This window comes from Microbacterium pygmaeum, from assembly GCF_900100885.1.
Classification (GTDB): Bacteria; Actinomycetota; Actinomycetes; order Actinomycetales; family Microbacteriaceae; genus Microbacterium; species Microbacterium pygmaeum.
In genome coordinates this window covers 3,306,926-3,364,596 of sequence record NZ_LT629692.1, presented here as the reverse complement: position 1 = coordinate 3,364,596, position 57,671 = coordinate 3,306,926, and the positions used below count along the sequence as shown (strand labels likewise).

The window sequence follows — 57,671 nt, the reverse complement described above, 5'->3', positions numbered from 1 at the left end:
TCGAAGCGCACCCATGCGTCCTCGATGACGCGGCCGTCATCCACGAGCCGGACCGAGTGGATCACGCTGCCCCGGCCGCCGTTCGTGGTCACCGGGTCGCCCACGTCAGTTCGTCCGAGTGGGGCAGACCGAATCCGAGGCTCTTCCAGAGGGGCCCGAGGCCGCCGACGCGCTCGCGGAAGGATTCCCACGTGCGAAGCTCGCTCGCCGTCGTCGCAGGCGACCAGGCGGCCTCGGCGGCTGCGGCGATCCGGGGGAAGGCCATCTCGTCGATGTCGTCCAGCGTGCGGATGGTCTCGGTCCACATCGGCGCCTCGACGCCGAGGATGTCCGCTTCGCCGATCCCATCCAGAAGGGTTCCGGGCTCCCACGAGTACGCGCGCTCCACGCTGGTGACGCCGCGTGCCCACGTCAGTCCGAGCGGGTTTCCGGCGTCGTACTTCATGTCGAGGTAGATCGCATCGGCAGGCGAGAGGATCACGCGCGACCCGTGCGCGACGAACCCGCGGGCCTTCTCGTCCATGCCGTCGGTCGGGGTGAGGAATCCCCAGTACTGGCCGATCGTGGTGGGGGCGATTCCTTCGGCGTCGCCGGCCTCGTGCCAGGTCACCGGCGTCTTGCCGAGGCTTACGGCGATCGCTGTGACGCGCGCCATGAACAACGCGAAGTCCTCCGGGTCCGTTCCGAGCGCCTCGTCGCCGCCGACGTGCAGGTACGGACCAGGGGTCATCGCCGCCAGCTCCGTGAGCACGTCGGTGACGAAGTCGTACGTCCTCTCATCGTGGATCCGCAGCGACGAGAACCCCACCGCCATGCCGTCGTACGGGACCCCCGGCGTCGGCAGTGCTCCGCCGTGCTGCTCGGCGACCTCGCGGATGTGATCGCTGAGCACAGGTGCCTCGGCGAGCTGCGGATAGGCCAGTCCGACGGCGTGCGTGTGTCCGGGCAGATCGATCTCGGGCACGACGATCATGTGGCGGGATGCCGCGTGGTCGATGATCCGGGCGTAGTCGGCCTTCGTGTAGAAGCCACCGGGGTCGCCGCCCACGGAGCTTCCCGAGGCGACGTCGGTCAGCTCGGGCCGGGAATCGAGCTGGATGCGCCAGCCCTGGTCATCACTGAGGTGCAGGTGCAGGACGTTGAACTTCAGCGCGGCCGCGCGGTCGACGTACGCCTCGACGGTCTCGGCGGAATGGAAGTGCCGGGCGACGTCGAGCATCACGCCCCGGTACGCGAATCGGGGTGCGTCCTCGATCCGCACGGCGGGGATGACGAATGCTTCGCCCTGGCGGGTGATGAGCTGCGCCAGGGTCTGCACGCCGTAGAACAGCCCGGCGGCGTCGGTGCCGACGAGCGAGACGGATTCCTCGTCCACCTCCAGTCGATATGACTCGGCCGATCCGCCCGGCTCGAGGCCGCCTGCCTCGATGCGCACCGTGATCGGCGCGCGCCCATGAGCGAGAACGGACCGATCACCCGTGCGCGCCTGGATCAACGCGGCCAGCGCCGCGCCGGCATCCGGATCTCCTGCGATCTGCACGTCGGGGGTCAGGCGGAACGCCGGCGATGCGAGGACCTCGATGCGGGCGGGGGCGGGGACGATGGCGATGGTCGGCACGATGACATCATTCTGGTCTGCGGACTTCATGTAAAGATCCCTAACAAATAGCTCCTGGCCAGCGTATCAGCGACGGCGTCCCGGGCGAAGAGTCGATGCCATCCGTTATGCTCAGGACGTCGCGACTGGCGTTGAGGTGGTTCACCACCGGGGAGCGAACGACACGGCATTCGACCGCTCGCCTGGGCCGATGCGCACCTTCCGTTCGCCGTGCTTCCGTCAGGAGATCGCCATGACCGATCAGTACTTCAACGCCCCCCTCTCCGAGGTCGATCCCGAGATCGCCCAGGTCCTCGAGCGCGAGCTCGAGCGTCAGCGCGGCTATCTCGAGATGATCGCCTCGGAGAACTTCGTCCCGGTCTCGATCCTGCAGGCGCAGGGGTCGGTGCTGACCAACAAGTACGCCGAGGGCTACCCCGGGCGCCGCTACTACGGCGGCTGCGAAGAGGTCGACGTCGCCGAGGAGCTCGCCATCGAGCGTGCGAAGTCGCTGTTCGGCGCCGACTTCGCCAACGTCCAGCCGCACTCCGGCGCGACCGCGAATGCTGCCGTGCTGCACGCGATCGCCCGCCCCGGTGACACGCTCCTCGGCCTCGCGCTGGACCAGGGCGGACACCTCACGCACGGGATGAAGATCAACTTCTCCGGTCGGCTGTACAACATCGTCGCGTACGGCGTCGATCCGGAGACCTCGGTCATCGACATGGACGAGGTGCGCCGCCTCGCGATCGAGCACCAGCCCAAGGTGATCATCGCCGGCTGGTCGGCCTACCCGCGTCAGCTCGACTTCGCCGCGTTCCGTGCCATCGCCGACGAGGTCGGCGCGCTGCTCTGGGTCGACATGGCCCACTTCGCCGGTCTGGTGGCGGCGGGCCTGCACCCCAGCCCCGTGCCGCACGCGCATGTGGTCTCCTCGACCGTGCACAAGACGATCGGCGGCCCGCGCTCGGGCTTCATCCTCACCAACGACGCCGACATCGCCAAGAAGATCAACACCGCGGTGTTCCCCGGCCAGCAGGGCGGGCCCCTCATGCACGTCATCGCCGCGAAGGCGACGGCGTTCAAGCTCGCGGCGACGCCGGAGTTCAAAGAGCGCCAGGAGCGCGTGCTCAGCGGGGCGCACCTGATCGCCGACCGCCTTTCGCAGCCGGATGTGACGGATGCCGGCATCGCCGTGCGCTCCGGCGGCACCGACGTGCACCTCGTGCTGGTCGACCTCCGCGAAGCCGAGATCGACGGCAAGCAGGCCGAGGACCTGCTGCACGAGATCCACATCACGGTGAACCGCAACGCGGTGCCCAACGACCCGCGCCCGCCGATGGTGACCTCGGGTCTGCGCATCGGAACCTCGGCGCTGGCCACCCGCGGGTTCGGCGACGCCGAGTTCACCGAGGTCGCCGACATCATCGCGCTCGCGCTGCTGCCCGGCGCCGACATCGAGGCGCTCCGCGCCCGCGTGGCCGCACTGACCGCCGCCTTCCCGCTGTACCCCGGGCTGGCGCAGTAGCGCCGCGCACCCGGGTCGAGCCGTTCGCACGCCGAGACCCGGGTATTCGGGCGAGACCCCCGCGCACATGCCCGGGTCTCGATGCAGAAGCCAGATCTCGAGGAGAATGACATGACCGCACATGTACTGGACGGCCGCGTGGCCGCCGCCGCCATCAAGGACGAGCTCGCAGAGCGCGTCGCGGCGCTCAAGGAACGCGGGGTCGTCCCCGGCATCGCGACGGTTCTGGTGGGGGCAGATCCCGGCTCGCAGCTGTACGTCGGGATGAAGCACAAGCAGTCCGAGGCGATCGGGATGAACTCGATCCAGCGCGAACTGCCCGCCGATGCGACCCAGGCGCAGCTCGAGGCCGTGATCGACGAGCTCAACGCCGACCCCGCCTGCCACGGGTACATCGTGCAGCTGCCGCTGCCCAAGCACCTCGACACCGACGCGATCCTCGAGCGCATCGACCCCGACAAGGACGCCGACGGGCTGCATCCGACGAATCTGGGTCGGCTCGTCCTCAACGTGAATGCGCCGATCACCTCGCCGCTGCCGTGCACGCCGCGCGGCGTCATCGAGCTGCTGGTGCGCAACGACTACGACCTGAACGGCAAGCACGTCGTCGTCGTGGGCCGCGGCGTCACGATCGGCCGCTCGATCGGGCTGCTGCTCACGAGGCGCGAGTACAACGCGACCGTCACCCTCACTCACACCGGAACGCAGGATGCCGGACGGTATCTGCGCGAGGCGGATGTCATCGTCGCGGCCGCCGGGGTCAAGCACCTCATCACCGCCGCCGACGTCAAGCCCGGCGCCGCCGTGCTCGATGTCGGGGTCACGCGGGAGACCGATCCGGAGACCGGCAAGTCGAAGGTCTCCGGCGACGTGGCGCCCGATGTCGCCGAGGTCGCCGGCTGGCTCTCGCCGAACCCCGGCGGCGTGGGCCCGATGACCGTCGCACTGCTGCTGCTGAACGTGGTCGAGGCAGCGGAGCGCGCGAGCGCCTGAGTCGTCCGCTCAGGCATTGAAGCGGGTGAGGAACTCGCGCGTGCGCGCTTCGCGCGGCGCGCCGAGGATCTGGGCCGACGGGCCCTCCTCGACGATCACGCCGCCGTCGAGGAACACCACGCGGTGGGCGACATCACGAGCGAACGCCATCTCGTGCGTCGCCATCAGGATCGTCGTCCCGTCCTCGGCGAGCTGGCGCACCAGCTCGAGCACTTCGCCGACGAGCTCAGGATCCAGCGCCGAGGTGATCTCATCCAGCAGCAGGATCTCGGGGTCGGTGGCGATGGCACGCACGATCGCAGCGCGCTGCTGCTGGCCGCCGGAGAGCCGGTCGGGATGATCGTTCGCCTTGTCCGCGAGCCCGACACGCTGCAGCAGCGCCATGCCGCGCTCCTCGGCCTGACGTTTGGGCACCTTATGCACGACCCGCGAGGCGAGCGTGACGTTCTGGAGCACCGAGAGGTGCGGGAAGAGGTTGTAGCTCTGGAACACCGCCCCGAATCGCGCGCGGACACGGTTCGCGTCGACACGCGGATCGGAGATGTCCTCGTCGCCGAGGAGGATCCGCCCGTCGTCGATGGATTCGAGCAGCCCCAGGCAGCGCAGCAGGGTGGACTTGCCCGAGCCGCTCGCACCGATGACGGCGACCACCTCGTGCGGGGCGAGTTCGAGCGAGACCCCGCGCAGCACCTCGCGCTCGCCGAAGGCCTTGTGCAGCTCCTGGGCCCGCAGCAGCGCGGTCACAGGACGGATCCGGTCTGCTCGCGCTCGCGCAGCCGCGCGGCGTACCAGTCGGTCAGGCGGATGGTCGGGATCGCCAACAGGATGAACAGGATGCCGGCCACCACGTACGGCGTGAAGTTGTAGGTCTGCGACGACTCGATCTTGGCGGCGAGGACGGCATCGACCGCGCCGAGGATCGAGATCAGGCCGACGTCCTTCTGCATCGCGACGAAGTCGTTCATCAGCGGCGGGGTGATCTTGCGCAGCGCCTGGGGGAGCACGACGCGGGTGAGGGTCTGCGTGTAGCCGAGGCCGAGCGCGCGCGCCGCCAGGCGCTGGGACGGATGCACCGCTTCGATGCCCGCGCGGATCACCTCCGACACGTACGCCGAATACGTCAGGGTCACCGCCAGCGTTCCCAGGACGATCACCGGTATCCGGGTGTTGGTCAGCGTGGGGATCCCGAACCCGACGATGTACAGCACGATGATGAAGGGGAGCCCGCGGAAGACGTCGGTGTAGACGGCGGCGAGCACCCGCAGCGGGAAGAACACCGGGCCTGGAAGCGTGCGCAGGAACGCGATCAGCAGTGCGCTCACCGCGACGGTCGCCAGCGACAGTGCGAGCACCTGGAGGTTCAGCAGGAACCCGTCCCACACTCGCGGGAGCGCCTCCCACGCGATCTGCGGGTTGAAGAAGGCCTGCTGCACGCTCGCCCAGCCCGGCGTCGACAGGACGGTGACCCAGACGAGCACCGCGAACGCAAGCGTGGAGGCGATCGCCACGAGCACCGACCGGCGCGCCCGGTGCTGCCGGTAGCTGCGGCGGTCGAGCTCGAGTGCGCTCGGAGTGCGGGGCGTGTACGTGCTCACGGCACGACGGTACTGGAGTGCGTGCGGGGCCGGCTCACTTCAGGAGCGTCACACCCGAGCCGGCGCCCAGCCACTGCGCCGTGATCTCCTCGAGGGTGCCGTCTTCGCGCAGCTCGTCGATGGCGGCTGAGACGCGCTCGGTGAGCACCGAATCCTTCGCCAGCACGACGCCCCACTCGTCTGCGATGCCACCGGCGGGCAGCTCTCCCACGATGAACGAGTTGTCGATGTAGAGCGCGGTCGCCAGGAACGCCGTGGGAAGGTCGATGACGAAGCCGTCGAACTGGTTCGCGTTGAACGCGGCCACCGCGTCCTCGTTCGAGCCGTACAGCTTCGGCTCGACCGTGGGCTGGATGACGTCCTCGATCGTCTGGGCGCTGGTCGAACCCGCCATCGCGCCGAGGGTCACATCCTTCAGTCCGGCGATCGAGTCGACGCCGTCGAGCGGCCCGCCGTTGATGCCGACGACCGCCTGGCTCGCCGCGTAGTACGGCGAGGAGAAGTCGACGGCCTGCTTGCGCTCGTCGGTGATCGTGTACTGCTGGATGTTGAAGTCGAAGTTCTTCGGGCCCGGTGCGATCGCCGCCTCGAAGCTGGTGCGCACCCACTCGACGTCCTCAGGGGCGAAGCCCAGCTTGTCGGCGATGGCGTAGGCCACGGCCGCCTCGAAGCCTTCGCCCGAGGACGGGTCGTCATCCACGACGTACGGCTCGTAGGCGATGTCGCCGGTGGCCAGCGTCAGCTTGCCGGGCGTGATGTAGCCGGCATCGGACGTGGCGGACTCGGTGCTCTCGCCGGACGGCGCGGCCCCGGACGCGCAACCCGCGAGGGCGAGGGCGGCCAGGGTGATGCCGATGGCGGCGGTGCGGATGCGGGCGGGGCGGCGCGATGCGTTGCGTAGGGACAAGGGTGCCTCCAGGACTCGGGTGCCCGTGCCGCGCTCCTGCTGTGGACGCGGTTGGACTCAGTCCATTTTGTCCGCTCTTGGGGGCGACGGCGGCCGAACACGTCGCTTTGTTACACGCTCGTCACGGTCGCAGAGCGATCCGGGAGCTCAGCGCCGAGCCTCGGCTGCGGCCAGCGCGGCGCGCGCGCCGGCGGTCGGCGCGACGGCGACGAGGCCCCGATACAGCCGGACGAGGGTGTCGGCGTCCAGTTCGCCGGTGCGGGCGCGATCGCAGTGCACTGCCTGGATCGCCGCCTCCAGCTGGAATCTGCCGAGCGGTCGGCCCAGCGCGTGCGCGCGAGAAAGCAGCATCCGCCCTTCCGTGATGAGCGCGGCATCCCACTGCGCGGGGTCCTGCTCATCCAGGGGTGGCCAGGGCTCCACGGACCGCGCCGGGGCGCGCGACTGGGCGAAGGTGAGCAGCGCCGCCAGACCCCAGGCCTCGGGCTCGCTGTCCAGCAGGCTCGCCAGCAGCACGGCGAGCCACCGCGCTTCGTCAGCGACCGACGTGAGCGCCGTCTCGCCCTGGTCGAGCCAGTCGATCGCGTAGGCGCCGTAGATCGCCTCCAGGACGGCGTCCAGGCGCGAGGGCATGTCGGCACGCGTCGGCATCACGAACGGGATGCCGGCATCGCGGATCCGGCGCTTCGCGCGCACCAGCCGCTGCGCCATGGTGGCAGCCTCCACCCCGAAGGCCACTCCGATCCGGCCGGCGTCGAAGCCCAGCACTGTCTGGAGCATCAACGGCGTGCGGATGGACGGGTCGATGGCGGGGTGGGCGCAGGCGAACAGCAGCTCGAGTCGCTTGTCGGGGATCGTGTCGCGGTCGGCGAGGATCGCTGCGGCGTCGCGCTCGTCGGCTTCGAGCAGCTCCTCCAGCAGCGACGTGCTGGTGCGTGCGGCAGCGGAGCCGAACAGGTCGCGGAGGCGATTGCGGGCCACGGTGACCAACCACCCTTCGGGATTGTCCGGGATGCCGGCATCCGGCCACACCCGCAGTGCGCGTTCGAAGGCATCGGCCAGCGCGTCCTCGGCGAGGGGGATGTCGCGCGTCGCGCCGGCCACGACGGACAGGAGCCGACCGTACGAGTCGCGGGCCGCACGCTCGGCGGCGGCCCGCGATCGGTCGGTCGCGGTCATCGGTGATCGAAGCTCGTCCAGGCGCCGTCGACGAACCGCGTCCCCACCGGACGGATCTCCACGGCCCCCCAGTTCACGGACGGAGCCCTGCCGGCCCATTCGATCGCGCCGTCGAGGTCGTCGACCTCGATCACGAACGTCCCGCCGAGCTGCTCCTTGGTATCGGCGAACGGGCCGTCCTGGACCTGCAGCGTCTCGCCTCCGCGGACGGTCGTGGTCGCCGACGAGGGCTGCAGCACCTCGGCGGAGCGCAGCACGCCGGCGGCATCGAGCGCCTTGGCGTATTCGTCGAACTCGCGCATCCCCTCGGCGAGGGCTTCGGTGCCGAGGTCGTCGGCGGACATCTCGGGGTAGTGCAGCAGCAGTGCGTAGCGCATGATCTCGTCCTTCGGTGTGAACGGCCTTCGGTTCCGAGGGCCTCTGACACTGTGTTGACGATCGAGCGGCGTCGCGATCGACAGATCCGCGGATGGCGGTGTCAGCTCTTACCGAGTTCGTCCAGCATGCGGCGCTGCTCCTCGGTGAGTCCGTCCTGCAGTTCCCGGCGCGCTGCGCGGGTCTCGGGCGTCGGGACCGCGGGGATCGCGGTGGTCTGCAGTGCCGCAGCTGCGGCCCGTCCGCCGGTCGCCCGGTCGTAGAGGGCACCGGCCCGGGCCTCGACGCGGTCGTCGATCGCGTCGTAGATCGCCCAGCCGATCACCAGGATCACAGGGGGCAGCACGTACCCCCAGAACGCGCCGAAGAAGCCCCCGCCGATCGTGATCCCCGAGAAGACGACCGCGAGGATCCACACCAGGAAGGCCACCGCGAGGACGAGGACGAACTGCACGACCTTCTCGCCGACCTTCGTGCGCTGGCCGGCGGATCTTGCGGCCATGGACTGGAACCAGCGGTGGATGAGCGGCTTGATCCAGATCGTGAGCGCCGTGACGAGGATGCCCGCCCACAGCGCCGACCACCCGACGCGCGCGGGGGTCAGCCAGCCGATGACCAGCAGCACCACGATGTTGAACAGGAGCAGCGAGACGAACCGCACGACCCATTTCCTCATGGGTACAGCGTGCCACGTCCGCCCCGGCGGGACGAGACCGCTCAGTGCATGACGACGAGTTCGCTCAGGTCGTCGTTGGGGAGGGTGTCCACGATGGCCGTGACCTCCATGCCGGTCAGGGTCACTCGGCCGGAGATGGTCGTGAGGAATGCCGAGTCCGCGGCATCGCGCCCGGTCGCGATCCGCACGAGGGACGAACGCGGAGCAAGGGTCGTCGCATCGACGACCCGCCACGCGCCGTCGACCCATGCCTCGGCGACCGCGTGGAAGTCCATCGGATACAGACCGGGCGCGTAGACCGAGACCAGCCGCGCGGGGATGTTCAGCGCGCGCAGCAGGGCGACCGTGAGGTGTGCGTAGTCGCGGCAGACGCCCTGACGCGCGAGCAGCGTCCGGATGGCACCGTCGGTGGGCAGGCTCGAGCCGCTCACATACGCGAGATGCGTCCCCACCCAGGACGCGATCGAGGTCAGCAGCTCCGTCTCATCGGTGATCCCGCCGAACTCAGCGAAGGCGGTCGGGCCGAGGGCGTCGGATTCGGCGTACCGGCTCGGGCGGCGATAGACCACCAGGTCGGTGGCATTGGCCACCGTCGCCTCCGCCTCGCCGACGATCGAGGCGTCGTAGGCGGCGACGAGGTGACCGACGGGGCTCTGCACCCGGTGCAGGCGCGTGCCGTGCGCATCGTTGATCTGCTCGAACTCGAGCGCCTGGCCGTCGAGCGTGAAGGAGATGTGCTCGGCGACGGGGGTGTGGTGGCGGCTGACGGCCATCGAGAACACCATCTCGGCGGGCTCGGTGATGTCCAGTTCGATGCGGCTCGCGACGTCTCTCTTCATGCTCACAGCGTGGCACGTCGACGTTACGGTTGTGGGTCGCGGTCGGGGGCTTGACACCGACGGCGCGTCCCGCCGGGTCCTCCGATCAGTACGAGGCGCGGGCGGGGTCGTCTGCAGCGGGGATGAAGCGGGCTGCCAGCGCCTCCGATCCGCGCGCCAGAAGGGCCACGTCCGCCCCGACGAGCACGAACGATGCGCCGGCGGCGAGATACCGGTCGGCGACGGCCGGGTCGAAGGCATTCACGCCGACCGGTTTGCCTGCCGCGCGCACCGCGTCGAACGTGCGCAGCACCGCCGCCTCGACATCGGGATGCGTCTGCTGGCCGAGCACCCCCATCGAGGCGGAGAGGTCGGAGGGGCCCACGAACACCCCGTCGACGCCGTCCACGGCGGCGATCTCGGCCGCGGCATCCACTCCCGCTGCGGTCTCGATCTGCACGAACAGCGAGACATGGTCGGCCGCGTTCTCGAGGTATCCCTCGACGCGGTTCCACCGCCCCGAGCGGGCCAGGGCGTTGCCGATCCCGCGGCCGCCGAGCGGGGGGTAGCGGACGGCCGCGACGGCCGCCGCCGCCTCCGCCGCGCTGGAGATCATCGGCACGAGGAGATTCTGCGCACCGAGGTCGAGCACCTGCTTGATCGTGACGACGTCGCCGATCGGCACCCGCACGAGCGGCGTGATCGGGTACGCGGCGATGGCCTGCAGCTGCGCGAGCACCGATTCCAGGCCGTTGGGGGAGTGCTCCATGTCGATGAGGGTCCAGTCCATGCCGGATCCGGCGCAGATCTCGGCCACCAGGGGCGAGCCCGAGCACACCCAGATGCCGGCAAGGGGGCGGGACGCCGCGGCCAGCGCATCCCGGAAGGTGGGGTCTAGACGAAGCGGCATGTGATCCTTCCCATCGGTCCGTAATCGCAGAGGACATCGTCGCCGCGCGAGACCCACATCGGCCTCGTGAACGATCCGGCGAGGATGATCTCACCCGCTTCGAGCCGGGCGCCGTGATGGGCGAATTTGTTGGCCAGCCACGCGACGCCGCGGGCCGGGTGATCCAGCACACCCGCTGCGACACCAGTCTCGGTGATCTCGCCGTTGCGGTAGAGCAGCCCGGGCACCCAGCGAAGGTCGATCTCGTCGGGCCGTTTGTGCACGTCACCCAGGACCATCGCCCCGTAGGCGGCGTTGTCCGAGATCGTGTCGACGATCGTGCGCCCCTCCAGCTCGATGTGGGAGTTGAGGACCTCCAGGGCGGGGACGGCATAGTCGATGGCCGCGAGCGCGTCATCGAGGGTGCACTCGGGTCCTTCGAGCGGATGCTTCAGCACGAACGCCAGCTCCACTTCGACGCGCACGTTCGAGAAGTTCGACACGGGGATCTCGGCACCGCTGCGATACACCGTGTCATCGAACATCACGCCGTAGTCGGGCTCGCTGATGCCGGTGGCCTCCTGCATCGCCTTCGATGTCAGGCCGATCTTGCGGCCGACCAGTCGGCGTCCTGCGGCGATGTTCTGATCGCGCCACACCCCCTGGATGGCGTACGAGTCCTCGATCGTCGCGTCCGGGTGGCGTGCCGTGATCCGGGGGATCACGGCGTGTGTGCGATCGGCCTCGGCGAGTTCGCCCGCGATCGCGGCGATCGTTGCGTCATCCAGCATCCGTCGTCCTCCTTCGGCGGTCGAGCGCGCCGCGAGACTTCGCAGATGTCTCCGAAACGCCCGCCGGACGTGACATCCGCGAAGTCTCGCGGGGCGTGCGGCCGGTCACAGCTGGTTGCCGAGCTTGTACTCGCCGGCGTGCTCGTCCGGCCGGGTGTAGCTGAACCCGTCGGCGCCGATCGTGACGGCCATCTCGCTGGAGTCGGTGCGCGAGTGCACCGGCTGCGGATTGCCGTCCAGATCCAGGACGAGGGATGCCTCCGTGTACCAGCTGGGGACCACGGGGTTGCCCCACCAGTCGCGTCGCTGGTTGTCGTGGACGTCCCAGGTGATGACCGGGTTGTCGGGGTCGCCGGTGTAGTAGTCCTGCGTGTAGACCTCGACGCGATGGCCGTCGGGGTCACGCAGATAGAGGTAGAACGCGTTGCTGACGCCGTGGCGGCCGGGCCCGCGCTCGATCGCGTCGGACCGGCGCAGCGCGCCGAGCTTGTCGCAGATCGCGAGGATGTTGTGCTTCTCGTGCGTCGAGAAGCAGACGTGGTGCATGCGGGGTCCGTCGCCCCCGGTCATCGCGGTGTCGTGCACGGTGGGCTTGCGGCGCATCCACGCGGCGTAGACCGTGCCCTCCTCGTCCTGGATGTCCTCGGTGACGCGGAAGCCGAGCGACTGCATGAAGTTGACGGCTCGGGGAACGTCGGGGGTCACCTGGTTGAAGTGGTCCAGTCGGACCAGCTCGCCGGGGATGTAGAGGTCGTACCGCCACGAGAGGCGCTCGACGTGCTCGGTCTGGAAGAAGAACTCGTACGGGAAGCCGAGCGGATCCTCGACACGGACCGAATCGCCGATGCCCTTCGTGAAGCCGTCGGAGCGCCGTTCGACGCGGCATCCGAGTTCCTCGTAGAAGGCGACCGCGCGATCGAGGTCTTCGGGGCTGCGCACGCGATAGGAGAATGCGGCCACCGCGGCGATCGGCCCCCGGCGCAGCACCAGGTTGTGGTGGATGAACTCCTCGGTGGAGCGGAGGTAGATCGCCTCGTCGTCCTCCTCGGTGACGTGCAGCCCGAGCACATCGACGTAGAACTCGCGCGAGGCGGCGAGGTCGGTGACGACGAGTTCCATGTACGCGCAGCGCAGGATGTCCGGCGGAGCGGCCTGCGGCGTCGGCACCGGGTTGCCTGAGAAGATCGGCGCCTCCTGCGAGACGAAGAATCCCGACGAGGTGCGGGTCATGTGCGAGCGGTCGGTCATCTCAGGCTCCTTTGCCGAAGGTCGGGTTGTGGGCCTCGCCGAGCGTGATGTGCACGGCCTGCTGGTCGGTGTAGAAGTCGATGGAGCGGTAGCCGCCCTCGTGACCCAGTCCCGAGGCCTTGACCCCGCCGAACGGGGTGCGGAGGTCCCGCACGTTGTTCGAGTTGAGCCACACCATCCCGGCCTCGACCGACTGGGCGAAGTTGTGCGCCCGCTTCAGGTCGCTCGTCCACACGTAGGCGGCCAGCCCGTACCTGGTGTCGTTGGCGAGCGCGAGCGCCTCCTCGTCGGTGTCGAACGGCGTGATCGCGACGACCGGGCCGAAGATCTCCTCCTGGAAGATCCGCGCGTCCGGGGCGACGTCGGCGAAGACCGTCGGCGAGACGAAGTTCCCGGTCTCGAATCCGTCGGGGCGGCCCCCGCCGGCCACGAGCCGGCCCTCCGTCTTGCCGAGCTCGACGTAGCGCATCACCTTGTCGTAGTGCTCGGGATGCACGAGTGCGCCGACCTCGGTCGCCGGGTCGTGCGGATAGCCCACGATGACGCGGGATGCCTGGGCCGCATAGCGCTGCACGAACTCGTCGTAGATCTCGCGCTGCACGAGGATCCGCGAGCCCGCGGTGCAGCGCTCGCCGTTGAGCGAGAACACGCCGAAGATCGTCGCGTCGATCGCCGCCTCCAGGTCGGCGTCGGCGAACACGACCGCGGGGGACTTGCCGCCGAGCTCCATGGACAGGCCCTTGAGGAAGGGCGCTGCGTTGCCGAAGATCAGCTTCCCCGTCGAGCTCTCACCGGTGAACGAGATGAGGGGGACGTCCGGATGCTTCACCAGCGCGTCACCCGCGTCCTCGCCGAGCCCGTTCACGAGGTTGAAGGCGCCCTTCGGGAGCCCTGCCTCCTCGAAGATCCCGGCCCACAGCGACGCCGACAGCGGCGTGAACTCCGCGGGCTTGAGCACCACCGTGTTGCCGGTGGCAAGGGCCGGGCCCAGCTTCCACGACTCGAGCATGAAGGGCGTGTTCCACGGCGTGATGAGCCCGGCGACGCCGATCGGCTTGCGGTTGACGTAATTCAGCTGCCGCCCGGGGACCTTGAACGCGTCATCGGTCTGCGCGACGATCAGGTCGGCGAAGAAGCGGAAGTTCTCCGCCGCCCGCCGGGCCTGACCCAGCGCCTGTGTGATCGGCAGACCCGAGTCGAACGACTCGAGTTCGGCCAGGCGAGCATCGCGCGACTCGACGATGTCGGCGATCCGGTGCAGGATGCGGGAGCGTTCGCGCGGCAGCATCCGCGGCCAGGGTCCCTCGGTGAACGCACGCCGGGCGGCCGACACGGCCCGGTCGATGTCGGCCTTCTTGCCGGCGGCCGCCTGCAGATATGTCTCGTTGGTGACCGGATCGAGCACGTCGAACGTGTCGCCGTCGATCGAGTCGACGAACTCGCCGTCGATGTAGTGCTGGACGCGCGTGGGCAGGTCGTCCGGCACGCGGTGCGCGTCCGTGACCAGGGTGGTCTCGCTCAAGGGGTACCTCGCAGATTCTCAGAGGGCGGGGAGGCCGAAGGCCTCGTCAGGATGTTCGTGGATGAGGTAGGCGTCGAGGGTGGCCGACCGATGGCGTCGCGCCACCTTCTCGATCTCGCCCAGGGGGGCGCCGCCCTCGATGAGCCGGAGGATGTTCTCGTGCTCCGCGACGGACTCGGCGGCCCGGCCGGGGACGAAGCTGAACGTCGAATCGCGGAGGTGACCGAGCCGCCCCCACTCCGCGTTCACGAGCTCGAGCACGCGCGGGTTGGCGCACTTCGAGTACAGGATCGCGTGGAACTCATGGTTCAGCGCGGTGAAGGACTTGGGGTCGAAGTGGCCGAGCGTCTCGATCATCCGCTCGTTGAGCTCCCGGGCGCGGCGGATGTCGTCCGCGTCCAGGTGCCGTGCGGCCAGCGCGGTCGCGGTGCCTTCGAGGATGCCGAGCGCCTGCATGCTGAAGCGGTACTGCGAGTCGTCCACCATCGAGACGTGCGCGCCGACATTCCGCTCGAACGTGACCAGCCCCTCGGCCTCGAGCTGGCGGATCGCCTCGCGCACCGGCACGACGCTCATGTCGAGCTCTCCGGCGATCGAGCCGAGCACGAGCCGGTAGCCGGGCGTGAACTCCTGGCCCGCGATGCGCTCCTTGATCCACCGGTACGCCCGCTGCGATTTGCTCTGGGTGGATGTCATCGACTCCGCCATGCGTCGTACCTCGCCTTCCACTCGGCGTCGGGCGGGAAGAGGCCGTCGACCGGATGCCCCGCAGCGACCTGCTCCGCGATCCAGGCGTCCTGCTCCTCCTGCTCCAGCGCCGCATCGGCCACCTCCTCGGCGACGGCGGGCGGGATCACGAGGACCCCGTCCGAGTCGCCCACGAGGATGTCACCCGGCTGGATCGTCGTGCCGCCGCATCCGATCGTCACATCCACATCCCACGGGACGTGCTTGCGGCCGAGCACCGCGGGGTGTGCACCCGCGGAGTAGACCGGGATGCCGATCGCGGCGACCGCGTCGTAGTCGCGCACCCCGCCGTCGGTGATGATGCCGGCCGCGCCGCGGGTCTTCGCGCGGAGCGCGAGGATGTCGCCGAGCGTGCCGGAGCCCGTCTCGCCGCGGGCCTCGATCACGAGGATCTCGCCCTCGGCCACCTCGTCGAACGCCCGCTTCTGCGCGTTGTAGCCTCCGCCGTGCGAGGCGAACAGGTCTTCACGGGCGGGGACGAACCGCAGGGTCTTCGCCGTGCCGACGATCCTCGTGCCGGGGTGCATGGGGGTCACGCCGTCGATGGTGACGTTGTTCAGTCCGCGCTTGCGCAGCTGGGCGCTGAGTGCGGCCACCGGGACGCCTTCGAGCTTCGCGCGCAACTGCGCACTCAGAACAGGGGATCCGGCCGGAACAGGAGCATCGGCCGCGGATCGTCCTGCGCTCGCCGGATCTCCTGTCGCCGAGGCCTCGACCGTCGGCAGCCCTGCAGCCTTACGCGAACCCCACGCCTCGGCGCGCTGAGTGTCGTCGACGGCGGGAAGCGATCCGAGAGCCGCGTCGAAGGATGCTGCGCCCTGGGTCACCGTGGTGCGCAGGCGCCCCGAGGTCACCCCGAGGTCCGGTGCGTCGACCTCCACCTCGACCACCGACCCCGGCTCGACGACGGACGAACCCGCAGGCGTGCCGGTGAGGATGACGTCGCCGGGCTCGAGCGTGAAGTGCTGGGAGAGGTCGGCGACGATCTGCGCGAGCGGGAAGAGGAGTCCGGCTGTCGTGTCATCCTGTGCGAGCTCACCGTCGACCCAGGTGCGCACGCGCAGCGCGCCGGGATCCACCGCACGCGCATCGATCAACGCCGGGCCGATCGGCGTGAATCCGTCCCCGCCCTTCGAGCGGACGTTGGATCCCTTGTCGTTGGCGCGCAGGTCGTACAGGCCGAAGTCGTTGGACGCCGTCACCCACGCGACGTGGTCCCACGCGTCGGATCGCGCGACACGCTTCGCCGCTGTGCCGATCACGAGCGCGATCTCGCCCTCGAACGCGAGCAGCTCGGTGCCGGCGGGCCGTTCGATCTCGTCGCCGGAGGCGGCGAGGGAACTGGACGGCTTGAGGAAATACGACGGTGCATCGGGCCGGCGGCCTCGCTGATCGGCCCGGGACGCGTAGCTCAGGTGGATCGCGATGATCTTGCCTGGACGCGTGGGCAACGACCCGAACGCGTCGGTTCCGGCATCCGTCGAATTGCTCATGAGCCCCCTCGCTCTTGCGTGATATCCGAAATCGTATATTATCTGAGAACCCCCGGCAAGTCCCGCAGACCGGACCTGCCTGACAGCGAAGTCGACCGACACTGGAGTCACACATGTCCGCACCGCCGCAAGGATTTACACCCACCGGAACCATCGCCACCACCGCAGACCGCAGGCGCGTGGTCTTCGCGACCGTCGTCGGGACCACGGTCGAGTGGTACGACTTCTTCATCTACGCCACGGCCGTGGGACTCGTCTTCGGCCAGCTGTTCTTCGCCCCGCTGGGTGCCAACAGCGCGATCGTCGCGTTCGCCACCGTCGGTGTGAGCTTCCTCTTCCGTCCGCTCGGCGCCTTCCTCGCCGGACACTTCGGCGACAGGTTCGGGCGCAAGGTCGTGCTCATGTGGACGCTGATCCTGATGGGCATCTCCACGGCGCTGATCGGCGTCCTCCCCACCTACGAGGCCATCGGCATCGCCGCGCCCATCCTCCTCGTCCTGCTGCGGATCCTCCAGGGCCTTTCGGCCGGCGGCGAGTGGGGCGGCGCGGTGCTGATGGCCGTCGAACACGCGCCGAAGACGCGGCGCGGCGCGTTCGGCGCGTCGCCGCAGATCGGGGTGCCCCTCGGGCTGCTGCTGGCCTCGGGCGTGATGGCGCTGATGACGGTCATCGCTCCGGGAGACGCGTTCCTGCAGTGGGGCTGGCGTGTACCGTTCCTGCTCAGCGTCGTGCTGATCCTGATCGGCTGGTACGTGCGTCGCCGCGTCGAGGAGAGCCCCGTGTTCGAGGAGCTCGCCGCGCGCAAGGAGAAGGCGCAGATGCCGATCGTCCAGCTGTTCAAGAAGCACGCGCTGCTCGTGCTCATCGCCGCGCTCGTCTTCGCCGGCAACAACGCGGTGGGCTACATGACCACCGGCGGCTACATCCAGGGATACGCGACCAACCCCGAGGGACCCCTCGCCCTCGAGCGCGGGCCGGTGCTGTGGGCCGTCGCCGGCTCGGCCGTGACCTGGCTGCTGTCCACGCTGGCCGCCGGCTTCATCTCCGACCGGATCGGCCGACGGACCACGTACATCATCGGCTGGATTCTGCAGCTGGTCGGTGTGTTCACGCTCTTCCCGCTCGTGAACACGGGCCAGATCGGACTGATCTTCGCGGGACTCGCGATCCTGACGATCGGGCTCGGGTTCACGTACGGCCCGCAGGCCGCGCTGTACTCGGAGCTGTTCCCGGCATCCATCCGCTTCTCGGGCGTCTCGATCTCGTACGCCATCGGCGCCATCCTGGGCGGCGCGTTCGCGCCGACCATCGCCACGGCGCTCGTCCAGGCGACCGGCTCGACGATGGCGGTCACGTGGTACCTGGCGGGCATGACCGTCATCGGGCTGGTCGCGACGCTGCTGCTGCGCGACCGTTCCGGCATCCCGCTCGGACCGGACTCCGAGGCCGAGCAGTCGGTGAACCCGATCTACGGTCTCGCCAAGGCCTGACCCTCGAGCCCCCCCGCCCGGCCGTTCACGGACGGAACACGCCGCCTCGCTTCCGCGATGAGCGGCGTGTTCCGTCCGTGAACGCGACCGGGGCTCAGGAGTTCACGCGGATGATCTCCTGCTGGTACGGGGCGATGACGCCGCCGGAGATCCGCAGGTCGAGCAGAAGGAAGGGGCGATCGGATGCCGGGGTCCGCACCCATTCGGCGAGCCGGTCGAGGTCTCCCAGCGACGTGACCACGACCCCCTCGGCGCCGAACCCGCGTGCGACACCGGCGAAATCGACCTGAGGGATGAGCATGGGCTCCTGCGCGAGTCCGCGAAGGCCGTACAGGTTCACCTCGGCTCCGTAGGCGGCGTCGTTCCACACGACCGCCAGTCCGCGGCCTCCGGCGACCCGCACCGCGGACTCCAGGTCGGCCAAGGCCATCAGCCCGCCGCCGTCGCCCGTGGTCAGCACGATCGTGGCGTCGGGCTTGGCCAGTGCCGCCCCCGGCACGCTGGCGAAGCCCAGACCGATCGACTGGAACGCGGTGCCGACCATCACCATCCGATCCGGCGACGCGACCGGCCAGTACATGTTCGCCCACCCGATGAAGTGCCCGCCGTCCGAGACGACCACCCGATCCGCGGGGAGCAGCTCGCCGATCCGTGCCGCAGCCGACCGCGGGTCGAGGCGGCCGTCGGCGGCGAAGTCATCTCCCGGCTCGTACGAGCGAGCGGATGCCGCCTCCGCGGAGTCACGCCAGGCGCCGGGATGCACCTCGAGCTGCGACAGGGCGTCCGCGATCTGCCGGGCCACGACGCCCGCGTCGCCGCGGACGTAGCCGCCGACGTGCGGGTGCGTCGCCGCGGGCGCCAGGTCGACCTGGAACACCCGCGTGCCGGGGGCGAACAGCGCGCCGAAGCGCATCGTGAACTGGTTCAGCGACGCACCGAAGACGACGGCGACGTCGGCGGCGCCGATCAGGTCCATGGCGCCGTCGGCGCCGAAGCCGCCGGTCACACCGAGATCGAACTCGGAGCGGGGGAAGACTCCACGACCGAGGGCGGTCGAAGCGGTCAGCGCCCCCGTCGCGTCGGCGATCTCACCGAGCACCGGGCCGGCGCCGGCGAGCCACGCCCCGCGGCCGGCGAGCAGCAGCGGGCGCTGGGCCCCGGCCAGCGCCACTGCGATGTCGGCGATCGCCCGCTCGGCGAAGGGGCCGCGCGGTGCGAGGGCGACGGGGGCTCGCGGCTCGGGCGCGTCGGGCACCGGTCCGGCCTCGAGGGCCGCGACGTCGTAGGGGATCGCGAGGACGGTCGGCACCCGGTAGGTGAGGGCGTGCTCGATGGCGATGACGGTCGTGGCCGCGGCATCCGCTCGTCCCACCGTGTAGGTGCGGGCCCCCACCGCGGAGGCGAGCGCGATCTGGTCCACGTCCCACGGCCGCGGGCCAGACGTCGGCTCGTCGCCGACGACGAGAACCAGCGGAACGTGCGCCTGCACGGCCTCTGCCAGGGCGGTCAGGGTGTTGGTGAAGCCGGCGCCGTAGGTCGAGGTCGCGGCCGCCAGCCCGCCGCCGGCGCGGTGATACGCGTCGGCCGCCACAACCCCGCCGGCCTCGTGACGGACGGCGGTGAAGCCGACATCGGTCGAGCGTTCGAGCGCATCGAGGAAATAGGCGTTGCCGTTGCCCATCACGCCGAAGACGTGGTCGATGTGGCGGGCGAGGGTGGCGGCGACATGCGCGGAAACAGTGGGCATTTCGGCTCCGGAGACAGGGACGGACGGTGAATTCCGTGTGTGTCTCGCGGGCGGCGATCGGGATGCCGCGGCTACGTGCCCCTTTTTCGAGCACCGGCGCGAGCGGATGCGCCGGACGGTTCGAGTATAGGTCGCGTGCCAGGATGGGCGGGTGAAGACGATTCAGCTGCGCAGGTACACGCTCGTCGACGGCGAATACGACGCCTTCCTGGCCTGGTGGCGGGAATGGATGCCACGGGTGCGGCCCGCCGCCGGCTTCGCGATCGAGTTCGCCTACGGTCTGCGCGAGTCCAACGAGTTCGTCTGGGCGGTCAGCGCCGAGGGGGACCGCGACGCATTCCTCGCGCTCGAGGAGACCTACCTCGCCTCGGACGCGCGGGCGGAGGCGTTCTCGGGTGTTCCGCAGCGGGTGGCCGAGTACAACGTGCGTCTCGTGGATGACATCGGCTGACGCTCCACCGCCGGCGGTCGCTTCGATCAGCCGCCGAGCGCGTCGCGGATGACTCCCGCCGAGCGGGTCAGTCGTGCCGCGATCTGCGCGGGATCGTGCTCGCTGGCAAGATACACCACCGCCAGCGCCGCCGGACCGCGTCCGCGCGCGATCAGCGGCACCGCCACCGAGCGCAGGCTGGGGATGACCTCGTCGTGGCTCGTCGCGAAGCCTCTGGCCACGACGAGGGCCACCTCCGCCCCCAGCTGTTCGCCGACGCTCAGCGGCCACCGGCCGGGCGGCAGTGCCGAGAGGATCGCCTTGCCCGGTGCCCCGGCGGTCACCGGGTGCCTTGTGCCCGGCCGCTGTGCCACCGCGGCGACGGCGTGCCGCGGCTCGACGCTCACGAGCGTGACGCACTCGTCGTGATCGAGGACGACGAGGAAGCACGTCGTGCCGAGATCGTTCGCCACCGCGGTGAGCTCGGGGAGGGCCTCGGCCTGCAGATCCGATGCGACGCCTGCCGCCAGGGCGGCCATCCGGGCTCCGAGCTGGATCCGCCCTGACTCGTCGCGCACGAGGAGGCCGTGGTCCTCGAGCGTCCGAACCAGACGATAGGCGACGGAGCGGTGCACTCCGAGTCGACGCGCGACCTCGTCGATGGACAGCGGCTCACGGGCATCGGCGAGGGTCTCCAGGATCCGGATGCCGCGGCTCAGCGTCTGCGAGGCGGGTGCACCTGCGGCATCCGACATCGGCGGCTCCTTGTTCTGGCAATCCCGAAGAGATACGATCTGTTCCGTAGTAGAACCTCGCGTTCGAATATAGAACACCGTCGGCTCGGCTGCAAGACGCCCGCACGACCTCGACATCGCCGCCCGAGGAGGACCCCCGATGCAGTTCCACCACCACGGATACGTCTCCGGTGACCCGCGCGTCCTCGATGCAGAGGGCGCCGGCATCGACCGCCCCGACGTGCTGCCCGACGAGGTGGACGTGCTCATCGTTGGTTCCGGCCCGGCGGGCATGCTGCTGGCCGCCCAGATGTCGCAGTTCCCGGACGTCGTCACGCGGATCATCGAGCGGCGCGACGGCCGGCTCGTCCTCGGGCAGGCGGACGGCATCCAGCCTCGCAGCGTCGAGACCTTCCAGGCGTTCGGCTTCGCCGAGCGCATCGTGGCAGAGGCGTACAACATCGCCTACATGAATTTCTGGGGACCCGACCCCGAGAACCCGTCGCACATCGTGCGGATCACCCGCACGGAGGACTACGCCCTGAAGATCAGCGAGTTCCCGCATCTGATCGTCAATCAGGCGCGGGTGCTCGACTACTTCGCCGAGGCTGCGGCGAAGGGCCCGGGCCGGATCGCCCCCGACTACGGCGTCGAATTCCAGGGCCTGACGGTGCACCAGGACGGGTTGTATCCGGTCGAGGTGCGGGTGCGCCACACCGCCGGGGAGCACGCCGGTCAGGAGCGCACGGTGCATGCCAGATACGTCGTGGGATGCGACGGCGCCCGCAGCGGCGTGCGCGAAGCGATCGGCCGGCAGCATCTCGGGGGCCATTCCGCCCATGCGTGGGGGGTGATGGACGTGCTGGTGAACACGGACTTCCCGGATTGGCGGACCAAGTGCGCGATCAATTCCGAGGCCGGCAACATCCTGCACATCCCGCGTGAGGGCGGGTACCTGAGCCGGATGTACATCGACCTGGGCGAGGTCGCCGACGACGACGACCACCGGGTGCGTCAGACGCCGATCGAGGAGATCATCCGGCGCGCGAACGCGATCCTGCATCCGTATTCGCTCGATGTCAAAGAGGTCGCCTGGCACAGCGTCTACGAAGTCGGTCACCGCGTCACCGACAAGTTCGACGACGTCCCGGCGGGCGAGGACCGAGCGCCGCGGGTCTTCCTCACCGGAGATGCATGCCACACCCACAGCGCCAAGGCCGGCCAGGGGATGAACGTCTCGATGCAGGACGGGTTCAATCTCGGTTGGAAGCTCGGCCACGTGCTGACCGGGCTCGCGCCGGCCTCGCTGCTGGCGACCTACTCGGCCGAGCGGCAGCCGGTCGCCCAGCAACTCATCGACTTCGACCGGGAGTGGTCCTCGCTGATGGCGCGCAAGCCCGAGGAGATCTCAGACCCGCAGGACCTCGCGACCTACTACCTGGCGACCGCCGAGTTCCCGTCCGGGTTCATGACGCAGTACGGGGCGTCCTCCATCATCGGCGACGCCGCCCACCAGCCGCTGGCCGGAGGCTTCCCGATCGGGAAGCGGTTCAAGTCGGTGGAGGTCGTGCGCATCTCGGACGGCAACGCCGTGCACCTCGGTCACCACGCGACAGCGGACGGACGCTGGCGGGTCTACGCCTTCGCAGACGCGCCGACCGCCGGTGAGGAATCGGGCATGCAGGCGTGGGCGGACTGGCTCGGATCCGCCGGGTCTCCGCTCGTGCAGCACACGCCCGACGGTGCCGACGTCGACGCGGTCTTCGACGTGAAGGCGATCTACCAGCAGCGATTCGACGAGGTCGACATCTCCGCGGTCCCGCGCGTCTTCCTGCCGGAGACCGGTCCGCTGGGGCTGACCGACTGGGAGAAGGTGTACGCGGCCGCACCGAGCGCGTGGACCAGCGTCGACATCTTCGACGAGCGGGCGCTCTCCCGCGACGGCGTCGTGGTCGTGGTGCGTCCGGACCAGTATGTGGCCGCAGTGCTTCCGCTGACGGCGACGCGGGAGCTCGCCGACTTCTTCGATCGCTGTCTGCTGACGCAGACCGCGCCCGCGGAATCGCCCGCCTGAACAGTGCGCACCGAAGGCCTGTACGTGATGTACATCGCGACGGACCCGGGGTGCGAGCAGAATGACATCGACCGCCGATGAACGACGAGGGAGTCCCGTGCCAGAGAACACCGTGACCGCCGACCGTGAGACCGAGCTGCTGGGACTCGTGCCCGATGGACTGTTCATCGACGGTCAGTGGCGTGCCGCGACCGACGGGAAGACGCTGCGGGTGTTCGATCCGGCGACCGGCCGGGTGATCAAGGAGATCGCCGACGCGTCCCCGGAGGATGGCAAGGCGGCGCTGGATGCCGCGGTTGCGGCGTTCCCGTCCTGGTCGGCCACGCCCGCCCGCCAGCGGGCCGAGATCCTGCGTCGCGCGTTCGATCTGCTGCAGGAGCGCAAGGAGGACTTCGCGCTGCTGATGACCCTGGAGATGGGCAAGCCGTTGGCCGAGGCGCGTGGCGAGGTCGCGTACGGGGGAGAGTTCCTGCGCTGGTTCAGCGAGGAGACCGCGCGCATCCAGGGTCGCTACGGCGCGAACCCGGAGGGCACGGGGCGGATGATCGTGTCGCAGCATCCGGTCGGTCCGTGCTTCCTGATCACACCGTGGAATTTCCCGCTCGCGATGGCGACCCGCAAGATCGCGCCGGCGTTGGCCGCGGGCTGCACGGTGGTCATCAAGCCCGCAGAGCTGACCCCGTTGACCACGCTGCTGTTCGCGCGGCTGCTGGAGGACGCCGGGCTGCCGGCCGGCGTGGTGAACGTGTTCACGACCTCGACCTCCGGCGCGGTGTCCGAGCCGATCATCCGCGATCCTCGGCTGCGGAAGCTGTCATTCACCGGGTCGACGCCGGTGGGTCAGCGGCTCCTGCAGCAGGCGTCCGAGGGCGTGCTGCGCACGTCGATGGAGCTCGGCGGCAACGCGCCGTTCGTCGTGTTCGACGATGCGGATCTGGACAAGGCCGTCGACGGGGCGATCGCGGCGAAGTTCCGCAACATCGGGCAGGCGTGCACGGCCGCGAACCGGTTCATCGTGCATCGCTCGGTGGCGGACGAGTTCGCCCGCCGGGTGACCGAGCGGGTGCAGGGCTTCACGAGCGGCCGCGGCACCGAAGAGGGGGTGACGATCGGCCCGTTGATCAACGAGGCTGCGGTGCAGAAGGCATCGACTCTCGTCGAGGATGCGGTCACCCGCGGCGCCAGGGTCACCACTGGAGGATCCCGGATCGAGCGCCAGGGCACCTTCTACGAGGCGACCGTGCTCACCGACGTGCAGCCGGGCAGCGAGATCCTCCGCGAGGAGATCTTCGGGCCGGTGCTGGCCATCGTCCCCTTCGACGACGAGGACGACGCGGTGCGCATCGCGAACGACACCGAGTACGGGCTCGTCTCGTACGTGTTCACCGAGTCGCTCTCCCGCGGTCAGCGGATGATCGACAAGCTCGAGACCGGCATGATGGGGCTCAACGTCGGAGTCGTCTCCAACGCGGCGGCCCCGTTCGGTGGCTGGAAGATGTCGGGCCTGGGGCGCGAAGGCGGCGCCGAGGGCATCCACGAGTACCTGCAGACGAAGTACACGCTCACCGCCAACCCGTACGCCTGACCGAACGCGGACGACGGCTGTCCGCGAATCCCGGAAGAATGGCGCCGTGGACAACCGGAAGGTGATCGAGCGGCGCCTGCGTTCGCACCGGCTCTCGGCGCCCGCCGCGACGATCGCCGACGCCGCGTCGCACATGCTCGCGACCCAGGCGCAGGAGTTCTGGGGCGGGCGCTGGGCGCTGGCAGCGCGCACGAAGGGCGACCCGACCGTGCGCGACGTCGATGCCGCGCTCGATCGCGGCGAGATCGTCCGCTCATGGACGATGCGGGGCACCATCCACGCGATCCCGGCCCGCGATCTCATGTGGGTGCTCGGCGTCACGGGCGAGCGGCAGCACCGGGCGGCCGCCGCCGCCCACCGTCGGGAGGGCCTGGACGCCGATCAGTTCCGGACCGCCGAGCGCGCAGCGCTCGACGCGCTCGCCGGCGGGAACCGGCTCACCCGGAAGGAGCTGTTCGAGGTCTGGGAACGCGTCGGCGTGTCGACGGCGGGACAGCGGGGCTATCACGTGCTCGTCGCCCTGTCGGTGCGAGCGCTCCTGTGCCAGGGACCGGTCGTGCCGCGCGAGAGCGGGCCCACTCGTGAGCAGTTCCTCGTCCGCACCGATGAGTGGGTGACGGATGCCGCGTCCCCGGCCGATCCGACGGCGGAGATGTTCGTCCGCTACATCGCCTCGCACGGGCCGGCCGGGGCGCGCGACTTCGCCTGGTGGGCGGGACTCCCGCTGGGAGTGGCGAGGACCGCCGCGGATGCGGCATCCGCTCGTCTGTCCCTCGTCGCGGACGTCGGCGACCCGCAGTTCGTCGCCGCCGAGCCGGCACCTCGACCAAGTCCGAGCGCCTCCGACGTCCTCGCGCTGCCGCCGTTCGAGGAGTACTACCTGTCGTACGCCGATCGGACGATCCCATGCGCGCCCGAGTTCCTCAGCAGGATCGGACCCAGCATGAACGGGATCGTCCGACCGATCATCCTCGCGCGCGGTGCCATCATCGGCGTGTGGACGCACTCGGTGGCCGTCGGCCGACACGGCGACGCGCCGATCCCCGAACTGCTCGCGCAAGGCGCCGCGTCCGACGCCGAGGTCCGAGCCGCGCTCGAGCGGTACCGCGCCTTCATCACGGCCTGAACGCGCACGTGGCACACTGGCCCCGTGGCTCTTGAGCAGACTGCGCCGACGCGTCGGCCGCGGGTGCCGCTGTTCGTGATCGTGCTGGTCGCGGCGCTGGTCGGTACCTACCTCGCGGTGATCGCCCTCTACGCCGTCAACGAGCGGACAGTCACGATCGACGGATGCACCGAGGATCCGCCCGCCGACGCGATTCTGCTCTCGCTCGATCCGGAGACGATGGATGCTGCGGCCGACCGTCTCGGCGCGAACCTCGATGTCGTCTCGTTCGGACCGGTGGCGGCGAAGGACAGCAGCCTGCTCACCGCGCCCCTCACGGTGCTCGTGACGGACAACGACGGGCCTCGGTCCATCGTGATCCCACCCGAAGAGCTCCCGTCGCCGCATGCCCTTCGGCTGATCACCACCGGCTCCGTCGAGCGCTGGCCATTCGACGTGCACTCCGTCGACGTTGCCTTCGCATCGCTGCAGACCGTCGACGGCGAGGTCCGCTCCATCAAGACCGTGCTCTGCGGGTCCGCCCACGTGCCGGGCTGGACCTTCGCGTCCGAGGAGATCCCCGGAACGGACGAGCTCACCATCGACGGTGAGCCGGTCGCACAGATCCGCGTGATCGCCACGCGGTCCCCGGCCACCGTCGCCTTCGGCATCGTGATCCTCGCGCTGATGGTGGTGCTGCCGGTCCTCGGGCTCACCGTCGCGATCCTCGCGTACCGCGGGTTGCGGAAGGTCGAGGCGACCCTCATGAGCTGGATGGCCGCCATGCTGTTCGCGACGATTCCGCTGCGGACGTTCCTGCCCGGATCGCCGCCCATCGGCTCGTGGGTCGACTACCTGCTCGTCCTGTGGGTGCTGGCGGGACTGGTGATCGCCCTGGCCGTCTACGTCGCCGCGTGGGTGCGCTGGACGCCGGCGGCCGTCGCTCCCGATCGGCCGTAATCCGCCCGCGCCTCAGGCGTGCCGGTCGAGGAAGGCGTAGACCTCGTTGTCGTCCACGCCAGGGAACGCCCCGCGCGGCAGCGGGGAGAACATCTGCATGTGCACGCGCGCGCTCGGCCACGCCTTGCCCTGCCATCGGGCGGCGACCTCGGCGGGCGGGCGCCGGCAGCACGACTCGTCGGGGCAGGTCGAGACCGCACGGGTGACGCTCTCGCGCCCGCGGAACCATTTGGCGTCGTCGAAGGGGACGCCCACGGTGATGGAGAATTCCCCGTCCGACGTCGATCCCGTCTGCGTCGAGCACCAGTAGGTGCCCGCAGGTGTGTCGGTGTACTGGTAGTGCTCGGTCGTGCGGTTCTGCTCGGAGAACGCGGCGCGCGCCGACCATTTCCGGCAGACGATCTGCCCTTCCACCGAGCCGGTGACATCGCGCGGGACGGGCAGATCGTCGTTCTCGAACACGCGGGAGATGGCGCCGGATCCGTCCACGCGCAGGAAGTGCAGCGGGATGCCGAAGTGCGTCGTGAGCAGGTTGGTCAGCCGCATGCCGGCGGCCTCGTGCGTGACGCCGAACGCGTCGCGGAAGTCCTCCACCGCGAGGTTCCGATCCTTCTTCGCCTGCGCGAGGAAGGCGACCGAGGCCGCTTCGGGCATGAGGCAGCACGCCGCGTAGTAGTTGATCTCCAGGCGCTGCTGAAGGAAGTCGGCGTAGTCGGTGGGGCGCTCGTGTCCGAGGAGCCGGTGCGCCATCGCCTGCAGCGCCATCGAGCGCAGCCCGTGGCCGCCGGGGATCGATGCCGGCGGCAGGTAGATGCGGCCGTGCTCGATGTCGGTGACCGACCGCGCCGAGTGCGGCAGATCGCTCACGTAGAGCAGTTCGAAGCCGAGCTGCTCCGCCATGAGGCTCACGCTGCGGTGCGTGAGGGCTCCCGACACATGTCCGGCGGCTTTGAGCTGCTTCTCGGCGAGCTGTTCGATGTCTGGGCGGTAGTTGTTGCGCTCGCGCATCATCAGCCGCAGTTCGGTGTTGGCGCGCCGGGCCTCCTCGGGAGTGGCGATGGCCTCGCGTTCACGGCGCTGCAGCTCGCGGTGCAGGCCGAGGATCGCTTCGATCGCCTCGTCCGAGATGCCCTTGGTCACCCGGACGGCCGGGATGCCGAGTTGATGGAAGACCGAGCTCGACTGCGCGCGTTCGAGTTCGATCTCCAGCGCGGCGCGACGATTGGGAGGCTCATTGCTGAGCAGGTCGGTGACCTCGACCCCGGTGGCGCCGGCGATCGCCTGCAGGAGGGAGAGTTTCGGCTCGCGCTTGCCGTTCTCGATGAGACTCAGCTGACTCCCCGCGACTCCGACGAGCTCGCCCAGTTCGTCCAGCGTGTACCCGCGTGAGACGCGCTGGTGGCGGATGCGGTGGCCCAGTGTGGACAGTTCGATCGAGGTCGACGGCATTTCTGAAGCATATCGAAAGAAGTACGAATCTTGTGAGGCAGGAAGTCGGTAAACCAGGCTCTGATCGCCGGATAGTGGAGGAACAGCGAGAATCTGACCTCGAGGAGAGCCCCCATGGCACTGGCCGACATCTTCACGCGATCCGCGCCCACCGGCATCCGTCCGCCGGTGAACACGACCGATGCCTACGGCCGGCGTCCCGCAGTCGATGGCGCGGGCATGGCCGATCTCCTCGACTGGGTCGACGAGATCGCCGCGCTGACGCAGCCGGATCGCATCCACTGGGTCGACGGCTCGCGCGCCGAGAACGACGCGCTGCTGCGCGAGATGGTCGACGAGGGCAAGCTGATCAAGCTCAACCCCGAGTGGCGTCCCGGCTCGTACCTCGCCCGCTCGCACCCGAGCGATGTCGCCCGCACGGAAGGACGCACGTTCATCGCCTCCGAGCGCGAGCAGGATGCGGGTCCGACCAACAACTGGGCGCAGCCGGCCGAGATGCGTGCGACGTTGCAGCCGCTGTTCGAGGGGAGCATGAAGGGGCGCACGATGTACGTCGTCCCGTTCTCGATGGGTCCGGTCGGCGGACCCCTGTCCCACATCGGGGTCCAGGTGACCGACAGCGCCTACGCGGTCACCTCGATCGGCATCATGACCCGCGTCGGCGCCGATGTGCTGCGCGAGATCGCCGGCGGAGCCGCCTGGGTCAAGACCGTCCACTCGGTGGGCGCCCCGCTTCAGCCGGGGGAGCAGGATGCCGCGTGGCCGTGCAACGACGAGAAGTACATCGTCCACTACCCCGAGACGCTCGAGGTCTGGTCGTACGGATCGGGATACGGCGGCAACGCGATCCTCGCGAAGAAGTGCTTCGCGCTGCGCATCGCGTCGGTCATCGGTCGCGACGAGGGGTGGCTTGCCGAGCACATGCTCCTGATCCGTGTGATCGACCCCGCCGGTCGCGCCTACCACGTGGCCGCCGCCTTCCCCTCGGCGTGCGGGAAGACGAACCTCGCCATGCTGCGCCCGACGATCCCCGGCTGGCGCGTGGAGACGCTGGGTGATGACATCGCGTGGCTGCGCCCCGGCGAGGACGGACGCCTGTGGGCGATCAACCCCGAGGCCGGCTTCTTCGGCGTCGCACCCGGAACCGGCGAGTCGACCAACGTCGCGGCCGTGGAGACCCTGTGGGGCAACACCATCTTCACCAACGTGGCGCTGCGCCCGGACGGGGACGTGTGGTGGGAGGGCCTGACCGATGAGGCGCCCGCCGAGCTCACCGACTGGGAGGGCAACCCGTGGACGCCCGCGATGGGCCGCCCCGCCGCCCACCCGAACTCACGGTTCACCGTGGGCGCTGCGCAGTGCCCGCAGATCGCCGACGATTGGGAGGCGCCGCAGGGCGTGCCCCTGGACGTCATCCTGTTCGGCGGTCGCCGCGCCACCAACGTCCCGCTGGTCCTCGAGGCGACCGACTGGACCCACGGGGTGTTCCTCGGCTCGACGATCTCCTCCGAGCGCACTGCGGCTGCCGAAGGGACGGTGGGCGAATTGCGCCGCGACCCGTTCGCGATGCTGCCGTTCTGCGGCTACAACATGGCGGACTACTTCGGCCACTGGCTCAAGGTCGGCTCGAAGCTGCGTTTCGACCGCGCGCCGCGCATCTTCCAGGTCAACTGGTTCCGCAAGGGCTCGGACGGCCGGTTCCTGTGGCCCGGATTCGGTGACAACGCCCGCGTGATCGACTGGATCATCCGTCGCATCGACGGTGAGGTCGCCTCCGTCGAGACGCCGATCGGACGCCTGCCGCGCAGCGAGGATCTGGACCTGTCCGGCATCGACGTGCCGCAGGCCGATCTCGACGAGCTGTTCGCCGTCGACCGTGAGTCGTGGCTGCGAGAGACCGAACTGACCCAGGAGTTCTACGACACCTTCGACGGGCGCATCCCGGCCCCGCTGCAGGCCGAGTTGTCGGCGCTGCGCTACCGCCTCGAGCGCGCCTGATTCCGTCGGCGCCGGGTCACACCAGCAGCTGGTGCCTCGCGAGGTCTCGATACAGCGGGGTCGACTCGACGAGCTCGGAGTGCGTCCCTTCGCCGAGCACCGTGCCGTGATCGAGCACCACGATGCGGTCGCTGTCGACGACCGTCGACAGTCGGTGCGCGATCACGATGAGCGTCCGCCCGGTGGCCACCGCATCGATGGCATCGCGCATCCGCTGCTCGTTCACCCCGTCCAGCGACGAGGTCGACTCGTCCAGCAGCAGGATCGGCGGCGCGGCCAGCAGCGCACGCGCGATCGCCAGCCGCTGGCGCTCTCCGCCGGAGAGCATCACTCCGTCCTCGCCCACCGGTGCCTGCAGGCCCAGCGGGTTGCGCTCCAGAACCTCGGTGAGGTTGACGGCGTGCAGCACCCGTTCGCAGTCGGAATCGGATGCCTCGGGCGATGCGAGCCGCAGATTGTCGGCGATCGTGCCGGCCAGGGTGGGGGCGTCCTGCTCGACGTAGCCGAACTGGGCCCGCAGCTGCGCGCGATCCAGGGAGCGGATGTCGCGACCGGCCAGCTCGATGGTCCCGCCGGTCGCGTCGTAGAAGCGCTCGATGAGGGAGAGGATCGTGCTCTTGCCCGCACCGCTCGGGCCGACCAGTGCCACGCGTGATCCCCTGGCGACCTCGAACGAGACGCCGCGGAGCACATCGCGATCCGGCGCGGCGGCGGGGTCGGTCGCGACGTCGTCGGCGGCGCGCTCGAGGTGCGCCTGCTCGAGGACGGTGCGCGCCTCGCGTGCGGCTGCCGCGCGCGCGGCGACCACGTTCTCCGGGTAGCGGAAGCGTACGTCGCGGAACGCGATCGCCGGTGCGTCCGCAGGACCCTGCGCCCCCGGTCCCTGCGCGGCACCCTCCGGTCCCTGCGCCTGCCGAAGCGTCGCGCCTCCACCGACTGCGCCGGCCTCGATGTCGTGCTGCGATTCGGTGGGCAGGTCCAGAACCTCCTGGATCCGCCCCAGTGCTCCCAGCGCCTGGTTCACCGAGGTGATCGCGCCGAACGTCGAGCCGAGCGGGGCGATCATCAGGAACAGGAACATGATGAAGGTCACCAGCGACGCGATCGTGATCGCGCCGGAGGCGACCCGGAAACCGCCGACGCCCAGCACCACCAGCAGCGACACCTGCAGCGCGATGCCCGCGATCGGCACGACGAGGGCCGAGACCTTCGCGATCCGCACGCCCACCGCGTACGCCTCGGTCGCGAGCCCGCTGACCGAGGCCACTTCGCGCTCGGTCGCGCCGGATGCGCGCACCGTGCGGATGGACCCGACGGCCCGTTCGACACCCGAGGCGAGCTCGCCGACCTTCTCCTGCTGCTGCGTGGACGCGGTCCGGATCCGGCCGCTGAGCAGCACCACCACCACGACCGAGACGCCGATCACGACGATGATCAGCAGCAGGAGGATCGGATCGATCACCGCCATGGCCACCAGCGCGCCGACGAAGATCAGCGCGTTGCCGACGGCATCCGCCAGCCCCTGCGTCAGCACGGCGTACAGCAGCGTGGTGTCGGTCCCGACACGCGAGACGAGATCGCCGGTGCGGCGCGCGTCGAACTCGCTGATCGGGAGGTGCAGGATCCGCGCGATCAGCTTCCGCCGGCTGGAGTACACGACAGCCGTGCCGGTGCGCTGCAGGAGGTAGTGCTGATAGCCCGAGATGATCGACGACGCCACGACGAGCCCGACGAGGACCCACACCAGCGATCCCAGGGTTTCGCCGAGCTGCACCCGCTCGATGACCGAACCGACCAGGAGGGGCTGCGCGAGGGTGGCCAGGGCGCCGAGCACGCTCAGGGCGGCGACGACCACGAGCGTGCGCTTGTGCTCGAAGATGAAGGGCAGCAGTTGCCGGAACGATGCGCGCGGGCCATCCGGAATCCTGCGACCTCGTCGGCGGGTGGGGGTTTCAGACACGGGATGCACCTCGGGTTGCTCGATGGTCACTTCCGACCGTACTTCTTGTGAGCGGCCTGCCTGGACACGCCCAGCGCCGCCGCGATCGCCTGCCACGAGTAGCCGAGGTTGCGCGCGCGACGCACCTGCACCTCTTCGGCCCGGGCGAGTTCGCGCCGCACGGCCGCGAGCCGATGCAGTTCGGCGATCGGCGCCCCCTCGGGGGCCGCGCCGATCAGGGTGCGGATGTCATCGCCACTCACGGGAACACCTTTCGAGAGCGGATGCCGCGGGCCGCGGCATCCGAGTGTCAACCGTAATTGACACTCGTCGACGTGTCAATTCTCGTTGACAATCTCGTCCGAAACGGCGTCGGAGCCCGGGACTATGCTCTTCGAGTGCCAGAAGCCGTCATCCGCGCCGAGCGCCTCGAGAAGTCGTATCCGGTGAAGGGCAAACCCGACGTCGTCGCCGTCGACGGACTGTCCTTCGAGGTCGCGCCGGGCGAGTCGTTCGGGCTGCTCGGCCCGAACGGGGCCGGCAAGTCCACGACCATGAAGATGATCGGCGCCGTCTCGACGCGCTCGTCCGGCGAGCTGGAGATCCTCGGCCTCGATCCGGATCAGTACGGGCCGGAGATCCGCTCGCGCCTGGGCGTCGTGCCGCAGCAGGACAACCTGGACGGCGAGTTGAACGCTCGCGAGAACCTCTTCATCTACGGCCGGTACTTCGGCCTGTCCGCGAAGGTCTGCCACCAGAAGGCCGACGAGCTGCTCGCGTTCGCCGCGCTCGAGGACAAGGCCAAGAGCAAGGTCGAACAGCTCTCCGGCGGGATGAAGCGGCGCCTGACGATCGCACGCGGTCTGATCAACGACCCGCGGATCCTGCTGCTGGACGAACCGACGACCGGATTGGATCCGCAGGCCCGGCACGTGCTGTGGGACCGGCTGTTCCGGTTGAAGGAGCGCGGAACGACCCTCGTACTCACAACCCACTACATGGATGAGGCCGAGCAGCTGTGCGACCGGCTGATCGTCGTGGACAAGGGCCGGATCATGGCCGAGGGCACACCCGCCTCGCTGATCCGCGAACACTCCAGTCGCGAAGTGCTCGAGGTGCGGTTCGGCTCCGACCGCAATCAGCAGATCGGGCCGCAGCTGCAGGGGATCGGCGACCGCGTCGAGGTGCTGCCCGATCGGGTGCTGATCTACACCGAGAACGGCGAGACCGCTCTGGAGCGCGTCACCGAGCGCGGCCTCGAGCCGATCACCTCGCTCGTGCGCCGCTCGAGCCTGGAGGATGTGTTCCTGCGCCTCACCGGAAGGTCGCTGGTCGAATGAACGATCCGTCGCCGACATCCGTCGCCGCCCCGTCGCTGGAGGAGCTGCGGGCCGAGGCGATGGCCTGGGGGCGCAGACCCCGTGGCAGGGGCGCGTGGTACGTCACCGAGCACATGGTCCGGGCGATGCGCGCCTACGGCTGGACGATCGTCGTGGGCGCGCTCGGCCAGCCGATCATCTACCTCCTCGGGCTCGGTCTCGGACTCGCGGCCCTGATCCAGGCGCCGATCACCGATGCTGCCGGTCAGGAGGTGCCCTACCTCGTGTTCGTGGCGCCCGCGCTGCTGATGACTGCGGGGATCTCGGTCGCGAGCGAGGAGTTCAGCTATCCGGTGGTGGCCGGTTTCAAGTGGCGCCGCTACTTCTACGGCTTCAACGCGTCGCCGCTGTCCTCCCGCCAGATCGCAGCCGGAGTGGTGCTGGGCGCCGGTGCACGCATCGTCCTCGCGGCGGCCGGGTACTACCTCTTCATCTGGATCTTCGGCGCTGTCCCCGACCCGTCGACCGGGTGGATCTCGATCCTCGTGGGCGTCCTCGCCGGGCTCGCCTTCGGGATCCCCTACATGGCATATGCCGCCTCCATCGAAGAGGACAAGGGACAGTTCGCCCTCGTGCAGCGCTTCGTGTTCATGCCGATGTTCCTGTTCTCCGGCACCTTCTATCCCCTGATGAGCCTGCCGCTGTGGCTCCAGTGGATCGGATGGATCTCGCCGCTCTGGCACGCGACGGAGCTCGGACGCATGCTGACCTACGGCCAGTCCGAACCGTTCTGGCTCACGGTGGTCCACGTCGTGTATCTGCTCGTGCTGAGCGTGGGTGCGGCCATCATCGCGGGACGCATCTTCGAGCGGAGGCTGGCGAAGTGACGCTCCGACAGGCTCAGGGACCCGGGGACCAGGGCCAGCGGACTCGAGCCCTTCCCGCGCCCATCGCCCGGCGCGGCGGAGTCCGCGCGCTGTATGCCGGCAACCCCGGTGCGGTCGTGCAGCGTGGACTCCTGGCGGCGCGCAGCAGCAGCTGGGTGGTCGTGCTCTCGGGCTTCTTCGAGCCGGTGCTGTATCTCCTGTCGATGGGCATCGGCCTCGGCGCGCTGGTCGGCGACGTGGAGACCACCAGCGGCATGGCGGTGCCGTACGCGGCCTACATCGCGCCGGCGCTGCTGGCCGTTTCGGCGATGAACGGCGCCATCTACGACTCGACCTGGAACGTCTTCTTCAAGCTCAATTACGGCCGGCTCTACGAGGGGATGCTCGCCACGTCGCTGGGACCGCTGGATGTCGCCCTGGGCGAGATCCTCTACGCGCTGCTGCGCGGACTCCTGTACGCCACCGGGTTCATGATCATCATGCAGATCGCGGGTCTGAACCTGGCGTGGACGGCGATCCTCGCGATCCCCGCCGTGCTGCTCATCGCGTTCGGCTTCGCGAGCCTCGGGATGGCGGTCACGAGCTACATGAAGGCGTTCCAGCAGATGGACTGGATCAACTTCATCCTGCTGCCGATGTTCCTGTTCTCGGCGACGCTGTTCCCGATCACCGCGTACCCGCCGGTCGTCCAGACGATCGTGCAGATCTTCCCGCTCTGGCACGGCGTCGAACTCGTCCGCGGTCTGACCACCGGTGCCCTGTACTGGGGCATGCTCTGGCATGTCCTGTACTACGTGGTGATGATCGCCGTCGGCGTGATCTTCACCACGAAACGACTGCGCGCCCTGTTCCTGGACTGAGCCGCGACGCCTCGCGACTCAGAGCGATCCGGTGATCCCAGGGCCGAGGTCGACCGGCTCCACGCCGAGATCCTCGTCGTAGTCGACATCTTTCGTCTCAGGCGCCAGCAGCAGCGCGATGAAGGTCAGCACCCCCATCACCGAAAGGTAGATGCCGACCAGCCACGGACTGCCGCCGGATGCCGCCCACAGCGCCACCGCCACGATCGGCGCGAGCGCGGCGCCGAGGATCGAGGACACGTTGTACGAGATCGCCGAACCGGTGTAGCGGACGTTCGTGGGGAAGAGTTCGGGCAGCACCGCGCCCATCGGTCCGAACGTCGAGCCCATGAGCACGAAGCCGAAGATCAGGAAAGCCTGCGTCAGCGCGCCGGTGAACTTCGGGTCGACCTGCGGCATCAGGAAGAGGTTGAACGTCAGACCGAAGACGATGATCCCACCGGTCACCCACAGCAGCAGCTTGCGGCGCCCGACGGCGTCGGCAATCGGACCGGACAACAGGGTGAAGATGCCGAAGAACACCACACCGATGATCTGCATGATGACGAAGTCGGTGTAGCCGAAGCCGAGGCCCGGATAGAACTGCGCCGCGAAGGCGGTCGCATCGAACGGCTTCCCCGCAGCGTCGGCTGCCGCTGCGGCGGCGGCCGACGCTGCGGACAGGTCGGCCGCCTTCGTCCCGTACGAGAGGGTGAAGTTCGTCATCAGGTAGAACAGCACGTAGGTGGCCAGCATGATGAACGTGCCGAGGATCAGGTGCCACCAGTGGCGGCGGAACACGGTGCCGAGGGGGAACTTGCGGATCGCGCCCTTCTCCTCGGCCTTGACGAACGTCTCGGACTCCACCAGGCGCAGGCGCACCCACAGTCCGATGATCACCATGACGGCCGAGAACAGGAACGGCACCCGCCAGCCCCACGCGAGGAAGTCGGCCGAGCGCTGGCCGGCGCCCTCGGGGTGCGGGAGCAGGAAGTTGATCGCCAGGAACACGCTGTTGGCGATGATGAACCCCAATGGAGCACCCAGCTGCGGGAAGGTGCCGTACCAGGCGCGCTTGCCGGCGGGGGCGTTCTCGGTGGCGACGAGCGCGGCACCGGACCACTCGCCGCCCAGGGCGAAGCCCTGCGCGAGGCGCAGGATGAGCAGCAGCAGCGCCGCCCACCAGCCGATGTCGGCGAAGGTCGGCAGGCAGCCGATGAGGAAGGTCGCGATGCCCATGGTCAGCAGCGACGCCACGAGGGTCGCCTTGCGGCCGAACCGGTCGCCGAAGTGGCCGAAGATGACGGCGCCGAGCGGGCGGGCGATCATGGCTGCCCCGAAGACGCCGAACGAGGCCAGCAGGGCGGTCGTGTCGTTGCCGGTCGGGAAGAACAGGATCGGGAAGACCAGCACCGCTGCCGTCGCGTAGACGTAGAAGTCGTAGAACTCGATCGTCGTGCCGACCAGGCTCGCGGCGATGACGCGCGATCGCGGGTTGGCGGGTGCGGACGCTGCCGTGACTGTGGGGGAATCTGACACGGGTGATGAGTCTATCCCGGGCGGCGTCGTCGCGTCAGGTCAGGGCCGGAGCAGCGCGCCGATTTCGGGAGTCGTCGAATCAGGACCGCAGCGCGCGAAGGATCAGGGCCGTGCGGATCGCCGCATCCGCCGCCTCCGCGCCCTTGTCCTCGTGCGACCCGGGCAGGCCCGCACGGTCCAGCCCCTGCTGCTCGTCGTCGAGGGTGAGCAGGCCGAAGCCGACCGGCTTGCCGGCATCCAGGGCAACACGGGTCAGCCCGTCGGTCGCCGCGGCCGAGACGTACTCGAAGTGCGGGGTGCCGCCGCGGATGATGACGCCCAGCGCCACGACCGCGTCCGCCCCCGCCGCGAACGCCGCCTGGGCCGCGACCGCCAGCTCGAACGAGCCGGGAACGCGCACGAGCTGCCAACTCGCGCCCGAGTCCTCGAGCGTCCGTTCGGCGCCGGCGATCAGGCCGTCGGTGATCACCTCGTGCCAGGTGCCGGCCACGACGACGATCTTCAGGCCTGTGGCATCCGTACCGCCCGTGATCGGCGCACCCTTGCCGCTCACGCGCTCGCTCCACCCGAGGTCGCGGCCGCGTCGTGCATCTGCGCGATCGCGTCGGTGAGGTCTTCTTCGGCGATGAGGTGGCCCATGCGGTCCCGCTTCGTGGAGAGGTACTGGTGATTGTTGGGTCCGACTCCGACGAGGAGGGGCACCTGCTCGACGATCTCGAGCCCGAGGCTGCGCAGCTGCGCGACCTTGTCGGTGTTGTTGGTCAGCAGGCGCACCTTCTCGATGCCCAGATCGGCCAGGATGCCCGCTGCCGCGGCATAGTCGCGGGCATCGGCGGGGAGTCCGAGGGCGAGGTTGGCATCGACCGTGTCCAGGCCCCGCTCCTGCAGACTGTACGCGCGCAGCTTGTTGATCAGCCCGATGCCGCGGCCCTCGTGGCCGCGCATGTAGATCACGATGCCGCCGTCCTGTTCGATCGAGTCCAGCGCTGCCTCCAGCTGCGGCCCGCACTCGCACTTGAGCGACCCGAACGCCTCGCCGGTGAGGCACTCGGAGTGCACGCGGACCAGCGGTGCGTCCTCGGAAAGATCTCCGGAGATGACGGCGAGGTGATCCGTGCCGGTGACCCGGTCCTTGTAGGCGAGGAAGCGGAACTGGCCGTGCGATGTCGGGACGTTCGCCTCGGCGCGCAGGCTCACCCGGCGGCGGTGGCTCACGGGCCTGGTCGCATCGATCGGCTCGTGCTCGTCGAGGTAGGCGATGAGCTGTTCGATCGTGATGACGAGAACGCCGTCGCGCTCGCCGAGCTCGATCAGCCCGGGCAGTCGCATCATCGAGCCGTCCTCTGCGACGATCTCCGCGATCGCGCCGACCGGCTTCAGGCCGGCCAGTCGCATCAGCTCGACCGCGGCCTCGGTGTGCCCGCTGCGCTCGCGGACGCCGCCGTCCACAGCCCGCAGGGGGAGCACGTGTCCCGGGCGGATCACGCTCGCGGGAGTCGACTCCGGATCGGCGAGGACGTTGAGGGTGCGCGCTCGGTCGGTGGCGCTGATCCCCGTCGACACGCCGGTCGCAGCATCGACGCTCACGGTGTAGGCCGTGCCGCGGGCATCCTCGTTCACCTCGACCATGGGCGGCAGATCGAGGCGATCGGCCCAGTCGGCCGGCATCGGGGCGCAGATGAAGCCGCTGGACCAGCGCACCGTCCATGCGATCCATTCGGGTGTCGCGAGCTCCGCCGAGAGGATGACATCGCCCTCGTTCTCGCGGTTCTCGTCGTCGGCGACGATGACAGGTCGCCCCGCGCGCAGCGCGTCGAGGGCATCGGAGATGGGGGAAAGGCTCATCGCGAGCCTCCTTCCGTATGTGCGGCCTCCGCCGCAGGATCGTGCGACCCGGAACGGCCGGGCGTGAAGGCGAGGAGGCGCTGCACGTGGCGCGCCAGGATGTCGGTCTCGAGGTTCACCCGATCTCCGGGAGCGCGCCGGCCGAGCGTGGTGGCCTCGAGCGTCTCGGGGATGAGGGAGACCTCGAACCACGCCTCGGAGGCCGCTGAGCCCGTCGAAGGGTCGGGGGCCGGACTCGCATCGCTCACGGTCAGCGAGACTCCGTCGACGGCGATCGATCCCTTATCGACGACCAGCGGCGCCAACTCGGCCGGCAGTGAGATGCGCAGCACCCGCCACTGCTCACCCGGACGCACCTCGAGGATCTCGCCGGTCCCGTCGATGTGACCCTGCACGATGTGCCCGCCGAGGCGCCCGTGGGCGGCGGTCGCCCGTTCCAGGTTGACGACGCGTCCCGCGCTCGCACCGGCGAGGGTGGACATGTCGAGCGTCTGCTTCATCACGTCTGCGGTGAACCAGTCCTCGCCCTGGTCGACGACGGTGAGGCAGACGCCGCTGACGGCGATGGAGTCGCCGTGTGCGGCATCCGAGACCGCCTTCGGCGCGCGGACCGTGAGGCGCACGCCGTCACCCGAGGGCTCCACCGCGGTGACGGAGCCGATCTCTTCGACGATTCCGGTGAACATCAGACTTCCTTCTCTTCCTGCCGAGGGGTGGCGACGATCAGCAGATCGTCGCCGAGCTTCTCCACCGATGTCACGGCGAGTCGGCGGGCATCGGTGATCGTGCCGACGCCGATGTCGCCGATCACGAGGCGGTCGCCTCCGAGCAGCACGGGCGCCACATAGGCGAGCACTTCGTCGGCCAGCTGCTCGCGGAGGAACGCGCTCGCGATGGTCGGCCCGCCTTCGATGAAGACGCGCTGGACACCGAGATCCCGAAGCTCACGCAGGACGGCCGGCAGATGCGCGCCGTCGCGGTGCAGGAGTCTTCGCGGGTGCCGGTGCACGGCGGCGCCACCCGGAATATCGCGCCGCCCGAGGACGACCGGGATCGGCTGGTCGTCCAAGAGCGAACCATCGGCTCGGCGCGCGGTCAGCGCGGGGTCATCGGCCAGGACGGTGCCCGTGCCCACGACGATCGCATCGGCCTGCGCCCTGCGACGGTGCACGTCGCCGCGCGCCTCCGCTCCGGTGATCCACTGGCTCGTGCCGTCGGATGCCGCGGCCCGGCCGTCCAGGCTCTGCGCCCATTTGACGGTGACGTGCGGGCGCCCGAGGCGCTGTACGGCCAGCCACGAGTCCAGGAGTGCGGTCGCCTCGTCCGCGGAGAGGCCCGATTCGACATCCACGCCCGCGGCCCGCAGCCGCTCCGCGCCTCCGGCTGAGCGTTCCCCTGGGTCCGCGATCGCGTAGACGACCCTCGCCACTCCGGCCTCGATGAGCGCGAGCGAACATGGCCCGGTGCGTCCGGTGTGGTTGCAGGGCTCCAGTGTGACCACTGCGGTCCCGCCGCGAGCCTGGCCCGGCTGCAGCTTCGAGAGCGCATCGACCTCGGCGTGCGCGGTTCCGGCACCGCGGTGCCAGCCGTCGGCGAGCATCTCGCCGGTCGGGGAGAGCAGGACGGCGCCGACCTGCGGGTTCACCCCGCGGGGGCCGTTGCGGGCGAGCGAGATCGCGTGGCGCATCGCCTCGCGTTCCGCGTCGGTCACCGACATCCGATTCCTTCGTTCAGGCTCCGGGTAACGGCGGTCGACGGCGCGCGCGGCGCCGATCGTGCTGCCTCCCATCCGGACTTGCCGCAGTCGCCTGCTGCATCACCGTCGGTACCGGAATTCCACCGGTTCAACCTCGGCGGCATCTTGATCGGATGCTGATGCCTCGGCTCGCGGACTGTCACCGCCGGTTCGGATTCTCACCGACCCCGGAGCACGTTGCTGCTCTCGAGTGTAGTCAACGCGGCATCCGGCGATTCATTCCATGTCTCCGCATGAACAAACCGCAACGAATCCCGCCGAACCACCCGCCTGCGGCGCCCGCCATCCCGGCGCCACGTAGCCTGGAGTGGGGGGATGATGTCTCAGTCTGGAACGCATACGGCACCGCGGGGATTCGACGCACTGGCGGAGCGTCCTTACGCCGACGTCCTGATCATCGGCGGGGGTATCAACGGCCTGGCGACCTTCCGCGATCTGGCGATGCAGGGCGTCGATGTGGTCGTGATCGACCGCAGCGACTTCGTCAGCGGGGCGTCGGCCGCCTCGTCGCACATGATCCACGGCGGCATCCGGTATCTGGAGAACGGGGAGTTCCGCCTCGTCCACGAGGCGGTCACCGAGCGCAACGCGCTGCTGCGCATCGCGCCGCACTTCGTGCGCCCGCTGCAGACGACCATTCCGATCTTCTCGACGTTCTCCGGTGTGCTGACCGCGCCGCTCCGGTTCCTGCGCCACGGTGGCGGGGCGCATCGCGAGCGCGGCGCGGCGCTGATCAAGATCGGCCTCGTGATCTACGACTCCTTCTCGCGCGGCGGCTCGGTCGCCGGCAGCGGCAAGGTGCCGCGACACGCCTTCCACGGCCGCAGGCGCTCGCTGCAGGAACTGCCCCAGCTCACGCCGGCCGTGAAGTACACTGCGACGTACTGGGATGCCTCGCTGCACGATCCCGAGCGTCTGGCGATCGACGTGATGCGCGACGGCGTGGCCGCCGGCGGCGACCGTGCGCGCTCGGCCAACTACACGGCGGCGGTGGGAACCTCCGGCGATCGCGTGGTGCTGCGCGATCAGGCCACCGGCGCGGAGCTGCCGTTCGCGGCCGCGGTCGTCATCAACGCGTCCGGGCCGTGGACCGATGTCACCAACGACGCGCTCGGCGACCCCACCACCTACATGGGCGGCACCAAGGGATCCCATATCGTCCTCGATCACCCCGAGCTGCTGGCGGCGACCGGCGGACGAGAGCTGTTCTTCGAGCACAAGGACGGCCGGATCGTCCTCATCTATCCGCTCAAGGGGCGCGTGCTCGTCGGGACCACCGACCTCGAGCACGACATGGCCGATCGCATCGTGTGCACCGAGGCCGAAGTCGACTACTTCATCGAGCTGGTGGGTCACGTGCTGCCGGGCATCCCGGTCGAGCGCGAACGCATCGTCTATCGCTTCGCCGGGGTCCGGCCGCTCCCGGGGCACGGCGATCTCGCACCGGGCTTCGTGTCGCGCGACTACCGCATCGAGGCTGCACCGCTGACGGCCGGATCGCCGACCACCGTGCTGAGCCTGGTCGGCGGCAAGTGGACGACGTTCCGTGCGTCGGCCGAGCATCTCGCCGACCGAGCGCTCGAGGTGCTGGGGCAGCCGCGCCGTCGTTCCACGAAGGGCGTGCCCATCGGCGGCGGACGCGGGTACCCCCGAACCGAGCGCGCCCGACGTCAGTGGATCGACAAGAACAGTGCAGGGCTTCCGCTCGAGCGGGCCGCAACGCTGCTGGATCGCTATGGCACTGTCGCGGGCGAGGTCCTTGCAGCGATCGCCGCCGACCCGTCCGACCGGCCGCTGGCCGGCATCCCGTCCTATTCGACGGCCGAGCTGGCGCATCTGGCCCGCACCGAGAGCGTTCAGCACGCGGATGACATGGTGCTGCGCCGCACGAGCCTCGCCTTCGTCGGAGCGGTGACGGCGGAGTCGGCCCAGGAGGTGGCGGAGGCGATCGCGCCGGTGCTGGGGTGGGATGCCGCGCAGTGCGGCGCTGAGGCGTCACGGGCGCTCGAGGCGGTGCACGCGGCGGATCCGACGTGGGTCGCGAGCACTGCCGATCGGGATTCAGTCGCGCGATAGCCTGATCCGAAGCCGCGCGTGCGGCGGGAGCCTCGAGGGAGAGCCGTGCCTGATACCGCTGTGCCCGATCAGTCCGCCGTGCCCGGTCGGCTTGCTTCGCCCGGGCGGCCGGCGGCCACCCACGTGCTGGCGCTCGATCAGGGGACGACGTCGACGCGGGCAATCGTGTTCGACTCCGATGGGGCGATCGTGGCGACCGCGCAGCGCGAGCACGATCAGATCTTCCCGCGGGCCGGCTGGGTCGAGCACGACCCGATCGAGATCTGGACGAACTCGCAATGGGTGATCGCGACCGCGCTGGATTCGGCCGGGCTCTCGGCGGGAGACATCGCCGGCCTCGGCATCACCAATCAGCGTGAGACGGCCATCGTGTGGGACCGCCGCACCGGGCGACCCGTCGCGAACGCGCTCGTCTGGCAGGACACCCGCACCCAGCAGTTCATCGACCGACTGGCCGAGGACGGCGGCACCGATCGGTTCGCCTTGAAGACCGGGCTCCCGCTGGCGACCTATTTCTCCGCGTCGAAGATCGCGTGGATCCTCGAGCACATTCCCGGCGCGCGCGCAGATGCCGAAGCCGGGCACCTGCTCTTCGGCACGCCTGACACGTGGGTGGTCTGGAATCTGACTGGAGACACACGCAGCGGCATCCATGTCACCGATGTCACCAACGCGAGCCGCACACTGCTGATGGACCTGGAGACCCTCGACTGGGACGACGAGCTGCTCGCCGCCTTCGGGATCCCGCGGTCGATGCTTCCCGAGATCGTCCCGTCTTCCGGCGTCCTCGGTGAGGTGCGCGAACCGGTCGCCGCGCGAGGGGTGCCGATCGCGGGCATCCTCGGCGACCAGCAGGCGGCGACCTTCGGCCAGGCCGCGTTCGATGCCGGCCAGTCGAAGAACACCTACGGCACGGGGAACTTCCTGCTGGTCAGCACCGGTACCGACATCGTGCGCTCGGAGCACGGTCTCGTCACGACGGTCGCCTTCCAGTGCGCCGACGAGCCGGCCCGCTACGCGCTCGAGGGCTCCATCGCGGTGACCGGGTCGCTCGTGCAGTGGCTGCGCGACAACCTGGGCATCATCTCCTCGGCCCCTGAGGTGTCGCGTCTGGCCTCGACGGTCGACGACAGCGGCGGCGCGTACTTCGTGCCGGCCTTCTCCGGGCTCTTCGCCCCCTACTGGCGACCCGACGCCCGGGGTGCCCTGGTCGGTCTGACGCGATACGTCAACAAGGCGCACATCGCCCGCGCCGCACTGGAGGCGGCGGCGTTCCAGTCGCGTGACGTGATCGACGCGATCGTCGCCGACACCGGGACGGCCCTGAGCGAACTGCGCGTCGACGGCGGCGGCTCGCGCGATGAGCTGATGATGCAGTTCCAGGCCGACATCCTCGGGATTCCCGTGGTGCGGCCCGAAGTCATCGAGACGACGGCGCTCGGCGCCGCCTACGCCGCCGGCCTGGCGACCGGCGTCTGGCGCGATCGCGATGAGCTGCGCGAGCACTGGCGCGAGGGCCGGCGCTTCGAGCCGGGCATGGGCGAGGAGGAGCGCGAGCGCCGGGTGCGGATGTGGCGGAAGGCCGTCACGAAGTCGTTCGACTGGGTCGACGAGGACGCGCGGATCCTCGCGGGCACGAACGACGCCTGAGGGCTACTTCAACAGCCGGCTGAGGCGACGGTCCGCGAGGATCTTGCCGCCGGTCTGACAGGTCGGGCAGTACTCCAGTGAGTTGTCGGCGAAGAAGACGCTGCGCACGGTGTCTCCGCAGACCGGACACGTCTCGCCGCGGCGACCGTGCACCTGCATGCCGCGCCGCTTGGCGTCCTTCAGATCGGCGGGAGGCTTCCCGGATGCCTCCGCCACGGCGCTGGTCAGCGTCGAGGTCATCGCGGCGTACAGGCGGTCGATGTCATCGTCGGTGAGCGTGGCCGCCAAGGCGTAGGGCGACATCTTCGCGTCGTGCAGGATCTCGTCCGAATAGGCGTTCCCGACCCCCGCGAGGATCGACTGATCACGCAGCACCCCTTTGATCTGGGTGCGGCGGCCGGCGATCAGCCCGGCGAGCGTCTCGCGGGTGAAGGCGGGATCCAGCGGGTCGGGACCGAGGCGGGCGATTCCCGGCACGTCCTGCGGGTCGCGAACGACGGAGTAGGCGAGCGACTTCTTGGTGCCTGCCTCGGTCAGGTCGAAGCCGGACCCGTCGGAGAGCGCGATCCGCAGCGCGATCGGCGTCTTGCCGGGACGGATGAGGGTCGGCGACAGCTGATCGGTCCAGCGCAGCCATCCCGCCTTTGCGAGATGGAAGACGAGGTGGGGTGTGCCCGTCGGGCTCGTCGTCGCCAGGTCGATGAACTTGCCGTGCCGTTCGGCGCCCGTGATCTCGGCGCCCTCGAGCGCGGTGATCGGCGGGTCATAGGTCTTCAGCGCGGCGATGTTCGCGACGGTGGCGCGGGTGATCGTGAGTCCCGTCACGCGTCCGCGGAGGAAATCGACGAGCCCCTGGACTTCGGGCATCTCCGGCATGCGCCCATCCTCGCACGGCCCATCGGCGGCGGGGCGGGAAGTTCAGTCGTCCAGGACCGGCCAGGGGTGCGGCATCCGGTCATCGGTCCGCAAGAGTCCCGCGACCCATGCGTCGTCGCGGCCGAACGAGTTCGACAGCGCCTGCCGGAGGGTCCCCTCGTAGCGGAAGCCGAGAGCGCGTGCGACACGCGCCGACGCGGTGTTGCCGACCACGGCCCGCCATTCGATGCGGGTGAGGTCCGGGCCGTCGAGGTCGTAGGTCCCGACGCCGGAGCCGAAGCCCCAGTCCAGGACCGCCCGCGCCGCCTCGGTCAGCAGCCCGCGGCCGCGGAACGCCGGGGCCATCCAGTAGCCGATCTCGCCAGTCCCGCCCGCGCCGAGGCGGTGCAGGCCGATGATGCCCGCCAGCGCGCCGGACTCGCGGATCGCCCAGGTCGCCTCGATCCCGGTCGCCCATCGCTTCGCCGACAGCGGGATGAAGCCCTCCGCGTGGCGCCGGTCGTACGGTGAGGGCACGGTGGTGAACCGCTGGATCTCGGAATCCTGACATGCCGCGTAGATCGCATCGACGTCCGAGGCGGTCGGCACCGACAGCACCAGCCGCTCGGTGCGCAGGATCACAGGCTGCATCAGCACACCCTATCCGCGGCCTCCCCGCGCCGGCTCGTCCAGGCCCCCAGTCTCTGCGCCCCCCGGATCGTCCTGGCCCTCGGCCTCCCGGTCCGTCGGTCGTTCCGCTCCCGGGTTCCACGTCCCGCGGCCTCTCCGCTCCCGGGTTCCGCGGTCCTCGGTCTTCCCGCCCTCGGGTTCCGCGGTCCTCGGTCTTCCCGCCCTCGGGTTCCGCGGTCCTCGGTCTTCCCGCTCCCGGGTTCCGCGTTCCGCGGCCTCTCCGTCCCCGGGTTTCCGCGTTCTGCGGCCTCCCGCTCCCGGGTTCCAAGTCCTGCGGCCTCCCGCTCCCGGGTTCCACGTCCCGCGGCCTCCCCGCCCTCGGTTTCCGCGTCCTGCGGCCTCCCCGTCCCGGGTTCCGCGTCCTGCGGCCTCCCCGTCTCGCCCTCGCCGAGCCCACCCCCGTGCCGCAACTCCGCCTGGAGGGTGCCTGGCATCTCGGCGAGGGCCTGCAATTCCGCGGCTGCGTACGCGACGGCCCGAGTTGAGGCGGAGTTGTGGCACACCAGACGGCGATGACCCTGTGTCGCCCCTCTCCCGCCCGGCAGCTTCCTCGCGGTGGTGCCGCGCTCCGGCACACCCGCGCCCGGCGCACTTGCGCACCGAGCCATAACTCCGCCTGGGCTGTGGCCCCCGCGTCGCTGTGCCGCGCGAATCCGCGGCTGGTAACTCGACGCCTCCAGTTGAGGCGGAGTTGTGGCACACCAGACGGCGATGACCCTGTGTCGCCCCTCTCCCGCCCGGCAGCCAGTGCGCGATGGTGCCGCGCTCGGCACACCCGCGCCCCGGCGCACTTGCGCACCGAGCCATAACTCCGCCTGGGCTTTGGCCCCCGCGTCGCTGTGCCGCGCGAATCCGCGGCTTCGTAGCTCGACGCCTCCAGTTGAGGCGGAGTTGTGGCACACCAGACGGCGATGACCCTGTGTCGCCTCTCTCCCGCCCGGCAGCCAGTGCGCGATGGTGCCGCGCTCGGCACACCCGCGCTCCGTGCCACAACTCCGCCTGGGCTTTGGCCGCCGTCTCGCCGTGCCGCAGAATTCCGCGGTTTCGTGGCTCAACGCTTCCCATCGAGGCGGAGTTGTGGCACACCAGTGCCACACCACCACCCCGCCCCCTCCTCCCGATGCGACAGCACGGGACGATGTTCCACAGCCGAGCCTGCAGCCCGCCGGAGGCGCGGCGTTCGGCGGCATCCTTCACCGATGGAACTGACCTGGAACGCATACAGCCGCGCTGAACTGTGCGCCCATGGATTCACTCGCCGGAGTCTCGCCCGTGCGCTCGAGAGCGGCGAACTTCTGCGCGTCCGGCGCGACCGCTACGTGCGGACGGATATCCCTGCGGCGCTGCAGTCCGCGGTTCGCATCGGCGGTCGCGCGACGTGTCTGACGCTGCTGCAGATGCTCGGGGTCTTCGTCTTCCAGAACAGCAGACTGCACGTCCATGTGCCGCGCGGGTCGAGCAGACTTCGATCACCGGGCACCACCCGGGCGCCGCTGGCGCCGCGTGCCGACAGGGCATATCGGCTCCATTGGATGACGCTGGCGCGTCAGGATGAGGGCACCTCGACCTGCGTCGGCGTTCTCGACGCACTGATCCACGCGGTGATCTGTCAGCCCGCCCGATACGCGATCGCCACGCTGGACAGCGCGCTGCATGCCGGCCTGATCGACGAGATCGACATGGGCGACATCTTCGCCGCGCTGCCTGCCAGATTCCAGGTGCTGCGGCCGCTGATCAATGGACGCGCCGAATCCGGACCGGAGACGCTGGTGCGTCTCATACTGCGTGGGCTGGGTTGCGACATCATCCCGCAGGTGACCTTCGACGGCATCGGCCGCGTCGACCTCCTCGTCGACGGCTGGCTGGTGATCGAGTGCGACAGCAGAGAGTTCCACGAGGCCTGGGAGCAGCAGGCGAAGGATCGTGAGCGGGATCTCAGGCTCGCCGCGCGCGGCTACGCGACTCTGCGGCTGACTGCGGCCGTGATCATGACACGTCCGGACGACGTCATCGCGGCGATCCGCGGGATGCTGACGGTCCGAGGTGTGTCATAACTCCATCTCGGGTGCGCGGCGGGGCCTGCAGATTCGCGCGAACCCGCGGACGCAGAACGTCGCCGGCAGCGGTCAGGAGGAGTTGGTGCACACGCGCCTGACGGTCCCGACATCACACCGGGCACTCGCACCAGTCGTCAGCCGGCGGGCGGCGCCCCGGCGCCGCGCCTCGGCGGGCACCGCCCGGTACAGCGCACCCGGGCGTGCAGCGCACCGCGGCGCGCAGTGCCCCGGGCGTACAGCGCACCCGGGCGTGCAGTGCACCCGGGCGTACAGCGCACCCCGGCGTACAGCGCGCCCGGGCGTGCAGTGCACCCGGGCGTGCAGCGCACCCGACCCACAGCGCCCGGGCGCGCAGTGCCCCGGCGCGCAGCGCACCGCTCAGGCGCGCGAGCGCCGCAGCAGACCCACGCGGTCGTACACGTCGTCGAGCGTGCGGCCCGCGACCTCGGCCGCCCGGTCGGCGTTCGCAGCGAGGACGCGGTCGAGCTCGGCCTTGTCGTCCAGCAGCTCGAGCGCGCGGGCGCGCACCGGACCGAACTCGTTCACCACGACCTCGGCGAGCCCTTTCTTGAAGTCGCCGTAGCCGCGCCCGGCGTACTCGTCCTCGATGGACGGGATCTGCCGACCCGTCAGTGCCGCGTAGATCACCAGGAGGTTCGACACCCCCGGCTTCTGCTCCCGGTCGTAGTGCACCGCGCCCTCACTGTCGGTGACGGCCCGCATGATCTTCTTGGCACTGACCGCCGGGTCATCCAGCAGCCACAGGGTGCCGGCATCCGACTCCGCCGACTTCGACATCTTCGCGGTCGGGTTCTGCAGGTCGTAGATCCGCGCGGTGTCCTGCTGGATCACCGGCATCGGCACCTTGAAGGTCTGCCCGTAGCGCGAGTTGAAGCGCTCGGCGAGGTCGCGGGTCAGCTCGACGTGCTGCTTCTGGTCGTCGCCGACCGGCACGATGTCGGTCTGGTACAGGAGGATGTCGGCGGCCATCAGCACCGGGTAGGTGAACAGGCCCACCGACGTGGTGTCCACGCCGTAGCGGGCCGACTTGTCCTTGAACTGCGTCATCCGGCCGGCCTCGCCGAAGCCTGTAATCGTGGAGAGGATCCAGGCGAGCTCCGGGTGCGCGGCCACGTGCGACTGCACGTACAGCGTCGACTTCGACGGCTCGATGCCCGCCGCGATGTACTGCGCCGCGGTGCGCCGGGTCTTCTCGCGCAGCTCGGCCGGGTCGTTCGGCTGTGTCAGCGCGTGCAGGTCGACCACCGAGAAGTACGCGTCGTACGCCTCCTGCAGGTCGCGCCACTGCATGAGCGCCCCGATGTAGTTGCCGACCTGGAGGGAATCGGCGGAGGGCTGCATGCCGGAGTACAGACGGGGTTTGCTCACCGGTCGATTCTACGGGGGAGCCGGATGCCTCGACCCGCTGTCCCGCCTGCGCCCGCGCCCCGCTCAGCGACCGATCGTGTAGTCCACGACCACGGGTGCGTGGTCGCTCCAGCGGGTGTCCCACGACGGCGCCCGCACGACCCGGTAGTCGCTCACGCGCTCCGCCAGCTCGGGAGTGGACAGGTGATAGTCGATCCGCCAGCCGGTGTCGTTGTCGAAGGCTTTGCCGCGGCTGGACCACCACGTGTACGGGCCATCGACCTCGCCGTGGAAGGTTCGGCCGACGTCGGTCCAGCCCAGGCCCATGCCGGTCGACCCGTCGACGCCGACGACCGGCTCGCCCGCGGGGCCGAGGAAGCGGTCGAAGTAGGCGCGTTCGCGGGGGAGGAAGCCGGCTTTCTTGACGTTGCCCTTCCAGTTGCGGATGTCGAGCTCGCGGTGACCCACGTTCAGGTCGCCCATGATCACCGAGAGCGGGGACTCGGCGCGCAGCTGCGGCATCCGCCTCTCCATGGCGTCCAGGAACGCCCACTTGGCGTCCTGCCGGGGGGTGTCCGCCTCGCCCGTGTGGACGTAGGCGCTCACGACCGTGAGGCGCTCGCCGTCGACGTCGATGTCGGCCTCGATCCAGCGGCCCGCCGAGTCAAGCGGCTCGGGGCCCAGCACGCGGCGCACCTGCACCGCGGGCATCCGGGTCGCGATCGCGACGCCCGCACGGCCCTTCGCGAGCGCCTCGTCGTTGACGAGCTCCCACCCGGGCAGCGCGTCGCGCAGCTGCTCCTCGGTGGCACGCACCTCCTGCAGCGCCATGACGTCGACGCCGGCCCCGTCGAGCCACTCGATCATCCCGTTGCGGACCGCCGCGCGGATCCCGTTGACGTTGATGGAGGCGATGCGGACGCTTCGAGACACGCCCTCGAGCCTATCCGTCGCCCCGGACACTGCCTCGGTCCGGCTCGGCCGCGGCAGCAGCCTTCCGCTTCTTCCCGGAAGACCGGGCGAGCAGCTCCGGCGGCGGGGAGGACGCCTCAACCCGATGGAGCTCGTCCTCGGCCTCGCGGAGGGCGTAGTCGGCCCGCCACGTCCGATACCAGGGCGCCGCGTCGCGCGCTTCGCGCGCGGTGCGCAGCCGCACCTGCGCTGCCAGCAGCAGCGCCTGATGCTCGGCGGCGATGCGCTCGGCCTCCGTCGGCAGGAGGATCGGGATGTCCTTGTCGTGCGAGGCGACAGCGATCCACGAGGCTGCCACGAGCATGATGATCCCGCTGATCTTGAACCACAGCAGCAGTCCCACGAAGATCGCGAACGTCGCCAGCAGCGGGTTGGAGGGCGTGTAGCTCAGCAGCAGGCCGGCGCCGAACTGCAGCACGGTCAGCGCGCCACCACCCAGGAGGGCGCCGGGCCAGATGATCCGCCAGCGCAGCTGGGTGCCCGTCAGGAACCGGAAGAGGGCCGCGAGGGCGGACGCGTTCAGTGCGAAGGACACCACGACGGTGCCGAGGCGGATGCTGGTGTCGAGCATCCCCGTTCCCGTGTCGATCCCGAACAGCGACAGGATCCACTGCAGGGCCCACGCGCTGATCGCGCTCAGAGCCGAACCGACGATCAGGGCGACGCCGAACACGATCGCGGCGACGAGGTCGCGTGCCTTGAGCAGGAGGTAGCTGCGGCGGTCCGGCGGGATGCCGAAGATGTCGCGCACCCCGCGGCGAGAGTAGGTCACCCAGCCGATGGCGGTCCAGATCACCGTGCCCAGCGCGATGATGCCGGTGATGCTCAGCACGCCGCCGGTGCTGGAGGCGATCGTCTGCACCTCGTCCGTCGAGATCACTCCGTGCGGACCGATCAGCCCGGGGATGTAGCTGTTGATCACCGAGATCATGGCGTCGACGGCATCCGGATTGCCACCCAGCCACAGCCCGGTGATCGCGAACGCGACGTAGATCCCGGCGAAGATCGCGAACAGCGCCTGATAGCTGATGCCGGCGCCCAGCAGGAATCCGTTGTGCTGGAGGAAGTGCCGCCAGACCCGGACCGGGAACCACGCCATCGTCGCCTTGGTGATCTTGGTGGCCGCCTGGATCGGCTCGTCGAACCGCTCGCGGAACGACTCCTGCGTCGCCTCCCAGCGCTGGCGCAGGGTCTCCTCCTCGCGCGCGGCATCGGCGGCCGCGGCGCGGGTGTCTGGCGCGGCGCTGCGCGCGCTTCGGGGACTCACTGTCACAGATTAGCGATCGGCGGATGCCGCATCCCGACGCGCCGCGGGTTTCGAGGGCGCCCGGAACCGGCGGACGACGAAGAACACCGGGATCAGCAGCACCGCGGGGATCAGGAACGCGAGCTGCAGGCCCGGGGCGTCGGCGAGCAGGCCGATTGCCACCGCGCCCAGAACGGCTCCCGCGTAGTTGAACAGGTTGACCCGGGCGATGATCTCGTCGCTGCGCGACGGATCGAGTTCGCCGGCCGAGGTGAACGAGAGCGGGACCAGAGCGCCGACCGCGACGCCGGCGAGGGCGAAGCCGACCACCGCGGCGACCGGGAACGGCAGGAGCGCGACCAGCAGCAGACCGGCGATCGAGGTCGCCGTGGCCAGCACGGCGACCGGCCTCGGTCCCCAGCGGTCCACCGAACGGTCGGTGACCAGCCGGGTCACCAGGATCGCCAGCTGGTAGGCCGCGTACCCGAGCGGGGCGATGATGGCGGCGGCGGCGAGGTCGTCCTGCAGGTAGACGGTGCTCCATGTGCTCACCCCGGAGTCGAGGGTGAACGCGGCGAGGATGATGAAGCCGAACAGCCAGATCCCGCGGCGGGGGAGCGGGCGCGTCGCCCGCGCGCCGACCGGAGCGGCGGCGCGTTCCGGATCGAAGGCGCGCAGCCCGAGGAGGGCCACCACCAGAAGCACGAGCGCTGCGACGATGAACGGCGCCGACTGCCAGCCGAGCGCGGCAGCTCCAGCGACCGCGAGGGCGCCGAGGATCGCCGCGGCGGTGTACGACGCGAAGAACCCGCCCATCAGGTCGCGCCCGTACCGGCGCTGCACCAGCACGCCCTGCATCGCCCCGGACGCGTCGACCGCCCCCAGGCCGAGTCCGTAGATCGCGAACGCGGTGACGAACAGCGGCATCGGCGAATCGATCAGGATGAGCGCCAGCCCGGCGACCTCGAGCGTCAAGCCGGTGGCGAGGGCGATGCGGCTGCCGCGCCAGCGGGCGAGGGCGTCGGCGAGCACGGATCCGCCCGCAGCGGCGACGCACACCAGCAGCACGATCAGCGACACCGTGGTGTCGTCGATGCCCTGGCGGGCCTTCAGCGTGGGCAGGGAGGTGACGACGACGGCGTAGCCGAGGCCCTGCGCCGCGTATGCGGCCGAGATCGCGAGACGCGATCTGACCGCTGCGGCGGGCACGGGCTCAGCGGCGACCGCGGAGCACTGCCTGCTTGACCTCGGCGATCGCCTTGGTCACCTCGATGCCGCGCGGGCACGCCTCGGTGCAGTTGAAGGTGGTGCGGCAGCGCCACACGCCTTCCTTGTCGTTGAGGATGTCCAGTCGCACGTCGGCGGCGTCATCGCGCGAGTCGAAGATGAAGCGGTGCGCGTTGACGATGGCGGCCGGGCCGAAGTACTGCCCGTCGGTCCAGAACACGGGGCAGGACGAGGTGCACGCGGCGCACAGGATGCACTTGGTGGTGTCGTCGAAGATCTCGCGATCGACGATCGACTGCACGCGCTCCTTGCCCTTCTCGGGGACGGACCCGGCGATCAGGAATGGCTGCACCTCGCGGTACGACGCGAAAAACGGCTCCATGTCGACGATGAGGTCCTTCTCCAGCGGCAGGCCCTTGATCGCCTCGACATAGATGGGCTTGCTGATGTCGAGATCCTTGATCAGCGTTTTGCAGGCGAGCCGGTTGCGGCCGTTGATGCGCATCGCGTCCGACCCGCAGATGCCGTGTGCGCACGAGCGGCGGAACGACAGCGACCCGTCGACCTCCCACTTGATCTTGTGTAGCGCATCCAGCACGCGGTCCGTCGAGTAGAGCTCCACGTCGTAGTCGACCCAGCGCGGCTCCTCGTCGATCTCCGGGTTGAACCGGCGGATGATGAAGGTGACCAGGAACGACTGGATGCCGGTCTCTTCCGGCGTCACGTTCTGCAGGGCATCTTCGATCTGGTCGTCCGTGCCCGTCGCGACGAGAGTGGCCATCAGTACTTCCTCTCCATCGGCTGGTAGCGGGTGATGACCACGGGCTTCCAGTCGAGGTCGATGTGGTCGGCAGGATGCGACGAGTGGGGGTCGCCGGTCAGGTAGGCCATGGTGTGCTTCATGTAGTTCTCGTCGTCGCGCTTGGGGAAGTCGTCGCGCATGTGACCGCCACGGCTCTCCTCGCGGTTCTGCGCGGCGTAGACGACGACCTCGGCGAGGTCGAGCAGGAAGCCGAGTTCGACGGCCTCGAGCAGGTCGGTGTTGTAGCGCTTGCCCTTGTCGTCGACGTGGATGTTCTTGAACCGCTCGCGCAGGTCGGCGATCACCTCGAGCACGTGTGCGAGCGACTCGTGGGTGCGGAACACCTGGGCGCCCTTGTCCATCTCGTCCTGCAGCGTCTTGCGCAGCACCGCGATGCGCTCCTGGCCCGGATTGGCGCGCAGGCCCTCGATGAGACCGACGACCTCGTTGACCGAGCCCTCGGGAATCTCGACGAACTCGGCAGTCTTCACGTACTCGACCGCGTTGCGGCCGGCGCGCTTGCCGAACACGTTGATGTCCAGCAGCGAGTTGGTGCCGAGCCGATTCGAGCCGTGCACCGACACGCACGCGCACTCGCCCGCGGCGTACAGGCCCGGAACGACGGTGGTGTTGTTCGAGAGCACCTCGGCGTTGTTGTTGGTCGGGATGCCGCCCATCGCGTAGTGCGCGGTCGGCATGACCGGCACCGGCTCGACGACGGGGTCGACGCCGAGGTAGGTGCGCGCGAATTCGGTGATGTCGGGGAGTTTGGTCTCCAGCACCTCGGCACCCAGGTGCGTGCAGTCCAGCAGCACGTAGTCCTTATGCGGGCCGGCGCCGCGGCCTTCCGCGACCTCCTGCACCATGCAGCGTGCGACGATGTCGCGGGGTGCGAGGTCCTTGATGGTGGGTGCGTAGCGCTCCATGAAGCGTTCGCCGGACGCATTGCGCAGGATGGCGCCTTCGCCTCGCGCGCCTTCGGTGAGCAGGATGCCGAGGCCGGCGAGGCCGGTGGGATGGAACTGGAAGAACTCCATGTCCTCCAGCGGCAGTCCCTTGCGCCAGATGATCCCGACACCGTCACCGGTGAGGGTGTGGGCGTTGGAGGTCGTCTTGTAGATCTTCCCGAAGCCGCCGGTGGCGAAGATCACCGCCTTGGACTGGAAGACGTGCAGATCGCCGGTGGCCAGCTCGTAGGCGACGACGCCCGCGATCTGGGTGCTGCCGTCGTCGTCCTTCACGGTGATCAGATCGAGCACGTAGAACTCGTTGAAGAAGTTGATGCCCAGGCGGACGCAGTTCTGGAACAGCGTCTGCAGGATCATGTGGCCGGTGCGGTCGGCGGCGTAGCACGCGCGGCGGACCGGGGTCTTGCCGTGGTCGGCGGTGTGCCCGCCGAACCGGCGCTGGTCGATCTTGCCCTCGGGCGTGCGGTTGAACGGCAGACCCATGTTCTCGAGGTCGATGACCGCGTCGATGGCCTCTTTGGCGAGGATCTCGGCCGCGTCCTGGTCGACGAGGTAGTCGCCGCCCTTGACGGTGTCGAAGGTGTGCCACTCCCAGGAGTCCTCTTCGACGTTCGCGAGCGCGGCCGCCATGCCGCCCTGTGCGGCACCGGTGTGCGAACGGGTGGGGTAGAGCTTCGAGATCACCGCGGTCTTCGCGCCGGGCCCGGCCTCGATCGCCGCGCGCATGCCGGCGCCGCCGGCTCCCACGATGACGATGTCGAACTGGTGATAGTGGACGCCGTCTTTGACGATGCTGTCGGTGCCCACGGTTGGGGTGCTCACGGAAAGAGTGCCTCTACTGTCTGTTCGTCGATTGGCGATGCGGGCTCAGAGCCGGGGTGCGGGCAGGTTCTGGCACTGCTCCCAGAACACGCTGTCCGTCGTGACCCCGTTGCACGGGTCGAACGCGAAGACGACGAGCGTGCCCAGGACGATCAGGAACCCGGCCGCCAGCCACAGCGCCCACACCAGTACGCGCCGTGTGCCCGAGTGGGTCACGTAGTCGTTCACGATGGTGCGCATGCCGTTCGCGCCGTGGATCAGCGCCAGCCACAGCATGACCACGTCCCACCACTGCCACCACGGGTTCGCGAGCTTGCCGGCGACGAATCCCCAGTCGATGCCCTTGATGCCGTCGCCGAGGAACAGGTTGAAGAAGAGGTGGCCGAAGATGAGGAAGACCAGCAGCACGCCCGAGACGCGCATGTAGATCCAGCCCCACTTCTCGAGGTTGGGTCCCTTGCGCCGGGGTGCGGCCAGCGGCGAGCGGGGCGCGGCGAGATCCATGGTGCTCATCAGTGACCGCCTGACATCTCGGAGAACACGTTGATCAGGTGACGCGGCGCGAACCCGGCCATCGTCGCGGCCCACAGGCCGAGCACGCCCCACCACAGGTGGCGCTGGTGGCGTGTCGCCCACGGCCAGAAGTCGACCGCGATGATGCGCAGGCCGTTGAAGGCGTGGTAGGCGATCGCAGCGACGAGGACGACCTCGCCCAAGCCCATGATCGGGTTCTTGTACGTGCTCATCACTGCGTTGTACGCCTCGGGCGACACGCGGATCAGCGACGTGTCCAGCACGTGGACGAGGAGGAAGAAGAAGATCGCCACGCCGGTGATGCGGTGCAGTACCCAGGACCACATTCCTTCGGAACCCCGGTACAGCGTGCCTCGGGGAACCTTGGACGTGGTCTCGGATACCGACGGTGTCAAGCGGATGCCTGCGGACACGGTCGTCCTCCCTGTCGGTGCGAGGTCTGAACGCGCGGGCGCAGACCTTGCGCGGGCGCCTTTTCATCCTACGACCGCACCGTGTCGCCAGGCCAATGAGGTGACCCTAACTGTCTCGACGTCGAGACAGTTCAGGCCTCGTCGCGACACCGCCACGAAATGTTCGCGTCGATCGCGCTGGGTACGCTTGGCCGCATGCCAGAGCCCCTGAAGCCAGAGCCCATCCCGGACTTCTACTCCGTCATCCCCGCCGGCGGGATCGGCAGCCGGCTGTGGCCGCTGTCGCGCGCCGACGCGCCGAAGTTCCTGCACGATCTGACCGGTTCCGGTCAGACACTCTTGCGCGACACGTGGGACCGCCTCGAGCCGTTGTCCGGCTCGGACCGCATCGCGGTCGTGACCGGACGCGCGCACCGCGCCGCGGTCGAGCGGGAGCTGCCCGGCATCCCGGACAAGAACGTGTTCCTCGAGTCGGAGCCGCGCGACTCCGCCGCGGCCATCGGTCTGGCCGCCGCGATCCTGCACCGCCGCGAGCCGGACGTCATCATCGGATCGTTCGCGGCCGATCATGTCATCCGCGGGACCCGGCTGTTCGAGCACGCCGTCCGCCAGGCGGTCGCCGTCGCCCGCGACGGATACATCTGCACCCTCGGCATCCCGCCGACCGAGCCCTCGGTCGGCTTCGGCTACATCCAGAAGGGCGATGAGCTCGTCGTGGACGGCGCCCCCGAGGCCGCCTACGTGAAGCGCTTCGTCGAGAAGCCCGATCTCGACACCGCCCGCGAGTACGTCGCGGACCGCTCCTACCTGTGGAACGCGGGCATGTTCATCTCGCGCGCCGACGTGCTCCTGGCCGAGATCGAGGCGAACCAGCCTGCGCTGTACGCCGGGCTCATGGAGCTGGCAGAGGCGTGGGATGACCGCGAACTGCGGGGCCCGGTCGTGGACCGCGTCTGGCCGAGCATCACCAAGATCGCGATCGACTACGCCGTCGCCGAGCCGGCAGCGGAGAAGGGCCGCCTCGCGGTCGTCCCCGGGCACTTCGAGTGGGACGATGTGGGGGATTTCGCGAGCCTTGCGAAACTCAACTCCCACGGGCGCAAGAACGACCTCGCGATCCTCGGCGAGAACGCGCGTGTCCTGGCCGACGCGTCCAGCGGCATCGTCGTGAGCCAGACGCAGCGCATCATCAGCGTCATCGGCGTGAAGGACATCGTGATCGTCGACACCGCGGATGCGCTGCTGATCACCACGAGCGAGCACGCGCAGCGCGTCAAGGGCGTGGTGGACGCCCTGAAGCTCACCGGCCGCGGAGACGTCCTCTAGAGCGCTCGTCGAGTCGGAGCGGATGCCGGAGCCGAGGCATCCGCACTGCCGATGTCGCCTCTGTTGCGTCTTTGTAACCATTCGGCCCGTCGGGCCGGTCCGGCATGCAAGCCCGTCGTCACAATGGGTAACTTGATGCAGTCACCCGCGAAGTCCGCGGGGCACCTTTGATGGAGGCGTGAGTTGACTTTCTCTACCACCAAGAAGTTCGCCGGGGTAGTTGCCACCGCCGGACTGCTCGTTGCCCTTGCCGGCTGCGGGTCGGCACCCGAGCCGACCGCTTCAGAGACCGGCGACGCCGGCGGAGCCGTTGCAGACTTCCTTCCCTGCATGGTCTCGGACGCCGGCGGGTTCGACGACAAGTCGTTCAACCAGCTCGGCTTCGAGGGCCTCGAAGCCGCATCCTCGACGCTTGGCGTCGAGCCGGTCGCTGTGCAGTCCGACTCCGAGGCTGACTTCGCCCCGAACATCACCAGCCTGATCGACCAGAACTGCAAGCTCATCGTCACGGTCGGCTTCGCGCTGGCCTCGGCGGCGGGCGAGGCAGCCACGGCCAACCCCGATCTGGAGTTCGTCTCCATCGACGACGTCGTGGACAACGACTTCGACGG

At 69.5% G+C, this 57,671-nt stretch carries 52 protein-coding genes and 2 riboswitches (2 of these 54 running past the window's edge); of the genes, 17 read left to right on the top strand and 35 right to left on the bottom strand.

What is annotated here, in order from left to right; genetic code table 11:
* Together nagA and BLT19_RS16110 are read right to left on the bottom strand one after the other, a co-directional pair.
* On the bottom strand, positions 1-92 hold the 5' end (the start) of the coding sequence (gene nagA / locus BLT19_RS16115; protein ID WP_091494273.1) for an N-acetylglucosamine-6-phosphate deacetylase. The gene continues 1,099 nt to the left of window position 1, outside the view; only the first 92 of its 1,191 coding nucleotides appear in the window; it begins with the start codon at positions 90-92; its stop codon lies beyond the left edge, outside the window.
* A complete protein-coding gene (locus BLT19_RS16110) occupies positions 89-1,648 on the bottom strand; it encodes a beta-N-acetylhexosaminidase (RefSeq protein WP_091492359.1) in 1,560 nt (519 codons plus the stop codon). Before BLT19_RS16110 ends, nagA begins: the two co-directional genes overlap by 4 nt.
* 82 nt (positions 1,649-1,730) lie before the next feature.
* Positions 1,731-1,813: riboswitch (ZMP/ZTP riboswitch) on the top strand.
* A 37-nt stretch (positions 1,814-1,850) separates the two neighbouring features.
* Here BLT19_RS16110 and glyA point away from each other — a divergent pair.
* Together glyA and BLT19_RS16100 are read left to right on the top strand one after the other, a co-directional pair.
* Positions 1,851-3,125: a serine hydroxymethyltransferase gene (glyA, locus tag BLT19_RS16105; protein ID WP_091494270.1), complete on the top strand. Its 1,275-nt coding sequence runs from the start codon at positions 1,851-1,853 to the stop codon at positions 3,123-3,125.
* A 111-nt stretch (positions 3,126-3,236) separates the two neighbouring features.
* A complete protein-coding gene (locus BLT19_RS16100) occupies positions 3,237-4,118 on the top strand; it encodes a bifunctional methylenetetrahydrofolate dehydrogenase/methenyltetrahydrofolate cyclohydrolase (RefSeq protein ID WP_091492357.1) in 882 nt (293 codons plus the stop codon).
* Between the two features lie 9 nt (positions 4,119-4,127).
* Here the strand turns inward: BLT19_RS16100 and BLT19_RS16095 are convergent, their stop codons facing one another.
* From BLT19_RS16095 to BLT19_RS16035, 13 genes are all read right to left on the bottom strand, one after another.
* A complete protein-coding gene (locus tag BLT19_RS16095) occupies positions 4,128-4,862 on the bottom strand; it encodes an amino acid ABC transporter ATP-binding protein (protein WP_091492354.1) in 735 nt (244 codons plus the stop codon).
* The gene (locus BLT19_RS16090) at positions 4,859-5,713 is read right to left on the bottom strand and encodes an amino acid ABC transporter permease (protein ID WP_231917693.1); all 855 of its coding nucleotides are present in this window, start codon (positions 5,711-5,713) and stop codon (positions 4,859-4,861) included. Before BLT19_RS16090 ends, BLT19_RS16095 begins: the two co-directional genes overlap by 4 nt.
* 34 nt (positions 5,714-5,747) lie before the next feature.
* On the bottom strand, positions 5,748-6,620 hold the full coding sequence (locus BLT19_RS16085; RefSeq protein WP_091492351.1) for an ABC transporter substrate-binding protein: 873 nt from the start codon (positions 6,618-6,620) through the stop codon (positions 5,748-5,750).
* 147 nt (positions 6,621-6,767) lie between these two features.
* Positions 6,768-7,799 (bottom strand): RNA polymerase sigma factor, encoded by a 1,032-nt coding sequence (locus BLT19_RS16080; protein WP_091492348.1) that lies wholly within the window; start codon positions 7,797-7,799, stop codon positions 6,768-6,770.
* On the bottom strand, positions 7,796-8,176 hold the full coding sequence (locus BLT19_RS16075) for a YciI family protein (protein ID WP_091492347.1): 381 nt from the start codon (positions 8,174-8,176) through the stop codon (positions 7,796-7,798). The genes BLT19_RS16080 and BLT19_RS16075 overlap by 4 nt, the downstream gene beginning before the upstream one ends.
* Positions 8,177-8,277: 101 nt before the next feature.
* Positions 8,278-8,850: a hypothetical protein gene (locus BLT19_RS16070; RefSeq protein WP_091492346.1), complete on the bottom strand. Its 573-nt coding sequence runs from the start codon at positions 8,848-8,850 to the stop codon at positions 8,278-8,280.
* Between the two features lie 41 nt (positions 8,851-8,891).
* Positions 8,892-9,689: a transglutaminase-like domain-containing protein gene (locus BLT19_RS16065; RefSeq protein WP_091492345.1), complete on the bottom strand. Its 798-nt coding sequence runs from the start codon at positions 9,687-9,689 to the stop codon at positions 8,892-8,894.
* 85 nt (positions 9,690-9,774) lie between these two features.
* Positions 9,775-10,578 (bottom strand): HpcH/HpaI aldolase family protein, encoded by an 804-nt coding sequence (locus BLT19_RS16060; protein ID WP_091492344.1) that lies wholly within the window; start codon positions 10,576-10,578, stop codon positions 9,775-9,777.
* Positions 10,563-11,348, bottom strand: coding sequence for a fumarylacetoacetate hydrolase family protein (locus BLT19_RS16055; protein ID WP_091492342.1), 786 nt, complete (start codon positions 11,346-11,348; stop codon positions 10,563-10,565). Before BLT19_RS16055 ends, BLT19_RS16060 begins: the two co-directional genes overlap by 16 nt.
* Before the next feature lie 105 nt (positions 11,349-11,453).
* On the bottom strand, positions 11,454-12,596 hold the full coding sequence (hpaD, locus tag BLT19_RS16050; RefSeq protein WP_091492339.1) for a 3,4-dihydroxyphenylacetate 2,3-dioxygenase: 1,143 nt from the start codon (positions 12,594-12,596) through the stop codon (positions 11,454-11,456).
* A gap of 1 nt (position 12,597) precedes the next feature.
* Positions 12,598-14,118, bottom strand: coding sequence for a 5-carboxymethyl-2-hydroxymuconate semialdehyde dehydrogenase (gene hpaE, locus BLT19_RS16045; RefSeq protein WP_091492336.1), 1,521 nt, complete (start codon positions 14,116-14,118; stop codon positions 12,598-12,600).
* A gap of 18 nt (positions 14,119-14,136) precedes the next feature.
* Positions 14,137-14,814 (bottom strand): GntR family transcriptional regulator, encoded by a 678-nt coding sequence (locus BLT19_RS16040; protein WP_091494262.1) that lies wholly within the window; start codon positions 14,812-14,814, stop codon positions 14,137-14,139.
* Positions 14,811-16,358, bottom strand: coding sequence for a fumarylacetoacetate hydrolase family protein (locus tag BLT19_RS16035; protein WP_091492333.1), 1,548 nt, complete (start codon positions 16,356-16,358; stop codon positions 14,811-14,813). The genes BLT19_RS16040 and BLT19_RS16035 overlap by 4 nt, the downstream gene beginning before the upstream one ends.
* Before the next feature lie 113 nt (positions 16,359-16,471).
* On the opposite strand from BLT19_RS16035, the gene BLT19_RS16030 reads away from it, so the two are divergent.
* Positions 16,472-17,848, top strand: a complete 1,377-nt coding sequence (locus BLT19_RS16030; protein ID WP_091492330.1) for an MFS transporter — start codon at positions 16,472-16,474, stop codon at positions 17,846-17,848.
* A gap of 94 nt (positions 17,849-17,942) precedes the next feature.
* Here the strand turns inward: BLT19_RS16030 and BLT19_RS16025 are convergent, their stop codons facing one another.
* A complete protein-coding gene (locus tag BLT19_RS16025) occupies positions 17,943-19,595 on the bottom strand; it encodes a thiamine pyrophosphate-binding protein (RefSeq protein ID WP_091492328.1) in 1,653 nt (550 codons plus the stop codon).
* 151 nt (positions 19,596-19,746) lie between these two features.
* On the opposite strand from BLT19_RS16025, the gene BLT19_RS16020 reads away from it, so the two are divergent.
* A complete protein-coding gene (locus BLT19_RS16020; RefSeq protein ID WP_091492325.1) occupies positions 19,747-20,046 on the top strand; it encodes a hypothetical protein in 300 nt (99 codons plus the stop codon).
* 26 nt (positions 20,047-20,072) lie between these two features.
* On the opposite strand, the gene BLT19_RS16015 is transcribed toward BLT19_RS16020, so the two are convergent.
* Positions 20,073-20,780 (bottom strand): IclR family transcriptional regulator, encoded by a 708-nt coding sequence (locus BLT19_RS16015; protein WP_091492322.1) that lies wholly within the window; start codon positions 20,778-20,780, stop codon positions 20,073-20,075.
* A gap of 139 nt (positions 20,781-20,919) precedes the next feature.
* On the opposite strand from BLT19_RS16015, the gene BLT19_RS16010 reads away from it, so the two are divergent.
* The 4 genes from BLT19_RS16010 (at position 20,920) to BLT19_RS15995 (ending at position 26,483) form a co-directional block, all read left to right on the top strand.
* A complete protein-coding gene (locus BLT19_RS16010) occupies positions 20,920-22,833 on the top strand; it encodes an FAD-dependent monooxygenase (protein WP_091492319.1) in 1,914 nt (637 codons plus the stop codon).
* Between the two features lie 112 nt (positions 22,834-22,945).
* On the top strand, positions 22,946-24,418 hold the full coding sequence (locus BLT19_RS16005) for an NAD-dependent succinate-semialdehyde dehydrogenase (RefSeq protein ID WP_091494257.1): 1,473 nt from the start codon (positions 22,946-22,948) through the stop codon (positions 24,416-24,418).
* Positions 24,419-24,464: 46 nt separating this feature from the next.
* A complete protein-coding gene (locus BLT19_RS16000; protein WP_091492316.1) occupies positions 24,465-25,544 on the top strand; it encodes a winged helix DNA-binding domain-containing protein in 1,080 nt (359 codons plus the stop codon).
* Positions 25,545-25,568: 24 nt separating this feature from the next.
* Positions 25,569-26,483, top strand: coding sequence for a DUF4436 family protein (locus BLT19_RS15995; RefSeq protein WP_091492313.1), 915 nt, complete (start codon positions 25,569-25,571; stop codon positions 26,481-26,483).
* A gap of 12 nt (positions 26,484-26,495) precedes the next feature.
* On the opposite strand, the gene BLT19_RS15990 is transcribed toward BLT19_RS15995, so the two are convergent.
* Positions 26,496-27,932 carry an XRE family transcriptional regulator gene (locus BLT19_RS15990; RefSeq protein WP_091492311.1) on the bottom strand — a complete coding sequence of 479 codons (1,437 nt, stop codon included), beginning with the start codon at positions 27,930-27,932 and terminating at the stop codon, positions 26,496-26,498.
* A 114-nt stretch (positions 27,933-28,046) separates the two neighbouring features.
* On the opposite strand from BLT19_RS15990, the gene BLT19_RS15985 reads away from it, so the two are divergent.
* The gene (locus BLT19_RS15985) at positions 28,047-29,930 is read left to right on the top strand and encodes a phosphoenolpyruvate carboxykinase (GTP) (RefSeq protein WP_091492308.1); all 1,884 of its coding nucleotides are present in this window, start codon (positions 28,047-28,049) and stop codon (positions 29,928-29,930) included.
* A 16-nt stretch (positions 29,931-29,946) separates the two neighbouring features.
* Here BLT19_RS15985 and BLT19_RS15980 read toward each other — a convergent pair whose 3' ends face one another.
* Together BLT19_RS15980 and BLT19_RS15975 are read right to left on the bottom strand one after the other, a co-directional pair.
* Complete coding sequence (locus BLT19_RS15980; protein ID WP_091494252.1) at positions 29,947-31,890, bottom strand: ABC transporter ATP-binding protein; 1,944 nt, start codon at positions 31,888-31,890, stop codon at positions 29,947-29,949.
* Positions 31,891-31,916: 26 nt separating this feature from the next.
* Positions 31,917-32,132 carry an AsnC family protein gene (locus BLT19_RS15975; RefSeq protein WP_407939799.1) on the bottom strand — a complete coding sequence of 72 codons (216 nt, stop codon included), beginning with the start codon at positions 32,130-32,132 and terminating at the stop codon, positions 31,917-31,919.
* Between the two features lie 135 nt (positions 32,133-32,267).
* Here BLT19_RS15975 and BLT19_RS15970 point away from each other — a divergent pair, with 135 nt between their 5' ends.
* From BLT19_RS15970 to BLT19_RS15960, 3 genes are all read left to right on the top strand, one after another.
* Complete coding sequence (locus BLT19_RS15970) at positions 32,268-33,209, top strand: ABC transporter ATP-binding protein (protein ID WP_091492305.1); 942 nt, start codon at positions 32,268-32,270, stop codon at positions 33,207-33,209.
* The gene (locus BLT19_RS15965; protein WP_091492303.1) at positions 33,206-34,075 is read left to right on the top strand and encodes an ABC transporter permease; all 870 of its coding nucleotides are present in this window, start codon (positions 33,206-33,208) and stop codon (positions 34,073-34,075) included. The genes BLT19_RS15970 and BLT19_RS15965 overlap by 4 nt, the downstream gene beginning before the upstream one ends.
* Positions 34,076-34,137: 62 nt before the next feature.
* Entirely contained in the window at positions 34,138-34,935 is a 798-nt protein-coding gene (locus BLT19_RS15960; RefSeq protein WP_091494246.1) for an ABC transporter permease, read from the top strand.
* 18 nt (positions 34,936-34,953) lie between these two features.
* Here the strand turns inward: BLT19_RS15960 and BLT19_RS15955 are convergent, their stop codons facing one another.
* The 5 genes from BLT19_RS15955 to ribD form a co-directional block, all read right to left on the bottom strand.
* Positions 34,954-36,453 (bottom strand): MFS transporter, encoded by a 1,500-nt coding sequence (locus BLT19_RS15955; protein WP_091492301.1) that lies wholly within the window; start codon positions 36,451-36,453, stop codon positions 34,954-34,956.
* 79 nt (positions 36,454-36,532) lie between these two features.
* Positions 36,533-37,006 carry a 6,7-dimethyl-8-ribityllumazine synthase gene (gene ribH, locus BLT19_RS15950; protein ID WP_091492298.1) on the bottom strand — a complete coding sequence of 158 codons (474 nt, stop codon included), beginning with the start codon at positions 37,004-37,006 and terminating at the stop codon, positions 36,533-36,535.
* Entirely contained in the window at positions 37,003-38,298 is a 1,296-nt protein-coding gene (ribA, locus tag BLT19_RS15945; RefSeq protein ID WP_091492295.1) for a GTP cyclohydrolase II, read from the bottom strand. The genes ribH and ribA overlap by 4 nt, the downstream gene beginning before the upstream one ends.
* Positions 38,295-38,984, bottom strand: a complete 690-nt coding sequence (locus tag BLT19_RS15940; RefSeq protein ID WP_091492293.1) for a riboflavin synthase — start codon at positions 38,982-38,984, stop codon at positions 38,295-38,297. The genes ribA and BLT19_RS15940 overlap by 4 nt, the downstream gene beginning before the upstream one ends.
* The gene (ribD, locus tag BLT19_RS15935; protein WP_091492290.1) at positions 38,984-40,015 is read right to left on the bottom strand and encodes a bifunctional diaminohydroxyphosphoribosylaminopyrimidine deaminase/5-amino-6-(5-phosphoribosylamino)uracil reductase RibD; all 1,032 of its coding nucleotides are present in this window, start codon (positions 40,013-40,015) and stop codon (positions 38,984-38,986) included. The genes BLT19_RS15940 and ribD overlap by 1 nt, the downstream gene beginning before the upstream one ends.
* A gap of 55 nt (positions 40,016-40,070) precedes the next feature.
* Positions 40,071-40,233: riboswitch (FMN riboswitch) on the bottom strand.
* 136 nt (positions 40,234-40,369) lie between these two features.
* Between ribD and BLT19_RS15930 the strand changes: the two genes are divergently transcribed.
* Positions 40,370-42,130: a glycerol-3-phosphate dehydrogenase/oxidase gene (locus BLT19_RS15930; protein WP_231917692.1), complete on the top strand. Its 1,761-nt coding sequence runs from the start codon at positions 40,370-40,372 to the stop codon at positions 42,128-42,130.
* 78 nt (positions 42,131-42,208) lie between these two features.
* Positions 42,209-43,780: a glycerol kinase GlpK gene (gene glpK, locus BLT19_RS15925; protein WP_172825709.1), complete on the top strand. Its 1,572-nt coding sequence runs from the start codon at positions 42,209-42,211 to the stop codon at positions 43,778-43,780.
* A gap of 3 nt (positions 43,781-43,783) precedes the next feature.
* Here glpK and BLT19_RS15920 read toward each other — a convergent pair whose 3' ends face one another.
* Positions 43,784-44,656, bottom strand: a complete 873-nt coding sequence (locus tag BLT19_RS15920) for an Fpg/Nei family DNA glycosylase (protein WP_091492285.1) — start codon at positions 44,654-44,656, stop codon at positions 43,784-43,786.
* A 42-nt stretch (positions 44,657-44,698) separates the two neighbouring features.
* Entirely contained in the window at positions 44,699-45,286 is a 588-nt protein-coding gene (locus tag BLT19_RS15915; protein WP_091494236.1) for a GNAT family N-acetyltransferase, read from the bottom strand.
* A gap of 1,238 nt (positions 45,287-46,524) precedes the next feature.
* Between BLT19_RS15915 and BLT19_RS15910 the strand changes: the two genes are divergently transcribed.
* Positions 46,525-47,379, top strand: a complete 855-nt coding sequence (locus tag BLT19_RS15910; protein WP_157681883.1) for an endonuclease domain-containing protein — start codon at positions 46,525-46,527, stop codon at positions 47,377-47,379.
* A gap of 381 nt (positions 47,380-47,760) precedes the next feature.
* Here BLT19_RS15910 and trpS read toward each other — a convergent pair whose 3' ends face one another.
* From trpS to sdhC, 8 genes are all read right to left on the bottom strand, one after another.
* A complete protein-coding gene (trpS, locus tag BLT19_RS15905) occupies positions 47,761-48,771 on the bottom strand; it encodes a tryptophan--tRNA ligase (protein WP_091492282.1) in 1,011 nt (336 codons plus the stop codon).
* Positions 48,772-48,834: 63 nt separating this feature from the next.
* The gene (locus tag BLT19_RS15900) at positions 48,835-49,683 is read right to left on the bottom strand and encodes an exodeoxyribonuclease III (RefSeq protein ID WP_172825654.1); all 849 of its coding nucleotides are present in this window, start codon (positions 49,681-49,683) and stop codon (positions 48,835-48,837) included.
* A 10-nt stretch (positions 49,684-49,693) separates the two neighbouring features.
* Complete coding sequence (locus BLT19_RS15895) at positions 49,694-50,989, bottom strand: YihY/virulence factor BrkB family protein (RefSeq protein ID WP_231917691.1); 1,296 nt, start codon at positions 50,987-50,989, stop codon at positions 49,694-49,696.
* Positions 50,990-50,998: 9 nt separating this feature from the next.
* A complete protein-coding gene (locus BLT19_RS15890) occupies positions 50,999-52,177 on the bottom strand; it encodes an MFS transporter (protein ID WP_091492277.1) in 1,179 nt (392 codons plus the stop codon).
* Positions 52,178-52,181: 4 nt separating this feature from the next.
* On the bottom strand, positions 52,182-52,976 hold the full coding sequence (locus tag BLT19_RS15885) for a succinate dehydrogenase iron-sulfur subunit (protein WP_231917690.1): 795 nt from the start codon (positions 52,974-52,976) through the stop codon (positions 52,182-52,184).
* On the bottom strand, positions 52,976-54,787 hold the full coding sequence (gene sdhA / locus BLT19_RS15880) for a succinate dehydrogenase flavoprotein subunit (RefSeq protein ID WP_091492274.1): 1,812 nt from the start codon (positions 54,785-54,787) through the stop codon (positions 52,976-52,978). Before sdhA ends, BLT19_RS15885 begins: the two co-directional genes overlap by 1 nt.
* A gap of 45 nt (positions 54,788-54,832) precedes the next feature.
* On the bottom strand, positions 54,833-55,300 hold the full coding sequence (locus tag BLT19_RS15875) for a succinate dehydrogenase hydrophobic membrane anchor subunit (RefSeq protein WP_091492271.1): 468 nt from the start codon (positions 55,298-55,300) through the stop codon (positions 54,833-54,835).
* Positions 55,300-55,734 carry a succinate dehydrogenase, cytochrome b556 subunit gene (sdhC, locus tag BLT19_RS15870; RefSeq protein ID WP_091492269.1) on the bottom strand — a complete coding sequence of 145 codons (435 nt, stop codon included), beginning with the start codon at positions 55,732-55,734 and terminating at the stop codon, positions 55,300-55,302. Before sdhC ends, BLT19_RS15875 begins: the two co-directional genes overlap by 1 nt.
* Positions 55,735-55,929: 195 nt before the next feature.
* Here sdhC and BLT19_RS15865 point away from each other — a divergent pair, with 195 nt between their 5' ends.
* On the top strand, positions 55,930-57,060 hold the full coding sequence (locus BLT19_RS15865) for a mannose-1-phosphate guanylyltransferase (RefSeq protein WP_091494219.1): 1,131 nt from the start codon (positions 55,930-55,932) through the stop codon (positions 57,058-57,060).
* Positions 57,061-57,243: 183 nt separating this feature from the next.
* Positions 57,244-57,671 carry the beginning of a BMP family lipoprotein gene (locus BLT19_RS15860; RefSeq protein ID WP_091492266.1) on the top strand. The gene runs 688 nt beyond the window's last position, so 428 of the gene's 1,116 nt are visible here — the first part of the coding sequence; its start codon is at positions 57,244-57,246; its stop codon lies off the right edge, out of view.

Excerpts from the sequence above, each read along its gene's own strand:
- BLT19_RS15990 (WP_091492311.1), bottom strand. The coding sequence starts at position 27,932 with ATGCCGTCGACCTCGATCGAACTGTCCACACTGGGCCACCGCATCCGC.
- BLT19_RS15965 (WP_091492303.1), top strand. The coding sequence starts at position 33,206 with ATGAACGATCCGTCGCCGACATCCGTCGCCGCCCCGTCGCTGGAGGAG.
- BLT19_RS15875 (WP_091492271.1), bottom strand. The coding sequence starts at position 55,300 with ATGAGCACCATGGATCTCGCCGCGCCCCGCTCGCCGCTGGCCGCACCC.
- BLT19_RS15865 (WP_091494219.1), top strand. The coding sequence starts at position 55,930 with ATGCCAGAGCCCCTGAAGCCAGAGCCCATCCCGGACTTCTACTCCGTC.
- BLT19_RS16070 (WP_091492346.1), bottom strand. The coding sequence starts at position 8,850 with ATGAGGAAATGGGTCGTGCGGTTCGTCTCGCTGCTCCTGTTCAACATC.
- BLT19_RS15930 (WP_231917692.1), top strand. The coding sequence starts at position 40,370 with ATGATGTCTCAGTCTGGAACGCATACGGCACCGCGGGGATTCGACGCA.
- BLT19_RS16030 (WP_091492330.1), top strand. The coding sequence starts at position 16,472 with ATGTCCGCACCGCCGCAAGGATTTACACCCACCGGAACCATCGCCACC.
- BLT19_RS16040 (WP_091494262.1), bottom strand. The coding sequence starts at position 14,814 with ATGACATCCACCCAGAGCAAATCGCAGCGGGCGTACCGGTGGATCAAG.
- BLT19_RS15910 (WP_157681883.1), top strand. The coding sequence starts at position 46,525 with ATGGAACTGACCTGGAACGCATACAGCCGCGCTGAACTGTGCGCCCAT.
- hpaD (WP_091492339.1), bottom strand. The coding sequence starts at position 12,596 with ATGACCGACCGCTCGCACATGACCCGCACCTCGTCGGGATTCTTCGTC.
- BLT19_RS16075 (WP_091492347.1), bottom strand. The coding sequence starts at position 8,176 with ATGCGCTACGCACTGCTGCTGCACTACCCCGAGATGTCCGCCGACGAC.
- BLT19_RS16080 (WP_091492348.1), bottom strand. The coding sequence starts at position 7,799 with ATGACCGCGACCGACCGATCGCGGGCCGCCGCCGAGCGTGCGGCCCGC.
- ribD (WP_091492290.1), bottom strand. The coding sequence starts at position 40,015 with ATGTCGGTGACCGACGCGGAACGCGAGGCGATGCGCCACGCGATCTCG.
- BLT19_RS15920 (WP_091492285.1), bottom strand. The coding sequence starts at position 44,656 with ATGCCGGAGATGCCCGAAGTCCAGGGGCTCGTCGATTTCCTCCGCGGA.
- BLT19_RS16010 (WP_091492319.1), top strand. The coding sequence starts at position 20,920 with ATGCAGTTCCACCACCACGGATACGTCTCCGGTGACCCGCGCGTCCTC.
- BLT19_RS15940 (WP_091492293.1), bottom strand. The coding sequence starts at position 38,984 with ATGTTCACCGGAATCGTCGAAGAGATCGGCTCCGTCACCGCGGTGGAG.
- BLT19_RS16065 (WP_091492345.1), bottom strand. The coding sequence starts at position 9,689 with ATGAAGAGAGACGTCGCGAGCCGCATCGAACTGGACATCACCGAGCCC.
- BLT19_RS16100 (WP_091492357.1), top strand. The coding sequence starts at position 3,237 with ATGACCGCACATGTACTGGACGGCCGCGTGGCCGCCGCCGCCATCAAG.
- BLT19_RS16060 (WP_091492344.1), bottom strand. The coding sequence starts at position 10,578 with ATGCCGCTTCGTCTAGACCCCACCTTCCGGGATGCGCTGGCCGCGGCG.
- BLT19_RS16015 (WP_091492322.1), bottom strand. The coding sequence starts at position 20,780 with ATGTCGGATGCCGCAGGTGCACCCGCCTCGCAGACGCTGAGCCGCGGC.
- BLT19_RS15915 (WP_091494236.1), bottom strand. The coding sequence starts at position 45,286 with ATGCAGCCTGTGATCCTGCGCACCGAGCGGCTGGTGCTGTCGGTGCCG.
- BLT19_RS16025 (WP_091492328.1), bottom strand. The coding sequence starts at position 19,595 with ATGCCCACTGTTTCCGCGCATGTCGCCGCCACCCTCGCCCGCCACATC.
- glyA (WP_091494270.1), top strand. The coding sequence starts at position 1,851 with ATGACCGATCAGTACTTCAACGCCCCCCTCTCCGAGGTCGATCCCGAG.
- BLT19_RS15885 (WP_231917690.1), bottom strand. The coding sequence starts at position 52,976 with ATGGCCACTCTCGTCGCGACGGGCACGGACGACCAGATCGAAGATGCC.
- BLT19_RS16110 (WP_091492359.1), bottom strand. The coding sequence starts at position 1,648 with ATGAAGTCCGCAGACCAGAATGATGTCATCGTGCCGACCATCGCCATC.
- BLT19_RS16055 (WP_091492342.1), bottom strand. The coding sequence starts at position 11,348 with ATGCTGGATGACGCAACGATCGCCGCGATCGCGGGCGAACTCGCCGAG.
- ribA (WP_091492295.1), bottom strand. The coding sequence starts at position 38,298 with ATGAGCCTTTCCCCCATCTCCGATGCCCTCGACGCGCTGCGCGCGGGG.
- BLT19_RS16035 (WP_091492333.1), bottom strand. The coding sequence starts at position 16,358 with ATGAGCAATTCGACGGATGCCGGAACCGACGCGTTCGGGTCGTTGCCC.
- BLT19_RS15985 (WP_091492308.1), top strand. The coding sequence starts at position 28,047 with ATGGCACTGGCCGACATCTTCACGCGATCCGCGCCCACCGGCATCCGT.